The 54316-nt window shown below is 58.1% G+C and carries 64 protein-coding genes; 36 read left to right on the top strand and 28 right to left on the bottom strand.

The genetic code is table 11. The features are described 5' to 3' along the window. Nucleotides 1-104 precede the first annotated feature (104 nt). The 3 genes from ACR0DT_RS23055 to ACR0DT_RS23045 all read left to right on the top strand — a co-directional run bounded on the left by ACR0DT_RS23055 (nucleotide 105) and on the right by ACR0DT_RS23045 (nucleotide 4549). The gene (locus ACR0DT_RS23055; RefSeq protein WP_480713011.1) at nucleotides 105-3560 is read left to right on the top strand and encodes a chromosome segregation SMC family protein; all 3456 of its coding nucleotides are present in this window, start codon (nucleotides 105-107) and stop codon (nucleotides 3558-3560) included. Between the two features lie 54 nt (nucleotides 3561-3614). Next, nucleotides 3615-4007, top strand: a complete 393-nt coding sequence (locus tag ACR0DT_RS23050) for a hypothetical protein (protein ID WP_480713010.1) — start codon at nucleotides 3615-3617, stop codon at nucleotides 4005-4007. A 203-nt stretch (nucleotides 4008-4210) separates the two neighbouring features. Further along, entirely contained in the window at nucleotides 4211-4549 is a 339-nt protein-coding gene (locus tag ACR0DT_RS23045) for an acyl-CoA thioesterase (protein WP_480713046.1), read from the top strand. Nucleotides 4550-4568: 19 nt separating this feature from the next. Here ACR0DT_RS23045 and ACR0DT_RS23040 read toward each other — a convergent pair whose 3' ends face one another. The 3 genes from ACR0DT_RS23040 to ACR0DT_RS23030 are packed head-to-tail and all read right to left on the bottom strand — an operon-like array spanning nucleotide 4569 to nucleotide 7626. Continuing rightward, a complete protein-coding gene (locus ACR0DT_RS23040) occupies nucleotides 4569-5732 on the bottom strand; it encodes a lytic murein transglycosylase (RefSeq protein ID WP_480713009.1) in 1164 nt (387 codons plus the stop codon). An 11-nt stretch (nucleotides 5733-5743) separates the two neighbouring features. After that, nucleotides 5744-6664 carry an adenosylcobinamide-phosphate synthase CbiB gene (gene cbiB / locus ACR0DT_RS23035; protein ID WP_480713008.1) on the bottom strand — a complete coding sequence of 307 codons (921 nt, stop codon included), beginning with the start codon at nucleotides 6662-6664 and terminating at the stop codon, nucleotides 5744-5746. Continuing rightward, nucleotides 6661-7626, bottom strand: a complete 966-nt coding sequence (locus tag ACR0DT_RS23030; protein ID WP_480713007.1) for a threonine-phosphate decarboxylase — start codon at nucleotides 7624-7626, stop codon at nucleotides 6661-6663. The genes cbiB and ACR0DT_RS23030 overlap by 4 nt, the downstream gene beginning before the upstream one ends. 183 nt (nucleotides 7627-7809) lie before the next feature. Between ACR0DT_RS23030 and ACR0DT_RS23025 the strand changes: the two genes are divergently transcribed. Then, nucleotides 7810-8172 (top strand): response regulator transcription factor, encoded by a 363-nt coding sequence (locus ACR0DT_RS23025; RefSeq protein ID WP_480713006.1) that lies wholly within the window; start codon nucleotides 7810-7812, stop codon nucleotides 8170-8172. On the opposite strand, the gene ACR0DT_RS23020 is transcribed toward ACR0DT_RS23025, so the two are convergent. Next, nucleotides 8154-9143 (bottom strand): glutathione S-transferase family protein, encoded by a 990-nt coding sequence (locus ACR0DT_RS23020; protein WP_480713005.1) that lies wholly within the window; start codon nucleotides 9141-9143, stop codon nucleotides 8154-8156. The two genes, ACR0DT_RS23025 and ACR0DT_RS23020, sit on opposite strands and share 19 nt — an antisense overlap. Nucleotides 9144-9356: 213 nt before the next feature. On the opposite strand from ACR0DT_RS23020, the gene ACR0DT_RS23015 reads away from it, so the two are divergent. Next, nucleotides 9357-9710, top strand: a complete 354-nt coding sequence (locus ACR0DT_RS23015; protein ID WP_480713004.1) for a hypothetical protein — start codon at nucleotides 9357-9359, stop codon at nucleotides 9708-9710. Here ACR0DT_RS23015 and ACR0DT_RS23010 read toward each other — a convergent pair. Next, on the bottom strand, nucleotides 9707-10255 hold the full coding sequence (locus tag ACR0DT_RS23010; protein WP_480713003.1) for a L,D-transpeptidase family protein: 549 nt from the start codon (nucleotides 10253-10255) through the stop codon (nucleotides 9707-9709). The genes ACR0DT_RS23015 and ACR0DT_RS23010 overlap by 4 nt on opposite strands. Continuing rightward, nucleotides 10239-11411, bottom strand: coding sequence for a MalY/PatB family protein (locus ACR0DT_RS23005; RefSeq protein WP_480713002.1), 1173 nt, complete (start codon nucleotides 11409-11411; stop codon nucleotides 10239-10241). The genes ACR0DT_RS23010 and ACR0DT_RS23005 overlap by 17 nt, the downstream gene beginning before the upstream one ends. Nucleotides 11412-11505: 94 nt before the next feature. Between ACR0DT_RS23005 and def (ACR0DT_RS23000) the strand changes: the two genes are divergently transcribed. The 6 genes from def (ACR0DT_RS23000) (at nucleotide 11506) to speB (ending at nucleotide 14797) form a co-directional block, all read left to right on the top strand. Beyond that, the gene (gene def, locus ACR0DT_RS23000; RefSeq protein WP_170411354.1) at nucleotides 11506-12024 is read left to right on the top strand and encodes a peptide deformylase; all 519 of its coding nucleotides are present in this window, start codon (nucleotides 11506-11508) and stop codon (nucleotides 12022-12024) included. Further along, nucleotides 12021-12515, top strand: a complete 495-nt coding sequence (gene def, locus ACR0DT_RS22995; RefSeq protein WP_480713001.1) for a peptide deformylase — start codon at nucleotides 12021-12023, stop codon at nucleotides 12513-12515. The genes def (ACR0DT_RS23000) and def (ACR0DT_RS22995) overlap by 4 nt, the downstream gene beginning before the upstream one ends. A gap of 2 nt (nucleotides 12516-12517) precedes the next feature. Further along, the gene (fmt, locus tag ACR0DT_RS22990; protein ID WP_480713000.1) at nucleotides 12518-13432 is read left to right on the top strand and encodes a methionyl-tRNA formyltransferase; all 915 of its coding nucleotides are present in this window, start codon (nucleotides 12518-12520) and stop codon (nucleotides 13430-13432) included. A gap of 5 nt (nucleotides 13433-13437) precedes the next feature. Then, entirely contained in the window at nucleotides 13438-13674 is a 237-nt protein-coding gene (locus ACR0DT_RS22985) for a hypothetical protein (protein ID WP_480712999.1), read from the top strand. A gap of 1 nt (nucleotide 13675) precedes the next feature. Further along, entirely contained in the window at nucleotides 13676-13912 is a 237-nt protein-coding gene (locus tag ACR0DT_RS22980; RefSeq protein ID WP_480712998.1) for a GlsB/YeaQ/YmgE family stress response membrane protein, read from the top strand. A gap of 63 nt (nucleotides 13913-13975) precedes the next feature. Continuing rightward, complete coding sequence (gene speB, locus ACR0DT_RS22975; RefSeq protein WP_480712997.1) at nucleotides 13976-14797, top strand: agmatinase; 822 nt, start codon at nucleotides 13976-13978, stop codon at nucleotides 14795-14797. A 57-nt stretch (nucleotides 14798-14854) separates the two neighbouring features. Here speB and ACR0DT_RS22970 read toward each other — a convergent pair whose 3' ends face one another. The 7 genes from ACR0DT_RS22970 to ACR0DT_RS22940 all read right to left on the bottom strand — a co-directional run bounded on the left by ACR0DT_RS22970 (nucleotide 14855) and on the right by ACR0DT_RS22940 (nucleotide 19148). Beyond that, the gene (locus ACR0DT_RS22970) at nucleotides 14855-15226 is read right to left on the bottom strand and encodes a YybH family protein (protein ID WP_480712996.1); all 372 of its coding nucleotides are present in this window, start codon (nucleotides 15224-15226) and stop codon (nucleotides 14855-14857) included. Nucleotides 15227-15319: 93 nt separating this feature from the next. After that, nucleotides 15320-15943: a trimeric intracellular cation channel family protein gene (locus ACR0DT_RS22965; protein ID WP_480712995.1), complete on the bottom strand. Its 624-nt coding sequence runs from the start codon at nucleotides 15941-15943 to the stop codon at nucleotides 15320-15322. After that, entirely contained in the window at nucleotides 15940-16407 is a 468-nt protein-coding gene (gene rnhA / locus ACR0DT_RS22960; RefSeq protein ID WP_480712994.1) for a ribonuclease HI, read from the bottom strand. Before rnhA ends, ACR0DT_RS22965 begins: the two co-directional genes overlap by 4 nt. Beyond that, nucleotides 16400-16984 carry a class I SAM-dependent DNA methyltransferase gene (locus ACR0DT_RS22955; protein WP_480712993.1) on the bottom strand — a complete coding sequence of 195 codons (585 nt, stop codon included), beginning with the start codon at nucleotides 16982-16984 and terminating at the stop codon, nucleotides 16400-16402. Before ACR0DT_RS22955 ends, rnhA begins: the two co-directional genes overlap by 8 nt. Further along, a complete protein-coding gene (locus ACR0DT_RS22950) occupies nucleotides 16981-17433 on the bottom strand; it encodes a DUF3429 domain-containing protein (RefSeq protein WP_480712992.1) in 453 nt (150 codons plus the stop codon). Before ACR0DT_RS22950 ends, ACR0DT_RS22955 begins: the two co-directional genes overlap by 4 nt. Further along, a complete protein-coding gene (gene ispH / locus ACR0DT_RS22945; RefSeq protein ID WP_480712991.1) occupies nucleotides 17430-18380 on the bottom strand; it encodes a 4-hydroxy-3-methylbut-2-enyl diphosphate reductase in 951 nt (316 codons plus the stop codon). The genes ACR0DT_RS22950 and ispH overlap by 4 nt, the downstream gene beginning before the upstream one ends. 192 nt (nucleotides 18381-18572) lie before the next feature. After that, on the bottom strand, nucleotides 18573-19148 hold the full coding sequence (locus ACR0DT_RS22940; protein WP_058283597.1) for a LabA-like NYN domain-containing protein: 576 nt from the start codon (nucleotides 19146-19148) through the stop codon (nucleotides 18573-18575). Between the two features lie 140 nt (nucleotides 19149-19288). Between ACR0DT_RS22940 and folK the strand changes: the two genes are divergently transcribed. The 9 genes from folK to rnc all read left to right on the top strand — a co-directional run bounded on the left by folK (nucleotide 19289) and on the right by rnc (nucleotide 26935). Beyond that, nucleotides 19289-19858 (top strand): 2-amino-4-hydroxy-6-hydroxymethyldihydropteridine diphosphokinase, encoded by a 570-nt coding sequence (folK, locus tag ACR0DT_RS22935; RefSeq protein WP_480712990.1) that lies wholly within the window; start codon nucleotides 19289-19291, stop codon nucleotides 19856-19858. 95 nt (nucleotides 19859-19953) lie between these two features. Next, nucleotides 19954-20307 carry a DNA-directed RNA polymerase subunit omega gene (rpoZ, locus tag ACR0DT_RS22930; protein ID WP_170350365.1) on the top strand — a complete coding sequence of 118 codons (354 nt, stop codon included), beginning with the start codon at nucleotides 19954-19956 and terminating at the stop codon, nucleotides 20305-20307. A 29-nt stretch (nucleotides 20308-20336) separates the two neighbouring features. Continuing rightward, on the top strand, nucleotides 20337-22469 hold the full coding sequence (locus tag ACR0DT_RS22925; RefSeq protein ID WP_480712989.1) for a RelA/SpoT family protein: 2133 nt from the start codon (nucleotides 20337-20339) through the stop codon (nucleotides 22467-22469). 16 nt (nucleotides 22470-22485) lie between these two features. Continuing rightward, nucleotides 22486-23184, top strand: a complete 699-nt coding sequence (locus ACR0DT_RS22920) for a DUF2062 domain-containing protein (RefSeq protein WP_480712988.1) — start codon at nucleotides 22486-22488, stop codon at nucleotides 23182-23184. Further along, complete coding sequence (locus ACR0DT_RS22915) at nucleotides 23177-23923, top strand: pyridoxine 5'-phosphate synthase (RefSeq protein ID WP_480712987.1); 747 nt, start codon at nucleotides 23177-23179, stop codon at nucleotides 23921-23923. The genes ACR0DT_RS22920 and ACR0DT_RS22915 overlap by 8 nt, the downstream gene beginning before the upstream one ends. 39 nt (nucleotides 23924-23962) lie before the next feature. Next, nucleotides 23963-24940, top strand: coding sequence for an NADPH:quinone reductase (locus ACR0DT_RS22910; RefSeq protein ID WP_480712986.1), 978 nt, complete (start codon nucleotides 23963-23965; stop codon nucleotides 24938-24940). Between the two features lies 1 nt (nucleotide 24941). Further along, nucleotides 24942-25361, top strand: coding sequence for a holo-ACP synthase (gene acpS, locus ACR0DT_RS22905; protein WP_480712985.1), 420 nt, complete (start codon nucleotides 24942-24944; stop codon nucleotides 25359-25361). A 57-nt stretch (nucleotides 25362-25418) separates the two neighbouring features. Next, a complete protein-coding gene (gene lepB / locus ACR0DT_RS22900; RefSeq protein ID WP_480712984.1) occupies nucleotides 25419-26258 on the top strand; it encodes a signal peptidase I in 840 nt (279 codons plus the stop codon). After that, complete coding sequence (rnc, locus tag ACR0DT_RS22895) at nucleotides 26255-26935, top strand: ribonuclease III (RefSeq protein WP_480712983.1); 681 nt, start codon at nucleotides 26255-26257, stop codon at nucleotides 26933-26935. Before lepB ends, rnc begins: the two co-directional genes overlap by 4 nt. A gap of 61 nt (nucleotides 26936-26996) precedes the next feature. Here the strand turns inward: rnc and ACR0DT_RS22890 are convergent, their stop codons facing one another. Next, the gene (locus tag ACR0DT_RS22890) at nucleotides 26997-28373 is read right to left on the bottom strand and encodes a multicopper oxidase family protein (RefSeq protein ID WP_480712982.1); all 1377 of its coding nucleotides are present in this window, start codon (nucleotides 28371-28373) and stop codon (nucleotides 26997-26999) included. Nucleotides 28374-28530: 157 nt separating this feature from the next. Between ACR0DT_RS22890 and era the strand changes: the two genes are divergently transcribed. The 3 genes from era (at nucleotide 28531) to ACR0DT_RS22875 (ending at nucleotide 30777) form a co-directional block, all read left to right on the top strand. Beyond that, nucleotides 28531-29439: a GTPase Era gene (gene era / locus ACR0DT_RS22885; protein ID WP_480712981.1), complete on the top strand. Its 909-nt coding sequence runs from the start codon at nucleotides 28531-28533 to the stop codon at nucleotides 29437-29439. Further along, nucleotides 29436-29765 carry a DUF1491 family protein gene (locus tag ACR0DT_RS22880; RefSeq protein WP_480712980.1) on the top strand — a complete coding sequence of 110 codons (330 nt, stop codon included), beginning with the start codon at nucleotides 29436-29438 and terminating at the stop codon, nucleotides 29763-29765. Before era ends, ACR0DT_RS22880 begins: the two co-directional genes overlap by 4 nt. 112 nt (nucleotides 29766-29877) lie before the next feature. Beyond that, on the top strand, nucleotides 29878-30777 hold the full coding sequence (locus ACR0DT_RS22875) for a hypothetical protein (protein ID WP_480712979.1): 900 nt from the start codon (nucleotides 29878-29880) through the stop codon (nucleotides 30775-30777). 193 nt (nucleotides 30778-30970) lie between these two features. Here ACR0DT_RS22875 and ACR0DT_RS22870 read toward each other — a convergent pair whose 3' ends face one another. Next, nucleotides 30971-31411 (bottom strand): cupin domain-containing protein, encoded by a 441-nt coding sequence (locus tag ACR0DT_RS22870; RefSeq protein WP_480712978.1) that lies wholly within the window; start codon nucleotides 31409-31411, stop codon nucleotides 30971-30973. A gap of 209 nt (nucleotides 31412-31620) precedes the next feature. On the opposite strand from ACR0DT_RS22870, the gene recO reads away from it, so the two are divergent. Next, nucleotides 31621-32346, top strand: coding sequence for a DNA repair protein RecO (recO, locus tag ACR0DT_RS22865; RefSeq protein WP_480712977.1), 726 nt, complete (start codon nucleotides 31621-31623; stop codon nucleotides 32344-32346). Here the strand turns inward: recO and ACR0DT_RS22860 are convergent. From ACR0DT_RS22860 to ACR0DT_RS22850, 3 genes are all read right to left on the bottom strand, one after another. Next, complete coding sequence (locus tag ACR0DT_RS22860) at nucleotides 32330-32722, bottom strand: META domain-containing protein (RefSeq protein WP_480712976.1); 393 nt, start codon at nucleotides 32720-32722, stop codon at nucleotides 32330-32332. The genes recO and ACR0DT_RS22860 overlap by 17 nt on opposite strands. 41 nt (nucleotides 32723-32763) lie before the next feature. Beyond that, nucleotides 32764-33318, bottom strand: coding sequence for a hypothetical protein (locus tag ACR0DT_RS22855; RefSeq protein ID WP_480712975.1), 555 nt, complete (start codon nucleotides 33316-33318; stop codon nucleotides 32764-32766). Between the two features lie 159 nt (nucleotides 33319-33477). Continuing rightward, nucleotides 33478-35169 (bottom strand): acyl-CoA dehydrogenase family protein, encoded by a 1692-nt coding sequence (locus ACR0DT_RS22850; RefSeq protein WP_480712974.1) that lies wholly within the window; start codon nucleotides 35167-35169, stop codon nucleotides 33478-33480. Between the two features lie 145 nt (nucleotides 35170-35314). Between ACR0DT_RS22850 and ACR0DT_RS22845 the strand changes: the two genes are divergently transcribed. Further along, complete coding sequence (locus ACR0DT_RS22845) at nucleotides 35315-36079, top strand: sulfite exporter TauE/SafE family protein (protein WP_480712973.1); 765 nt, start codon at nucleotides 35315-35317, stop codon at nucleotides 36077-36079. On the opposite strand, the gene ACR0DT_RS22840 is transcribed toward ACR0DT_RS22845, so the two are convergent. The 3 genes from ACR0DT_RS22840 to ACR0DT_RS22830 all read right to left on the bottom strand — a co-directional run bounded on the left by ACR0DT_RS22840 (nucleotide 36076) and on the right by ACR0DT_RS22830 (nucleotide 38905). After that, nucleotides 36076-36618 (bottom strand): hypothetical protein, encoded by a 543-nt coding sequence (locus tag ACR0DT_RS22840; protein ID WP_480712972.1) that lies wholly within the window; start codon nucleotides 36616-36618, stop codon nucleotides 36076-36078. The genes ACR0DT_RS22845 and ACR0DT_RS22840 overlap by 4 nt on opposite strands. Nucleotides 36619-36651: 33 nt before the next feature. Beyond that, nucleotides 36652-36942, bottom strand: coding sequence for a hypothetical protein (locus ACR0DT_RS22835; RefSeq protein WP_170350384.1), 291 nt, complete (start codon nucleotides 36940-36942; stop codon nucleotides 36652-36654). 364 nt (nucleotides 36943-37306) lie between these two features. Further along, the gene (locus ACR0DT_RS22830) at nucleotides 37307-38905 is read right to left on the bottom strand and encodes a phosphoenolpyruvate carboxykinase (protein WP_480712971.1); all 1599 of its coding nucleotides are present in this window, start codon (nucleotides 38903-38905) and stop codon (nucleotides 37307-37309) included. Nucleotides 38906-39250: 345 nt separating this feature from the next. On the opposite strand from ACR0DT_RS22830, the gene ACR0DT_RS22825 reads away from it, so the two are divergent. Genes ACR0DT_RS22825 through ACR0DT_RS22795 form a run of 7 tightly spaced genes read left to right on the top strand, consistent with a single transcriptional unit; the run spans nucleotide 39251 to nucleotide 44674 of the window. Further along, nucleotides 39251-39955 carry a response regulator transcription factor gene (locus ACR0DT_RS22825; RefSeq protein ID WP_480712970.1) on the top strand — a complete coding sequence of 235 codons (705 nt, stop codon included), beginning with the start codon at nucleotides 39251-39253 and terminating at the stop codon, nucleotides 39953-39955. 32 nt (nucleotides 39956-39987) lie between these two features. After that, nucleotides 39988-41706, top strand: a complete 1719-nt coding sequence (locus ACR0DT_RS22820) for an ATP-binding protein (protein ID WP_480712969.1) — start codon at nucleotides 39988-39990, stop codon at nucleotides 41704-41706. 4 nt (nucleotides 41707-41710) lie between these two features. Continuing rightward, nucleotides 41711-42181, top strand: coding sequence for an HPr kinase/phosphorylase (locus tag ACR0DT_RS22815; RefSeq protein WP_480712968.1), 471 nt, complete (start codon nucleotides 41711-41713; stop codon nucleotides 42179-42181). Beyond that, entirely contained in the window at nucleotides 42166-43059 is an 894-nt protein-coding gene (gene rapZ, locus ACR0DT_RS22810; RefSeq protein ID WP_480712967.1) for an RNase adapter RapZ, read from the top strand. The genes ACR0DT_RS22815 and rapZ overlap by 16 nt, the downstream gene beginning before the upstream one ends. Continuing rightward, the gene (locus ACR0DT_RS22805; RefSeq protein WP_170350392.1) at nucleotides 43056-43463 is read left to right on the top strand and encodes a PTS sugar transporter subunit IIA; all 408 of its coding nucleotides are present in this window, start codon (nucleotides 43056-43058) and stop codon (nucleotides 43461-43463) included. Before rapZ ends, ACR0DT_RS22805 begins: the two co-directional genes overlap by 4 nt. A 2-nt stretch (nucleotides 43464-43465) precedes the next feature. Then, the gene (locus tag ACR0DT_RS22800) at nucleotides 43466-43735 is read left to right on the top strand and encodes an HPr family phosphocarrier protein (protein ID WP_058283623.1); all 270 of its coding nucleotides are present in this window, start codon (nucleotides 43466-43468) and stop codon (nucleotides 43733-43735) included. A gap of 39 nt (nucleotides 43736-43774) precedes the next feature. After that, on the top strand, nucleotides 43775-44674 hold the full coding sequence (locus ACR0DT_RS22795) for a lysophospholipid acyltransferase family protein (RefSeq protein ID WP_480712966.1): 900 nt from the start codon (nucleotides 43775-43777) through the stop codon (nucleotides 44672-44674). Between the two features lie 58 nt (nucleotides 44675-44732). Here the strand turns inward: ACR0DT_RS22795 and ACR0DT_RS22790 are convergent, their stop codons facing one another. Then, the gene (locus tag ACR0DT_RS22790) at nucleotides 44733-45608 is read right to left on the bottom strand and encodes a 3-hydroxybutyryl-CoA dehydrogenase (RefSeq protein WP_480712965.1); all 876 of its coding nucleotides are present in this window, start codon (nucleotides 45606-45608) and stop codon (nucleotides 44733-44735) included. Nucleotides 45609-45772: 164 nt separating this feature from the next. On the opposite strand from ACR0DT_RS22790, the gene ACR0DT_RS22785 reads away from it, so the two are divergent. Beyond that, nucleotides 45773-46594: a DUF6473 family protein gene (locus ACR0DT_RS22785; protein WP_480712964.1), complete on the top strand. Its 822-nt coding sequence runs from the start codon at nucleotides 45773-45775 to the stop codon at nucleotides 46592-46594. Nucleotides 46595-46655: 61 nt separating this feature from the next. On the opposite strand, the gene ACR0DT_RS22780 is transcribed toward ACR0DT_RS22785, so the two are convergent. The 6 genes from ACR0DT_RS22780 to ACR0DT_RS22755 form a co-directional block, all read right to left on the bottom strand. After that, a complete protein-coding gene (locus ACR0DT_RS22780; protein ID WP_480712963.1) occupies nucleotides 46656-47585 on the bottom strand; it encodes an electron transfer flavoprotein subunit alpha/FixB family protein in 930 nt (309 codons plus the stop codon). Next, nucleotides 47585-48343 carry an electron transfer flavoprotein subunit beta/FixA family protein gene (locus tag ACR0DT_RS22775; RefSeq protein WP_480712962.1) on the bottom strand — a complete coding sequence of 253 codons (759 nt, stop codon included), beginning with the start codon at nucleotides 48341-48343 and terminating at the stop codon, nucleotides 47585-47587. The genes ACR0DT_RS22780 and ACR0DT_RS22775 overlap by 1 nt, the downstream gene beginning before the upstream one ends. Nucleotides 48344-48505: 162 nt before the next feature. Further along, the gene (locus ACR0DT_RS22770) at nucleotides 48506-49078 is read right to left on the bottom strand and encodes a cob(I)yrinic acid a,c-diamide adenosyltransferase (RefSeq protein WP_480712961.1); all 573 of its coding nucleotides are present in this window, start codon (nucleotides 49076-49078) and stop codon (nucleotides 48506-48508) included. After that, on the bottom strand, nucleotides 49079-49282 hold the full coding sequence (locus tag ACR0DT_RS22765) for a twin transmembrane helix small protein (RefSeq protein WP_480712960.1): 204 nt from the start codon (nucleotides 49280-49282) through the stop codon (nucleotides 49079-49081). Between the two features lie 80 nt (nucleotides 49283-49362). Next, nucleotides 49363-50190 (bottom strand): SDR family NAD(P)-dependent oxidoreductase, encoded by an 828-nt coding sequence (locus ACR0DT_RS22760; protein ID WP_480712959.1) that lies wholly within the window; start codon nucleotides 50188-50190, stop codon nucleotides 49363-49365. Between the two features lie 69 nt (nucleotides 50191-50259). Next, nucleotides 50260-50868 (bottom strand): SH3 domain-containing protein, encoded by a 609-nt coding sequence (locus ACR0DT_RS22755; protein WP_480712958.1) that lies wholly within the window; start codon nucleotides 50866-50868, stop codon nucleotides 50260-50262. 202 nt (nucleotides 50869-51070) lie between these two features. Here ACR0DT_RS22755 and parC point away from each other — a divergent pair, with 202 nt between their 5' ends. The 3 genes from parC to ACR0DT_RS22740 all read left to right on the top strand — a co-directional run. Further along, entirely contained in the window at nucleotides 51071-53419 is a 2349-nt protein-coding gene (gene parC / locus ACR0DT_RS22750) for a DNA topoisomerase IV subunit A (protein ID WP_480712957.1), read from the top strand. Between the two features lie 98 nt (nucleotides 53420-53517). Continuing rightward, nucleotides 53518-54111: a hypothetical protein gene (locus ACR0DT_RS22745; protein WP_480712956.1), complete on the top strand. Its 594-nt coding sequence runs from the start codon at nucleotides 53518-53520 to the stop codon at nucleotides 54109-54111. 114 nt (nucleotides 54112-54225) lie between these two features. Continuing rightward, nucleotides 54226-54316, top strand: a 91-nt coding sequence (locus ACR0DT_RS22740) for a GTP-binding protein (protein ID WP_215675807.1), incomplete at its 3' end; no start/stop codon positions are given.

Genomic DNA, 54316 nt, shown 5'->3' with positions numbered 1-54316 from the left:
TGGATAAGTCGTGGTGATATCCCATATCCTGCGCAACTGCGTTGACTCACCCCCTATCCGTTGCGCAGACTTCATTCGTATAGGAATCACGGGACTCATTGCCTTTGCGCTTCAGCAAACTCAAACTCACCGGCTTCAAAAGCTTTGTTGATCCGACCGATCTGATCATCGCGGATGGGTTGACTGGTGTGGTGGGTCCGAATGGGTGCGGCAAGTCCAATCTTCTGGAAGCGCTGCGTTGGGTGATGGGAGAGAACCGCCCCAAATCCATGCGCGGTGGCGCGATGGAGGATGTGATCTTTGCAGGCGCTGCAACGCGCCCGGCCCGAAACTTTGCCGAAGTTGTCTTGACTATGGACAACTCGGAACGGCTGGCTCCGTCTGGCTTCAATGATTCAGATCAGCTTGAAATTATTCGGCGCATCACCCGCGACGTAGGCAGCGCCTATAAGACCAACGGTAAGGACGTGCGGGCGCGTGATGTGCAGATGCTGTTCGCGGATGCTTCGACCGGGGCGCATTCACCTGCGCTTGTGGGGCAGAACCGTATTGCCGAACTGATCAACGCTAAACCCCGCGCCCGCCGCCGTATTCTGGAGGAGGCCGCTGGAATCTCGGGTCTCTATCAGCGCCGCCATGAAGCCGAGCTAAAGCTGAAAGGCACCGAATCCAACCTGACACGTGTCGATGACGTGCTTGAACAATTGGGCACGCAGCTCGCACAACTGGCGCGTCAGGCCCGTCAAGCGGCGCGCTATCGCGAAATTGGCGAGCAACTGCGCCAAGCCGAGGGCATGCTGCTTTACCGCCGCTGGAAAGAGGCGGATATGGCCCGCCAGCAGGCCGAAGAAAAACTGCGCGAACGGATCACCGAGGCGTCTCGGGCCGAGGCCGAAGCCCGCGCTGCCGCCACCAAGCGCGCCGAAATCGAAGAGACCTTGCCGCCGCTGCGCGAAGAAGAGGCCATTGCCGCCGCCGTCCTGCAACGTCAGCAGGTGCAGCGTGATGCGCTGTCAGATCAGGAAACCCGCGCCCGTCAGACCATCGAAACATTGACCAACCGTATTCAGCAGTTAGGCAACGATATCGAACGCGAGACTGGTTTGAATCGCGACGCTGGTCAGATGATCGAACGTCTTGAATGGGAAGCGCGCGAACTGGCCAAAGCTGCCGAAGGGCACGAAGATAAGGTGGCTGAAGCCGCCGAAATCGCGCGCGAGGCGGCGTCGGTTCTGCAGGATCGCGAAGACCATCTGTCTCAGGAAACCGAGGATATGGCCCGTCTGGTCGCCCGCCACCAATCGGCGCAGCGTCTGGTTGAGGACAGCCGGAAGACTCTGGCCCGGTCCGAGGCCGAAGAGGTAAAGGCCCGCAGCGCCGTGGACGAGGCACGCGAAGCTTTGACTAACGCAAGCGAGGCCTTTGAGGCCGCGCAAGAGGGCGAGGAAGAAGCTCGCGAAGCGGCTGAGGCCGCAGAAGAAGCGCTGGCCGCGGCAGATGAGCTGCGCAATGACACGCAGGCGCGTGAGGCCGAAGCCCGCGCGCAACGGTCTGAAGCCGAGGGCGAATTGGGCGCGATCCGCGCGGAAACCTCGGCGCTGGCAAAGTTGGTGGAACGCGACACGGCCGAAGGTGGCCAGGTACTGGACCTGCTTCGCGTCGAGCCCGGTTATGAAAAGGCGTTGGGGGCAGCGCTGGCAGATGATCTGCGAGCACCGCTGGTCGACGGCGACGGTCCGTCGGGTTGGGTTCAGGTGGCAGGCTACGATGCCGATCAGCATTTGCCGGATGAGGTAGAACCGCTGGCATTGCATGTGTCCGGCCCGGATCGCCTAAGCCGCCGGATCGCACAGATTGGTCTGGTTGATGCGGATCAGGGCGCGCGGTTACAGACTTCGCTGAAGCCGGGGCAACGTTTGGTGTCTCGATCCGGTGATCTGTGGCGTTGGGACGGGTTTCGCGCGTGGGCCGAGGATGCGCCAAGTGCCGCTGCCCTTCGGCTGGAGCAGCTCAACAAGCTGGAAGCGCTCAAACAGGAGCTGACCCGCACCGAGGCACAGGCCGACGGCGCCCGCGCCGCGCACGAGGCGTTGTCGCAGCAATTGGCAGACGTCACTGAAGCGGACCGCCGTGCCCGTGATGCCCGCCGCGCCGCCGATCAGCGCATGGCCGAAACCGCCCGCGCGCTCAGCCGAGCCGAAGCTGACCGCAACCTGGCGCAAGGTAAGCTTGAAACTCTGTCGCTGGCTGTGGACCGCCACAAAGAAGATGCCATGTCCGCGCGCGCGCAGCTGCGCGAGGCCGAGGGGGCGTTGACCGACTTGGGCGATCTCGATACTGCCCGCGCGCAAGTCGAGGATATCAAGCAAACGGTTGAGGCCGCACGGATCACCATGCTGACCCACCGCTCGACCCATGATGAGCTGCGCCGCGAGGGTGAGTCCCGCACCCGCCGCTCACAAGAGGTCACCAAGGATCTCAGCGGTTGGAAACATCGTCTGGAAACGGCCGAAAAGCGGATTTCGGAACTGGCCGAACGCAAGGAAGGTTCGGAAGAGGAACTGTCCGAGGCAATGGCCGCACCGGGCGAGATCGCCGAAGCCCGCGAAGAACTGAACGAACTGATCGAGACGGCCGAAGCCCGCCGTGCCGAGGCCGCTGACAAGCTGGCCGAAGCGGAAACTCAGCATCGTGAGGTGGCGTTGGCCGAGCGTGATGCGGAACGTCAGGCATCGGAAGCGCGCGAATCCCGTGCAGCGGCCGAGGCGCGCTGCGACGCCGCAAGGGAAAGCGTGACAGCCACGGCGGAACGGATTGCCGAGGATCAGCAACTGACCCCGAACCAGTTGTTAAACCAGTTGGATGTGAACCCCGATCAAATGCCTGCGGCGGACGCGTTGGAAGCCGAGGTAAACCGGCACAAGCGCCAGCGCGACGCGATGGGTGCCGTGAACCTACGTGCGGAAGAAGATGCCAAGGAAGTTCAGGAAGAGTTTGACACCCTGAACGGCGAAAAGGCGGATTTGGAAGAGGCGATTAAAGCCCTCCGTAGTGGCATTGCCAGTCTCAACCGAGAAGGGCGCGAACGGCTACTGACCGCGTTTGAACAGGTGAACTCCAACTTTGCCATGTTGTTCAAGCATCTGTTCGGTGGTGGTGAGGCCAATCTGGTCATGGTCGAAAGCGATGACCCGTTGGATGCCGGGCTTGAGATCATGTGTCAGCCGCCGGGCAAAAAGTTGTCGACCCTCAGCCTGCTGTCGGGTGGGGAACAGACTCTGACGGCTACGGCGCTGATCTTTGGCGTATTTCTCGCCAATCCTGCACCGATTTGTGTGCTGGATGAGGTCGACGCGCCGCTGGACGATGCCAACGTCACGCGGTTCTGCGACCTGCTGGATGAGATGTGCCGCCAGACCGACACGCGGTTTCTGATCATCACCCACCACGCCGTGACCATGGCGCGGATGGACCGTCTGTTTGGCGTGACCATGCAGGAACAGGGCGTCAGCCAGTTGGTCTCGGTCGATCTGAAAAAGGCCGAACAGATGGTCGCCTGACCCATCACTGCAACGTTATGATGCTCTTGCTTACTGTCAGGTTAAAGTGGCGGCATGACGCGATATCTGATCATAGCCCTGGTGGCAGCAAACCCGCTGTTGGCCGCAGAATGGCCCACTAAACCCGGAGACATACCCCTGTCCGATGACGAATTGGGGGCATTGGCAGGACAAACTTTCACCTTCTATGACGACGGCCAATCCAAATTTTCGGATGATGGGGCCTATACATATACCTATGCCAGCGGAGAATCCGCCTTTGGCACCTACAGTATTGCCGAGGACGGCAGCGTTTGTATCGCTTATCCCAACGGGTTCAGCCGGTGTGATCTGTACGTGCGCAGCGGAGGGCGGTTGATCCTGATTGATCAAAAGGGGGGATCGCTATCCGGTGCGATCCGAGTGAGTAGGGGTGTTTCTGGGTTTGTCACACTGCCGATCTTTTAGCGGCGAAATTTACCATAGTCTTTTCGGATTTGGGCTAACCCTACTAAAATTATGGAAATCGGCATCTGAGGCCGGGTGAAGACGCCCCTACGAGGAGCAGTTTAGTGAGCGACGAAACCGAAAATGATCTGGCCCGTGGCAAGCAACGGGGATCGCATGGCCGCCAACAAGACGAGGGTGTTTTGGTTATCCGTACCGTTGCGATGCCGGCCGATACGAATCCGTCGGGTGATATTTTTGGGGGCTGGTTGATGTCGCAGATGGACCTTGCGGCGGGGAACATGGCCGGCCGTGTCTCGCAAGGGCGCGGGGCGACGGTTTCGGTCGAGGCGATGCAGTTCCTGCGTCCGGTCAAGGTAGGTGATGAGGTGACGCTCTATGCCACGCTGCGCAAGGTTGGACGAACGTCCATGCGAATTCACGTCGATGCCTGGGCGCGCCCTCGATATTCCGAGAAAGCGCAGAAGGTGACGGATGCCGATTTCGTCTTTGTGGCATTGGACGAGGATGGCGCGCCACGGCCAGTATTCGAAGACCAGTAGTGCGAGTCAGGCGCCTGACTCAAAGACGGTTCAACAGGTCTGGTGTTGGCCAAGCGTCAGCAGGCAAGCCAAGCCGGGCCTGTTCCGCTTGCACGGCTGCCCGCGTGCCTGCACCCAGAATTCCGTCGATCTTGCCGACGTCATGACCGCGCGCTTGCAGCTTGCTTTGCAGTTGTTTCATCTGCGCGCCTGAAAGCCCCTGTTCTGCATTTCCGGCATCATAGATTTGACCACCTTCCAGCCTTGTGCCGAAATAGGCCGCCGTCAGAACATAGACAAAGCTCTGGTTCCATTCGAAATAGACGTCGAAATTTGGATAGGCCAGAAAGGCCGGACCGTTGTGCCCCTGCGGCAGGATTAGTGACGCGGGCAGGTTAGCCAAGGACCCGCTGCGTGCCTGCACACCCATAGCCTGCCAGTCGGCCACCGAACGTGGTTTGCCCGGGCCGGACAACGACCAATCCATCTGCGCGGGCACTATCACCTCTTGCAGCCATGGTTGACCCGGCTGCCAGCCCAGGTGTGACAGCATCTTGGCACCCGACATCAGCGCATCCGGGGCTGACGTTTTCAAAGAGACCGTGCCATCTCCGTCCCCATCGACACCGTTTTCCAGAATGTCGCGCGGCAGCATTTGCACCATACCGATCTCTCCGGCCCAGGCGCCAGTGGTGCGGGCCGGGTCGAAATTGCCTTGGCTGTAAAGCTCAATGGCGGCAAAAACCTGAGGGCGGAACAGCTCGGGGCGGCGGCAATCGTGGGCAAGTGTCACCAACGCATTGCGAGTGTTGAAATCGCCTTGAAACGCGCCGTAATCGGTCTCGAACGCCCAAAACGCCAGAAGAACCCCGCGTGAGACGCCGTATTCGCGTTCAATTCGGTCAAAAACCGCGTCATATTTGCGCGACATGGCCTGACCCCTATCGATCCGGTTTTGTGAGATCAGGTGGCGCGAGAAGTCGATGAACGGTTTCTGAAACACACCCTGCGCGCGGTCGGCCTTCAATACGGCTCCGTCCTGTTGCACGTCTTTAAAAAACGCATTGACAGTGGACTTGTCGAATCCTTGCTGGACAGCCTCGGCCTTTAGCCCTTTGACGAAGGAATTGAACCCGCCGCCGCATTGGGCAAGGGCGGGCGAGGCGAACAGAGCGGCGGCAATAAGGCCAGAGAGAATGCGCATGGACAGGTCCGTCAGAGAATAAAGCTGACCCCAACCCACACTGACAGAAGGCCAAGTGCAAGCCCCCAAACGGTCCACAGCATATTACATGCGCGGAAAACCTCTGACGCGCTGATTTCGCGCGGAGCATCGCCGTTCACCCAAGCCAGATCACGGACCTGCCCGTCATAGCTGCGCGGACCGGCCAGAGCCACGTTCAAGGCACGCGCCATGGCGGCCTCGGGCCATCCTGCATTGGGAGAGATATGGCGGCGCGCATCCGCCACCATGTCAGGCCAACACGCCCATTGACCGGACAGAGCCACGATCATCACGCAGGTCAGGCGCGCTGGGATCAGATTCAGAACGTCGTCCAGACGGGCGGCGGCCCAGCCAAAGTCGCGATGTTTTTCAGTACGATAGCCGATCATGCTGTCAGCGGTGTTGATAGCCTTGTAAATCAGAAGTCCCGGCAGCCCGGCGAGCAGAAACCAGAATGCAGGTGCTATGACCCCATCGCTTAGATTCTCGGCCGCGCTTTCAATCGCGGATCGGGCGACCTGCGCTTCGGTCATGTCGCGAGTATCTCGGGACACGATCATCGCGACCTTGGACCGGCCCTCGGCCGGCGAGTTGCGTAGCCCTTCGCCCACATCGCGCACATGCGACACCAGTGATTTTTGCGCTAGCAGGATGGCGCAAAGGATGATCTCGATCACGGGTCCGAGCAGCGCCAGCACACGTCCAAGGATCAACGCACCAACGACCAGCAGCATAACCACTGCGACCCCTTTCAACCGCCGCTGAGCACCATGATTCAGACGTTTGTCTAGCCAGCCGATAATGTTGCCTGCCGCCACAGCCGGGTGGCGAACGCGAGACCACAGCCAGTCCGGCTCACCCAAAGCGGCGTCCAAACACATGGCGCAGACCAGCAGAAACGCGGTGCTCACAATGCGGCCTCTAGTCGGCTCCAGCCAATCGCAGGAGGCAGGCCCAGTCGCAAAAAGGTTTGGGAATAGGGGAAGACGCGGCTCCAGATATGAGCGCGGGCCAGCCGGTCTTGCCAGTCAGCGGCGCTGTCGACGTTGTAGAGACGAAACAGCGAGGTGCCCCCGACCACGGTAGCCCCTTTGCTGATTAGCAACTGGTCAAGCCGGTCGGCGCCGGTGGTTAGGTGTTGGCGGGTTGTCTTGGCCCATTCAACGTCCCGCAGCGCCTGCTCTCCGATCCGCAGGGCGGGGCCAGACACGGACCACGGCCCGGTCAGGTCGTTCAGCCGAACGATTAGATCGGGCTGACCGATGGCAAACCCCAGCCGCAGCCCGGCCAACCCCCAGAACTTGCCAAAGCTTTTCAACACGATCACTCCGGGGCGTGTTGCCAGATGAATTAGTGATGCCTCGGGGCTAGCGTCGCAAAAGCTCTCGTCGATCACAGTCAACGGGGCGTTCGCATCCGCCTCGGACCAGATACGGCCATCAGGATTGTTGGGATGCACGATTACGCGAGCTTCGGTCGGACCGTCGGGTTGAACGGTCCAGCCTTGCGCTGTGAAGGCGGCTGCGTGTTCGTTATAGGTGGGCGTTGTGATTTGAACCCTGCCACGAGCGGCCAACACCGGAATGCGGGCGATCACTGCCGAAGCACCCGGTGCAGGTAGGATTGCTGCGCCGTCTGGGATCGACCAGAACTGGCGCGCAGCTGCAGTCAGACGCTCAAAAGCGCCATGATCAGGCAACTCGGTCCAGTCCGAGGGGATCAGCCCGGATATTGGATAGGGGTAAGGGTTGATCCCGGTGGACAGGTCCACCCAGTCCGCACGGTTTCCGCCATAGGATGCGATGGCTCCGTCCAGCCCTCCGCCATGGTCGCGCGCGGCGCGCGGATTCAAATTCTTGTTATGGCTTGTCATGGGGTTTCTCGCCGGAATCGCCTGTTTCGGCCCGTTTCAAGCGGATTTTTGCCGTTTACACAAGCGAATCCGCGATATCCGTGCCTTCGGTCAGCGCCGTTAACACTTTGTTAAGGAATAAGCGTGATCACAATTCATGGGGGTCGGCGCCATTCACTCTTGCCTGGGCCGAGGTTGTTGCAAATGAATGTTTTGATTGTTGAGAGTAACCCCGATCTTGGTCGGGTCTGGAAGAGACATCTGGAACGGCACGGCGCCGAAGTGACGCTGGTGGCCGGGCAGGAGGCCGCGATTCTAGCATTGTATGGTCAGGAATTTGAAATCATCGTGCTGGATCTGGTGCTTGAGGCGGGCAGCGCGTTGGCCGTGGCCGATTTCGCCAGCTACCGCCGCCCCGAGGCGCGGGTGATCTTTGTCACCAACACCACCTTTTTCTCGGATGGATCGATATTTGCCCACAGCCCGAATGCTTGTGCCTATGTGCAAAGTGAAACGCCGCCAGAGGATCTGGCGGCGATGGTCGAACACTATGCGGCGGGTCGCTGACCGCGGCCGTGCGGCTCCAAGTAATCCAACACCGGGTTCACTGGGATGATCCGGCTCGGATTGATCGTCTCGTGGCTATAGTGATAGTGGCGCACGATGTGGTTCATATTCACGGTCCGCGCGACGCCCGGCCATTGGTATAGCTCGCGGGTGTAAGCCCACAGGTTCGGATAGTCGATCAACCGCCGCTTGTTGCATTTGAAATGTAGGTGGTACACCGGGTCGAACCGGATCAGGGTCGTGAACAGCCGCCAATCTGCCTCGGTCACTCGATCGCCCAACAGATACCGGTTGTGGGCAAGGCGATCCTCGAGCCAATCCAGCGTGTCAAACAGCGGATGCACGGCGGCTTCATATGCCTGCTGCGTGGTGGCAAAGCCGGACTTGTAGACGCCGTTGTTGACGTCGGAATAGATGCGGGCGTTGACCTCTTCGATCTCGCCCCGCATGTCCTCGGGCCAGTAATCGTCGGTGTTGCGGGTGATGCCGTCAAAGGCGGTGTTGAACATGCGGATAATTTCCGAACTTTCGTTCGAAACGATGGTCCGTTGCTGCTTGTCCCACAGGATCGGTACGGTAACGCGACCCGAATAGGTGGGGTCAGCCTTTGTATAGACCTGATGAGCGTAATCGAGCCCATAAAGGGTGTCACCGGTCGCTCCATGGTCATCTGTTTCAAAGGTCCAGCCCCTATCCAGCATGTCAGGATGCACCACCGAAACTGAGATCAGGTCGCTCAGCTCCTTTAATTCGCGGAAGATCAGCGTGCGGTGTGCCCAGGGGCAGGCATGGCTGACATAGAGGTGATAGCGGTCTGGTTCCGCCTTGAAACCTCCCTTGCCGGATGGGCCTGCGCTGCCATCTGCGGTCAGCCAATTGCGAAACTGCGCGGCGCTGCGCTTGAAAGCGCCGCCAGTGGACTCGGTGTCATACCAGGTGTCGTGCCATTTGCCGTCAATCAACAAGCCCATTGCGTATCCTCCGCTTGTGCGTTTCGGCAAACATAGGGTGTAGATCACCGCCTTCCCACATGAGGGACCGCGCAAAGGCTCTGCGCCTGTGCACAGGGCGGACTATGATTTACCGGCAACAATTTAAACGCCCACAGCCCTATGTGACGGCCTTCACTGGATTTTTACAGTTGAGCGGTCACAATAGAGTCTATTACTGGGGGAATAATTGTTATGAGTACCTATGTTTCAAAGGAAATAAGCGCCGAATTGGATGCGGCGCGAATCGCGGGTCTGAAGAAAACCAGCCGTCTGCGTGTCGAGTTTGACGACAATACGTTTAAAATCCTCAGATTGTGGAAAGATGGCTTTACGGTTGAGGCCGCCACGACGCCGCAATTGCGTGGATTGGTCGACATCTATGACGGCGCGCGCCACCTGTATCAATGCTTGATCATCGCTGATGATGAAGAGGCTGGTGAGATGCGGTATGACTTCAAGCGCAGCACAGCCGCAGCGGACAAGGCGCCGCTGGACTTCTACCGCGCACCCGACGCACCGATTGCATTGTTGGCGCACAAAGACTAGGGGCGGATTTCCACCACGGTGCCGTTTGGCGTCAGGCTCCAGAGCTGTGCCATTTCGGCGTTTGAAAGGGCGATACAGCCCGCGGTCCAGTCTCCGGACAGTGTTATCCCCGCAATAGCATTTGGCTGCCCGTGTATGAAGATATCTCCCCCCGGATCAATTCCCTGACTTTGGGCGCGGGAGATATCCTCGGGCAGGGGGTAGTTGATCCCAAGGGAAAGGTGGTAAGCGCTCTGCGGATTGCGCCGGTCGATCTGGAAGATACCGACCGGAGTCTTTCCGTCCCCTTCCTGCTGTTTGTCACCTTCGGGCTCAAATCCAAGTGCCACGTCGGCCTTCATCACGACCGCACCGTCCAGCGTCGCGGTTAGCCGACGGGCAGATTTTTCGATCAGGATGTGATCGATTTGGGTCGCTTGTGGTGCCATCGGCGGCGCAGGCGGGCGAGGACCAAAGTGATGCCAGCCAACCCACGCCACACCAGTCAGAAGGGCAAGCAGGGAGAAAAGCGCGACCCTGCGCACGACCTTATTGAAGATCGCCAAATGCGTGTTTCAACCGGGCGCAGGCCTCTTCAACGCGACTGCGTTGGGTGGCTAGATTGAACCGTTCGAAGGTCTCTCCACCTGTGCCGAAACCAGGGCCGGACGATGTGGCGATTTTGGCGTCTTCTCGCAGGCGGCGGACAAACTCGTCGTGATCCATCCCGGTGCCGGAAAAATCGACCCAAGCTAAATAGGTGGCCTGCAAGGGCATCGACCACAGACCGGGGATTTCGGCGATTGCAGCGTCGAACATTTTGCGGTTGCCGTCCAAATGCGCCACCTGTGCATCCGCCCAAGCTGCGCCCTCTGGCGAATAAGCCGCAGTGACCATAGCCACACCCAGGGCGCTGGGCGCATAGTCCAGCGTTTTCAGCCGATGTCGCATGGTCGCGCGCAGTTTTGCATCGGGGATGATCATGTTGCCGGTCCGCTGTCCTGCGATGTTAAACGTCTTTGAGGCTGCGGTCAGGGTCACAGTCCAGGCGCGCGCCTCTGGCGCGGCAATATCCATCGGCACGAATGTGTGACCGGGATAGACCAGATCCTGATGCACTTCGTCCGACACAAGGATCAGCCCGTTACGTTCGGCAAAGGCGGCGACGGCCCGCAATTCGTCTGGGTTCCAGACCCGACCCGAGGGGTTTTGTGGCGAGCACCACATCAACAGCTTTTCAGATCCATCCAGCCGCGACTGTGCGTCCTCAAGATCGATGCCATAGCTGTCGCCCTGCCGAACTAGCGGGCATTCAACAACGCGCCGCCCGGCGGTATTAATCTTATAGGCAAACTCGTGATAGACAGGGGTAAAGATGACGACGCCATCCCCTGGCTGGGTCCAGACGTCCAGTGACAGGGCAATCGCGTTACCCAACCCTTGTGCGGTCAACACCCAATCAGTGTCGATTGTCCAATCGTGACGGTTCTGCATCCACCACTGAACAGCATTCAAATATTGCGGGTGTTCCCAAGAATAGCCAAAGGCCCCATGATCGGCAGCTTCCCGGACTGCCTCGATCACGCAGGGCGCCGTGGCGTAGTCGGAATCGGCGGTCCACATGGCCAGCCCATCCTGCGGTGAAACACCGTACAGCTTTTCCATCTTGTCCCATTTTGAGCTGTTGGTGCCCCGGCGGTCGATCAGGTCGTTGAAAGTCATGTCTGCTCCATATGTCCGGAGGAAAGCTAGCCACAATTCCAGCAGGTGCAAGGGGGGCGTTGCGGCGGGGGGCGGGATGGCCTAAATCAACCCCATGAAACGCAATATCCTGATACACCCCGACCCCCGTCTGAAAAAGGTCTGCGCCCCGGTGACCGACCTGTCGGACGAGCTGCGCAAACTGGCCGACGACATGCTTGAGACGATGTATGATGCGCCCGGCATCGGGCTGGCCGCACCGCAGATCGGCGTTCTGGACAGGCTGATCGTGATGGACTGCATCAAGGAAGAAGGCGAGACACCGCGCCCCCTAATCATGTTTAACCCCGAGGTCATCGCTTCATCGGACGAGACTAACGTCTATGAAGAAGGCTGCCTGTCGATCCCCGAGCAATTCGCTGAGGTGACACGTCCCAAAGTGGTGGATGTGACGTGGATGGATCGCGATGGGAACTTGCAGCAGGAGACGTTTGATGGGCTCTGGGCAACCTGCGTTCAACACGAGATCGACCACCTGAACGGCAAGCTGTTCATCGACTATCTCAAACCGCTGAAACGTCAGATGATCACCCGCAAGATGCAGAAACTCAAACGCGAGCAGGCCCGCGCATGACCGTTCGCACCTGCCTGCCATGGCCCGACAAACGTTTGCGGACCAAGGCCGAGGATATTTCTGAGATAACTGAAGAGGTTCGCGCGATCTGGGACGATATGATCGACACAATGGAGGCGATGCCTGGCGTTGGCCTGGCCGCCCCGCAGATTGGCGTAATGTTGAGGCTGGCAGTAGTTGATGGCTCGACCGAACGGGGCCGTGCGGTGCGTCTGGCAAACCCCGAAATTCTGCACAGCTCGATCGAACTGCGTGAACATGAAGAGGCCAGCCCGAACTTGCCCGGCGTTTCGGCCAAGGTGAAACGCCCACGTGCGGTGACGGTCCGGTTCCTGAACGAGCAGGGTATGGTCGATCGCCGCGATTTTGTCGGGATCGAGGCCACCAGCGTGCAGCATCAGATCGACCATCTGAATGGCCGGATGTATTTCGACCGTCTCAGTAAGGTCAAACGCGACATGTTGCTACGCAAAGCCAAGAAACAGGGGTAGAGATGCGCGTCATTTTCATGGGTACGCCTGATTTCTCGGTTCCGGTTCTGGATGCGCTGGTTGGGGCGGGGCATGAAATCGCCGCAGTCTATTGCCAGCCCCCGCGTCCAGCAGGACGGGGCAAGAAAGATCGTCCGACGCCCGTACATGCCCGGGCCGAAGCGCTGGGCCTGAACGTCCGCCACCCAGTTTCGTTGAAATCGCCAGAGGAACAGGACGCGTTTGCCGCACTGAACACAGATGTTGCTGTAGTGGTGGCCTACGGTTTGCTGCTACCACAACCCATTCTGGACGCACCGGCACAGGGTTGTCTAAACATCCATGCCAGCTTGCTGCCACGTTGGCGCGGGGCTGCTCCGATCCATCGGGCGATCATGTCGGGCGATGCGGAAACCGGCATTTGTATCATGCAGATGGAAGCCGGTCTGGACACTGGCCCCGTCCTATTGCGGCAGGCCACTGAAATTGAGCCGCAGGAAACCACTGCGCAGTTGCATGATCGCCTTGCACCGTTGGGCGCTGACCTGATTGTTGAAGCACTGGCCCGTCTGCCCGAGTTGACGCCCGAACCGCAGCCCGAGGAAGGCGTGACCTATGCCTCGAAAATTGACAAGGCCGAGGCGCGGGTCGACTGGACCCGTCCGGCGGCTGAAGTGGATCGCCAGATACGCGGCCTGTCACCCTTTCCCGGCGCATGGACTCTGATCGGAGGGGATCGGGTCAAACTGCTCGCCTCGAAATTGGCTGAAGGTCAGGGTACGCCCGGAGAGGTTCTGAACGACACGCTGCGTGTGGCCTGTGGCGACGGGGCGATTGACCTGTTGCGCCTGCAACGGGCAGGTAAAGGGGCACAGGATACAGAAACCTTCCTGCGGGGCTGGCCAGTTGCCGCCGGAACCCGCCTGAGTTCGGAGTAAACCAGATGTTCATGGTCTTGATGGGCACCGTCGTGATTGCCGGTATCGTGGGCTATCTGTCCGAGAAAACCGCGTTTACCCATAACGGATACCTGCCCTCGATCATCATTTGCGTGGGTGGGGCGTTCCTGTTTTACTTTGTCCGCATCATGTTTGGTGTCAGCTTTGGCCCACCTGGTATGAACGCAGTTCTGTCTTCCATCGGTGCACTGATCATCGTGCCAACGCATTGGAGAAAATAACGTGCCCGTCATTGCCCTGATCGTCATTGGTGCTGCCGCCGGATTTCTGGCCACCCGGTTGATGCGGATCGAGGCGGATATTCCAACCACAATGCTGATCGGCATTGTGGGCGCTCTGGTGGGCGGGTTCCTGCTGCGCTTTTTGATTACCGTGGCGGGTTGGCTGTCTGGCTTTGTTGGTGCTGTGCTAGGCGCCTTGCTGGTGATTTGGATCTGGCAGACTTATCTGCGCCGCTAACATCTTGACCTTTGGGCGGGATATCGGCCAGATCGCCGACATATCCAACCCGAAAGGTACCCCATGCCATACGACCTGAACTCTGGTGACGTCGCTCTGATGGGGGTGCCGTTGGATTTGCACTCGTCTTTTCTGCAGGGACCTGCCTTTGCGCCGGGCCGCATCCGCGAGGCGCTGCATTCCGGGGCTGCCAACCTGACCGCCGAGGATGGCACTGATTTGGGTGCGACCGACCGGTTCAAGGATACCGGTGATTTGGATGTGTTCGAGATGATCGGGCAGGAACCCATCGACCGGATCGAAGCGGGCGCCGCCACCCGGATCGCAACCGGTGCGCGGCTGTTGTCATTGGGTGGGGACCACTCGGTTGCTTATCCCCTGATCAAGGCACATGCCGAACGGTATGAGGGGCTGAACATCCTGCATATCGACTCGCATCCTGACCTTTATGACAGCCAGCAGATTGGGCCCTTGGGTCACGGTTGCCCGTTCGCGCGAGTGATGGAGACCTGCAAGATCAATCGATTGGTGCAGGTGGGTATCCGCACCATGAACAAGCACCAGCAGGATCAGGCTGATAAATTCGGGGTCGAGGTCATCGATATGCGTTCATGGCGCCCCGATCTTGAAATTCGCTTTGACGGCCCGGTTTACCTGTCACTGGATCTGGACGCGCTGGACCCGGCCTTTGCGCCGGGCGTGTCGCATCACGAACCCGGCGGGCTGAGCACGCGTGAGGTAATCAATCTGATCCACCGGTTCGAAGGGCAGCTTGTCGGCGCGGATATTGTCGAGTTGAACCCCCATCGCGATCCTTACGGAATGACCGCAATGGTGGCAGCGAAATTCGTCAAGGAAATCGGCGCGAGGTTGCTGTCGCGCTGACGCAATAGAGTTAAGAACTATCGCCGCCCAACCCTTGGCTGGCGATTGGGCGCGACTTTATGGCAGGTCACTGTTGAAGATGGAAATTTTGACTTTCCAACTACCGTCGGGCTGACGTTTCAGGACGTTGACGAATTTTCCCCGCTCGGGCGGGTCCGAGTTTTCGATGGCATAAGTCCCGACTTGATAGGCCATATCCCCCTGGACTTCGAAATCGATCAATTCGTTTTCGTGGGTGCCTCCGGTATTCTCTTTGATCCGAGACCGGTAAGTTTCTAGAAAAGCTGCCTTGCCGTGCGTCATGGGTTCTCCGGGGGGCAGCAGCATGATGTCCTCGGTAAAAAACGCGGCGCAGCCTTCAGCGTCACCACGATTAAAGGCCTCGTTATACGCGGCATCGAAGTCTTCTAGCGTTTTCTTCATGTCCATGGGCACTCTCCGTGGCGGCTTTTGTCATGAAAGATCACCTTCATCGTGCCACGCAAGGCGTTGATCCACAAAGGTCTGCGTTTTCTGATCAAGTTATTGCCGTGGTGGGCGGCTTTTGTAGACGGGCAACTGCCAACCAAATAGCAGTGATCCCGCCCGTAAGGCCCAGCAAATCAGCGCACAGGCTGCCAGAGTAGCAAGCTCATCAAACCCAAGACGATCCGCTACCACTGCGCTCATTGCGCCTGCAAAGGCGCAAGATACATACAGTTCGCCTTGTTTCAGAACCAGCGGCACCTCGTTGCAGACTACGTCGCGCATCAGCCCACCCAGACAGCCGGTGCAGACACCCATCAGTACCACAATGACGCCGGGCTGGTTTAGAGCCAGCGCCGCGCCAGTCCCCGCAGCCACCGCGATTGATAGGGCAAAACTGTCCAGCCAGATCAGAAGGTTGTATCGGCTTTCCACCAGATGTGCGGTAAAAAACACCAGCACAGCAGCGCCGGTCCCAATCAGGATATAGCCGGGCTGGCCGACCCAGAATATCGGATGACGGTCCAGCAGCAGATCACGCACCGTACCGCCACCCACCGCTGTCAGGCAGGCGATGAAGGCAAAACCCACTAGGTCCAGTTGCGCCCGACTGGCCACCAAAGCACCGGTCAGGGCAAAGACCAGAACCGAGGCATAGTCCAGCAGGGCAAGCCCGTTCATGCCTGCGTCTTTTTCGGTTTGAACGGGGCCATGCCGGCGCGGGCCAGTTCATCGGCCTTTTCGTTTTCGGGGTGACCTGCGTGGCCCTTGACCCATTCCCAGGTCACATCGTGCCGAGTCTGGGCCTCATCCAGCCGCTGCCACAGGTCGACATTCTTGACCGGCTTCTTGTTCGAGGTCTTCCAGCCGTTCCGCTTCCATCCGAAGATCCACCCAGTAACGCCATTTTTCACATAGGCGCTGTCGGTGATGACGGTGATTTTCGAGGCGCGCTCCAACGTCTCAAGTGCGCTGATCGCGGCCAGCAATTCCATGCGATTGTTGGTGGTCTCGGCCTCGCCGCCCTTTAGCTCGCGCTCTTTCAGGACTTTGTCGCCATTCATTGCGCGCAGCAGCACGCCCCAGCCGCCAGGGCCGGGATTGCCGGAGCAGGCACCGTCGGTATAGGCAAACAACTCAGGCATGGGCCAACACCAGAATGAACCCGTCATAAGACCCGGCTAGACCGGTGCCCATGCCGGTGGTGATCCGGTCTACAGAGAACCCGGCCTGTTCCAGCGCAGCTTCGATCTCAGTCTGTGAGAAATAGGTGTAGTAGCGGTCCAGATCGTCGCGGTGTTCGCCGGTGCCTAGCTTCAGACCTAGGAAAAAGATGCCTTCGGGCTTCAATGCCCGGTGAATAGACGCCAGATGGCGCGGGAAATCCGCGCGCGGGGCGTGCAGCAGTGAAAAGCTGGCATAGACCCCGTCATATGTCTCCACCTCGGTCACATCGTCAAAGGTGCCCAGATGTGCATCGACGCCATTTTCCCGAGCGTGTTCGACGAAGGCCGAAGTTGCGTCCAATGCACGAACTGTCAAACCCTCGCGCATAAAAAAGGCGCTGTCTGATCCGGGGCCCGAGCCCAAATCCAGAATGTGACCGCTGCCAACAGCCTCAGCAAAGGCCAGGCGGGCCTCAATCTGTTCCGGGGGCAGGGGGATCTGCAGGTATTCTGCCACACGCGTCGTATAGGCGTTGATGGTTTTTTCGTCGGTCACAGGTACACTCCTACAGCCAGACAGGCGACTACGATGGCGGTCAATAGGATACGCAACCGCAGCCACCAGGTTGGCGTCAGCCGCCAATAGGCAAAGAGGGCGTCCAGCACCAGCACCCCGGCAAATCCGTACATCAAGTGAGTGCCGGCGCTGACCGGGCCGCCACCGGTTTTGGCAAAGGCCCACAGCGCGGGCAAAACCGAAAGCACATAGCAGGTCGCCGCCTTGCCGCCTGAGGTTTTGGTCGCGAACCCCCACAGAACACCAGACATGAAACTCAGGATCACTGAGCCATAGAACAACTGAACATAGGGCCCTACAAACCGCGACCCAAACATCTGAGTACCCCAGCTGTGCAGATCATCGTTCAGATAGGTCAGCGCGCCCCAGATGAACGGGATCAGTCCTGCCAGCCCAAGAAAAAGCGGGGCCGTTGGTATGCCCCTCATGCAGGTTCTCTCAGCACGCGGGGGACTTTGAACTCGACGCTTTCCTTGGCGGTTTCGACCAGTTCGACGGTGACATCGTAGTGAGCGCGAAAGGCGTCGATCACCTCGTTGACCAGCACTTCGGGTGCGGACGCCCCGGCGGTGATGGCAACCGAAGAGATACCATTAAGCGCGCGCCAGTCGATCTCGGTCGCGCGTTGCACCAGTTGCGCATAGTTGCACCCGGCGCGCGAAGCTACTTCGACCAGACGGCGCGAATTCGACGAGTTCGGCGCGCCGACGACCAGCAAGGCATCCGATTTTGGGGCCACGGCTTTGACGGCCTCTTGCCGGTTGGTAGTGGCGTAGCAAATGTCTTCCTTATGCGGGCCGACAATAGCCGGGAACCGCTGTTCCAGCGCCGCAATGATGTCCTTGGTGTCATCCACCGACAGGGTGGTCTGAGTAACAAAAGCCAGTTTGCCCGGATCGCGAACTTGAACGGTGGCGACATCCTCGACCGTTTCGACCAGCAAAACCTCGCCCTCAGGCAACTGCCCCATGGTGCCGATGGTTTCCGGGTGGCCTTTGTGACCGATCATGATCATCTGCAACCCGGCCTCGGCGTGGCGCTGGGCCTCGACATGGACCTTGGACACCAGCGGGCAGGTGGCGTCGACATAGATCATCTCGCGTCGCTCCGCAGTTGCGGGCACGGATTTCGGCACGCCGTGGGCCGAGAAAATCACCGGGCGGTCATCGGGACATTCGTCCAGTTCCTCGACAAACACAGCACCCTGCGCGCGCAAACCGTCAACGACAAATTTGTTGTGCACAATCTCGTGGCGCACATAGACCGGCGCGCCCCATTTCTGCAGCGCCATTTCGACGATTTTGATGGCGCGGTCTACACCGGCGCAAAACCCGCGCGGGGCAGCGAGGTAAAGAGTCAGGGGGGGCTTGGTCATATTACGGTCTCCATAGGCCACAGGTAAGTCTTTTCCCGGCCTTGGTCCAGACAGGAGCTTGTCATTTCCCTGACATGAATCGGTGCTAGCCAATAGATGTTTCAGCACCTGTTCATTGTTAAAAAAGGCGCGGTCAGGACTGAGACCCTGACCGCGCCAATTTCTTCCCCCGGTTTGATAGGTGGCCGGGGCTTATTGTCCGCCGGCAGCTGCGACGCTGCGCGGCTCCATCGGCATTTCACGCGGAGGCCGTCCGATCACATCGCGCAGGTCTTCAAGTTCGATAAAATTATCGGCCTGGCGGCGCAGCTCGTCCGAAATCATCGGCGGCTGGCTACGAATGGTCGAAACAACCGAAACACGCACGCCCTGACGCTGCAGGCTGGCAATCAACGGACGGAAATCCCCATCGCCCGAAAATAGCACGATATGATCAACGCGCGGTGCAAGTTCCATGGCATCGACGGTCAGTTCGATGTCCATATTTCCTTTGACTTTCCGACGCCCCATGCTGTCGGTGTATTCCTTGGCCGGTTTTGTCACCATGGTGAAGCCGTTGTAATGCAGCCAGTCAACCAAGGGACGGATCGGCGAATACTCGTCGTTTTCCAGAAGCGCTGTGTAGTAGAAAGCACGAAGCATTTTGCCGCGGCGCATAAACTCCTGGCGCAGCAATTTGTAGTCTATATCAAACCCCAGTGCTTTTGCGGCTGCATAAAGATTCGAGCCGTCGATGAACAGCGCTAGCCGTTCGTCTTTATAAAACATAAATAGATCCTTCCGGTACAAACCAGCGGCGCCGGGTGATAGGTGAGTGAGCTAGTAAATAAGCGACGCGCTGATATGCCTATAATTAGGGCATTTAAAGTGTATCGCAAGCATGCAATTCGCCGAATATAGGGAGTTATATGAGCAATTTTTCGTCAAAAGCGGTTATCGCACTGGGAGCAAATCTCAATTTGAGAGACTCTGGGCCCAGGGTGACACTTCAAAGGGCACTTGACGCGATATTGCGTCAGGGGGTGGTGATTCGCGCCGTCAGCCGCTTTTTTGAGACCCCGTGTTTCCCTGCCGGGGCCGGGCCGGATTACGTAAATGCCGCCTCATTGATCGAGACCGAAAAGACCCCTGGCGAGGTCTTGCAACTGCTGCATGAGGTCGAACATGAATTTGGCCGCGAGCGGGTGCAGCGATGGGGTATGCGGACATTGGATCTGGACCTGGTCTGCTATGACGACGTGATCCTGCCAGATCGAACTGAATATGACCGTTGGCTGAACCTGGCGCCCGAGGCGCAGAAACAGCGGGCACCCGAGCAATTGATCCTGCCGCATCCACGCTTGCAGGACCGGGCTTTCGTGTTGGTTCCGATGGCGGATGTGACCCCAGACTGGCGGCACCCGGTGCTTGGCCGCACGGTGACCGAAATGGTCGCTGACCTGCCTGTCGGGGATGTCGAGGCTGTCACCCCTCTGTGATTGGTACGGTTGACGTTATTTCCTGCTTGTCAAGGCGGGGATTCGCGCTTAGATAAACGTCTTCCTGACATGGATTCAGTAACGGAGAGCGCCCCATGGCCCGCGTGACGGTTGAAGATTGCGTAGACAAGGTTCCAAACCGGTTTGAACTGGTGATGCTTGCCGCCCATCGTGCGCGCGAGATTTCCGCCGGTGCATCGATTACCGTAGACCGAGACAACGACAAGAACCCTGTCGTGTCGCTGCGCGAGATTGCGGATGAAACCCAGGGTGCCGACGAACTGCGCGAACGTCTGATCGAAGCCAACCAGACCCAGATCGAGGTGGACGAGCCGGAAGAAGATCAGATGGCTTTGCTGATGGGTGCGGAATCGGACAAGCCGGTCGAGGATGACATGTCGGAAGAGAAGCTGCTGCGCGCTCTGATGGAGGCTCAAGGCCAGGGGTAACCCAAGCTACTACGCAAGGTGCGGACCGGATGATTTCTGCTGACGACCTGATTGCGCTGGTCCGCAACTATAATCCCAAAACCAATGCTGACCGCATCGCCCGGGCTTATGAATTCGGAATGCAGATGCATGACGGTCAGTTCCGCCATTCCGGCGAACCTTATTTTTCCCATCCCGTTGCCGTTGCCGCCATCCTGACTGAACAGCGCTTGGATGATGCGACCATTATCACGGCTCTGCTGCACGACACGATCGAGGATACCAAAGCCAGCTATGGCAAGGTGTCCGAGCTGTTCGGGGATGAGGTGGCCAAGCTGGTCGATGGCGTCACCAAGCTGACCAATCTGCAGCTGTCCAGTCGTGAGACCAAACAGGCGGAAAACTTTCGCAAGCTGTTCATGGCCATGTCCAAGGACTTGCGGGTCATTTTGGTCAAGCTGGCCGACCGATTGCACAACATGCGCACGATTAAGGCGATGCGCCCCGAAAAGCAGGTGGTCAAGGCGCGCGAGACGATGGATATCTACGCGCCGCTTGCGGGGCGGATGGGTATGCAGTGGATGCGCGAGGAGCTCGAAGACCTTGCCTTTCGCGTACTGAACCCAGAAGGCCGACAATCGATCATCCGCCGTTTCATCACCCTGCAACGCGAAACCGGCGACGTGATCCATCGGATCACCGGCGACATGCGGCACGAATTGGAAAAGGCCGGGATTGAAGCCGAAGTCTTTGGCCGCGCCAAGAAACCCTATTCGATCTGGCGCAAGATGCAGGAAAAGGATCAGGGCTTTTCACGCTTGTCCGACATTTACGGTTTCCGCATCATCACCCAGACCGAGGAAGACTGCTATCGCACCCTCGGCGCGATCCACCAACGCTGGCGCGCTGTGCCGGGACGGTTCAAGGATTACATCAGCCAGCCGAAGTCGAACGGCTATCGCTCGATTCACACCACGGTATCTGGGCGTGATGGTAAGCGGGTCGAAGTGCAGATCCGCACTCGCCAGATGCATGACGTGGCAGAAACCGGTGTTGCGGCGCATTGGTCGTATCGTGATGGTGTGCGTTCGGAAAACCCGTTTGCGGTCGATCCCGCCAAGTGGATTGCCAATTTGACAGAGCAGTTCGACAGCGAGGATGATCACGAAGATTTCCTCGAGGCTGTCAAGCTCGAGATGTATTCGGACCAGGTGTTCTGCTTCACGCCCAAGGGTGACGTGGTGAAACTACCGCGCGGCGCTACACCGATTGATTTTGCCTATGCCATCCACACGCGGATCGGCCACGCTTGTGTAGGAGCTAAGGTGGACGGCATTCGCGTGCCGCTGTGGACCCGGATCAAGAATGGGCAATCGGTGGACATCATCACTGCAGATGGGCAAACCCCGCAGGTCACTTGGCTTGAGATCGCAGTGACAGGCAAAGCCCGCACCGCCATTCGCCGTGCCCTTCGCGAGGTGGACCGCGAACGGTTCATCAAACTGGGCAAAGAGCTGGCACGTTCGGGGTTTGAACACGTGGGTCGCAAGGCCACCGACAAGGCACTGGATACTGCAGCCAAGCACTTGCGTCTGAAAGACCGGCACGAGTTACTAGCCCGTCTTGGGAGTGCCGAGCTTACCGCCCATGATGTGGTCAGCGCCGTTTATCCGGAGCTGACCCAAGACGAAGGCGATGCCATTTCCCCACGGCGCGCTGTGATCGGTCTGGAGCCAGGGCAGAAATTCGACCGCGCGCCCTGCTGTCAGCCGTTACCGGGCGAACGCATCGTCGGCATCACCTTTCGCGGCAAGGGCGTCGTCGTGCATGCCATCGATTGCGACCGCCTGTCCGATTACGAAAGCGAGCCTGATCGCTGGGTCGACTTGCACTGGCATTCGGGTACACACCCGGCCGTCTATGGGGTAACGCTGGACCTGACCATCGGCAACGATGCCGGGGTGTTGGGGCGTATTTGTACGTTGATTGGCGAGAAAAAGGCTAATATCTCGAACCTGGAATTTGTGGACCGCAAGCCGGATTTTTACCGTCTTTTGATCTCTGTCGAGCTGCGTGACCTTGAACAGCTGCATTCGCTGATGCTTATGCTTGAGGCTGAAAGCGACGTTGCCGCAGTTGAACGGCATCGGGATCGGGAAAAAACTGCAGTTGCGGCTGGTTGAGAAGGGGTGATCAGGAGTGGTTTTCAAGCGCCGAGACCGACGCTCGCCCATTCAGATCGCTTCGGAATTCGTCTATCCGCGCGGCGGCTGGACCCGTGCATTTCACTACGTCAAACACCGCATCCGGAGACTGCCGGATTCACCTGAGCGCATCGCGCGTGGGGTCGGGGTGGGCGTGTTTACGGCCTTTACACCGTTTTATGGGTTCCATTTCTTTATTGCGGCCCTGCTCAGCAGAATATTCAATGGCAACTTACTGGCCTCGCTCAGCGGTACATTCTTCGGTAACCCGCTAACCTATGTGCCTATCGGGGTCATCTGCCTGCAAACGGGCCATTTCCTTTTGGGCGACGACTTTGAAGAGGAAGAAACCCACGGCCTGATGGATAGCTTTTTCAAGGCGCTGAGTGATCTGAAGAACAATTTCATCGCGATGTTTACGGGCCGCGATGCCGATTGGCGCGGGCTTAGTGTGTTTTATGATGAGGTGTTCTTTCCCTATCTGATCGGGGGCATTTTTCCGGGGCTGATTGCCGGGTTCATCTGCTACTATCTCAGCCTTCCGGTGGTACGCACCTATCAGCAGCGCCGCCGTGCCCGGATCAAGGCGAAATTCGATGAAATCAAACGTTTGGCCGAAACCAAGGCTGCCGTTCCAGTGGCAAACCCTCTAGGCTCGGGCAGGAATTCGGGAAAGGAATCAAGCGATGTCTGACAAACACCTGCGTCTGGGCGTGAATATCGACCACGTGGCCACTGTGCGTAATGCGCGTGGCGGGGCTTATCCCGACCCACTGCGCGCGGCCAAGCTGGCTGAAGAGGCCGGTGCTGACGGCATCACTGCCCATCTGCGCGAAGACCGCCGCCATATCTCGGATGCCGATATAGACGGGCTGATGGATGTTTTGTCTGTGCCGTTGAACTTTGAGATGGCCGCCACGCTCGAGATGCAGGAGATCGCTCTGCGCCACAAACCGCACGCGGTCTGCATTGTTCCCGAAAAGCGCGAAGAGCGGACCACTGAAGGCGGGCTTGAGGTCGCGCGCGAGGAAAACAAGCTGGCCCACTACATCGCTCCTTTGCGCAAGGTGGGGTGTCGCGTTTCGATCTTTATTGCCGCCGACCAGCGCCAGATCGAGGCCGCCCATCGCATTGGTGCCGAAGTGATCGAACTGCACACCGGCGCCTATTGCGACGCCCATGCCGAGGGCCGCATGGACGAAGCTACGCGTGAACTGGACTCACTGCGCGAAATGTCTGCGTATGCCCATTCTCTTGGACTTGAAGTTCATGCCGGTCACGGTCTGACCTATGACACCGTGCAGCCCATCGCGGCCTTCCCCGAGGTGCGTGAGTTGAATATTGGTCACTTTCTGATCGGCGAGTCGATCTTCCGCGGCCTCACTCCTGCCATTGCCGAGATGCGCCGCCTGATGGATGAGGCACGGGCCTGATCAGAGTGTATAGGCAACGCTGGATGACGAGGTAACGTAATGAAAGCAATTACATATCGTAACTTTGGCCCGGCAGACGACGTGCTTGAACTGATTGACATACCCGATCCGGTGGCTGGGCCGGGTGAAGTGGTTGTGCAGATCAAAGCTACCGGAATCAATCCATCGGATGTTAAGTTGCGAGGTGGTGCACGGCCTGGCGCGGTCATGCAATACCCCCTCGTCATCCCACATTCGGATGGGGCCGGCGTGATTGTGTCCGTTGGCCAAGATGTCGATCCGTCCCGTGTTGGTGAAAGGGTTTGGATCTGGAACGGTCAGTGGCAACGCGCATTCGGAACTGCTGCCGAGTACATCGCTGTACCATCAGAGCAGGCTGTTGCTCTTCCTGACACCACCAGTTTTGCCGAAGCTGCGTGTTTTGGGATTCCGGCGATGACCGCGTGGTATGCCTTGTACGCTGACGGACCGATCGCCGACAAAACCATCATGGTGACCGGTGGGGCGGGAACTGTGGGGCGTTATGCCTGTCAGATGGCCGCCCTCGGCGGTGCTCGGGTCATCACCACGGTCAGTTCAAAGGAAAAAGCGGCGCACTCTGGTGCAAGTGAGGTTGTGAATTACCGCACCCAGAACGTGGCAGAGACCGTGCTGGAAATGACCAATGGCGCGGGCGTTGATCGCATTGTCGAAGTGGACTTTGCGGCCAATCAGGATGCATCGCACGCGTTGATCCGTCCGGGTGGCACCATCGCAAGTTATTCATCCGTGTCGCAGATGCGGCCAGAGCTCGATTTCTATGGCTTCATGTTCAAGAACATCCGCCTGCATATGTTGATTGTCTACCAACTGGATGCGGCTGCACGGCGTAGGGGTGAAGCTCAGCTGAGTGAATGGCTGGAACAAGGTGCGTTGAACCATGCGGTCGTGCCTAGTGGGTATTTGGCCGACGCTGCCGCGGCCCACAAGATGGTTGAAGCGGGTGAAAAGCTGGGCACCGTGGTTCTGGAGGTGTGATGTGATCCTCGGCATTGGCACAGACCTCGCGAATATTGAACGCATTCAGGGCACGCTTGATCGGTTCGGCGACCGGTTTCGAAATCGTGTCTTCACCGAGACTGAACAGGCCAAAGCCGAGCGTCGGCACGACACTGCAGGTACCTATGCCAAACGCTGGGCCGCGAAAGAGGCGTGCTCCAAGGCGCTGGGCACGGGGTTGGCCATGGGCATTGCGTGGAAAGATATGTCCGTCACCAATCTGCGTAGCGGGCAGCCGGTGATGCATGTCACGGGATGGGCAGCGGACCGGCTGAAAGAGATGACACCCGACGGGTATGAGGCAATCATCCATGTCACCTTGACCGATGACCACCCATGGGCGCAGGCCTTCGTGGTGATCGAAGCCCGCCCGCTTCAAGATCGCGCCACGCAGCCTTGACTTGCCCCCTTCGGCCCCGCATGTAGCACCCCAACAACCAAAGGACCGGAGAGCAGTATGGCCGAGGACGTCAAAACCGGAAATCCCGTGTGGGAAACGATCAAAACCATCGTCTACGCCCTGCTGATCGCAGGTGTTTTCCGTACCTTGTTCTTTCAGCCGTTCTGGATTCCGTCCGGTTCAATGAAACAGACCCTGTTGATCGGGGATTTCCTGTTCGTCAACAAGATGGCCTATGGCTATTCCTACGCTTCGTGCCCAAGCCTGATCATCCCCAGCGTTGGCCTGAACATCGACGCCGAAGATATTTGTGGCTGGATGCAAAGTGATGACAATAGCCGTATCTGGGGCGGTGAACCTGAGCGTGGCGATGTCATCGTTTTCCGCCACCCGGTCACCGGTCGCGACTATATCAAGCGGTTGATCGGCCTTCCGGGTGACCGGGTTCAAGTCCGTGAGGGGCAGATCATCCTGAACGGCACACCGGTGCCGCAGCAGCCCGATGGCGTCTTTACCGAAACCGCCGAACCGCAGGGCCCGCAACGTCTGCGTCCGCGCTGCGAGAATGGCCCTGTCGGCATTGGCGGCGTTTGCGAAAAGACCCGTCTGATAGAAACCCTGCCCAATGGGGTCTCATACGATGTGTTGAACATCGGCAATCAGGGTTCGGACAACACCGGCATCTATACCGTACCCGAGGGGCATTATTTCTTCATGGGTGACAATCGCGATAACTCCAGCGACAGCCGCCTGCCGCAATCTGCCGGGGGCGTGGGGTATGTTCCCTATGAAAACCTGATTGGTCGCGCGGACCGGATCATGTTCTCGTCCGCTGGCAGGTCGATGCTGTTCTTCTGGACATGGCGTGGCGACCGTTTTTTCAAGGCTGTCAATTGAAGCTGTCGGCTGAAATAAAAGCGTTCCAAAAGCGTTTGGGGTACGAGTTCATCACCCCCGAGTTGCTGGTGCGCGCGCTGACCCATGGGTCGGTTTCGTCTTCGACCCGGCCCGACAACCAGCGGCTGGAGTTTCTGGGCGACCGCGTGTTGGGGCTGGTCATGGCGACGGCTTTGTTGGAGGCCGATAAGAAGGCCTCCGAAGGCCAGCTTGCCCCGCGCTTTAACGCTCTGGTCCGTAAAGAGGCCTGCGCGGACGTGGCCCGTCAGATCGACCTGGGTTCAGTGCTGAAACTGGGGCGCTCGGAAATGCTGTCCGGTGGCCGCCGTAAACAGGCCCTGCTGGGTGACGCGATGGAAGCGGTCATCGCCGCGATCTACCGCGATGCGGGGTTTGAAGCGGCGCGGGATGTGATCTTGGCGCTTTGGGGGGATCGGATCCACACGGTCGAAGCCGATGCGCGCGATGCCAAAACCTCATTACAGGAATGGGCGCAGGCGCGGGGACAGAAGCCACCGGCTTATGTTGAAATCAAACGCAGCGGTCCAGATCATGCCCCTGTTTTCACCATTGCGGCCCGTCTGCAGGACGGGACCGAAGCTCAAGCGACGGCGGGTTCAAAGCGCCAAGCGGAACAGGCGGCTGCCAAGGCGCTGTTGGAAAATTTGCCGAAATAACTTGCGCTCCCCGCTGTTGGGAAGAAGCCTGTCGGCCGGATTGTCGTAGCCAACTCGACTCTTAAATCACCCGAATATACCCGGTCAGCCCGGTCTTTTGATGTTCGATCACATGGCAATGAAAGGCCCAATCTCCAGGATTGTCGGCGACTAAGGCGATCTCAACCACTTCGTCCTTCAACAGCAACATCGTGTCGGTCAGCAACGGCGGTAACGTACGAAGGTTTGATTTCAGTGGCACAAATACCAGCCCGTGCAGATGGATCGGATGCAAGTTCGGAGATTCGTTACGCAGTCGCAAAACATAGCTTTTGCCCCGTTTTAGTGTGGCTAGTGGACCAACCCCTTGTGCGGCATCTCCCGGCCATGGCATTCGGTTGATTGACCAGAAATTATAACCCAGAGAGCCACAATATCCGTTATTCGGCTCACCTCCCTCGGGCGTCCAGCCAAAGACAAACTCGTGCAGTTCGGCGTTGGCCAGATCAGGTTTGACTGCAGGGTTCACCGGCAAGGGCGCCAACTCTCGCAGATCGCGCGATGCTGACGCGCCGACCGAACGCAAGCGGGTCATGGACCGATGCGGTTGGCCAGGGAACTTGGACATTAGATCAACGGATTGACCTTCGCTAAACGGCATCTTCACCGTAAAATCGACCCGCTGGCCGGGACCGATCAGCAAGGGCTCCTCGGCGCTCGGCATCGGGATGACTACTTCAACCGGGTGCCCGTCCCAGGCGATGATCCGGGCCTCGGCACCGTCCAGATGCACTTTGTAGATACGGGTCGTGTCCGTATTGACCACACGCAAGCGGACAAGGCTGCCCGCCGTGTGATCATAGACTGGCCCGCTCAGCCAGTTTGCTGTCTGCACATTGCCAAAGGTTCCCGCTCGCGCCGCCCCACGCGCGGTGTAAGCAGGCAGGAAAGACCCGTCATCGTTCAGGCGGAAGTCCCGCAGATTGACCACCTGCTCGCTGTCAAATCCGGGATCTTCGGCCTCGGCGATGACCATCACTCCCGTCAGGCCATGGGCCATCTGCTCCATTGTCATGCAATGGGGGTGATACCAATAGGTGCCCGCGTCCGGAGGGGTGAATTCATAATCAAACACCTCATCCGGTCCAATAGGCATTTGGGTCAGATAGGGCACTCCGTCCATTGCGTTCGGAATCCGTAGCCCGTGCCAGTGCATCGCCGTATAGTCGGGCAGTGTATTGCGCACCGGCAGACGCATCACCTCGCCCTGCTTGCCATATAGAACCGGAGGCGGCGCGTCAGGCGACAGGCTGACCATGCCGGTCGTGATCTGATCGCGCAGGGCAAAACTGGCAGGCTGGATAACCAGTTCCTGCGTGCCCGCAGCTAAACCAAAGCCACTCAGTCCCAACGCCCCTGCCGTTGCACCACTGCCCAATAGAAATTCGCGACGGTTCATATCAGCCTCATGAAAAGAAGGATTGCCTGGCTGGGTTTGGCGTGGCGTGATCCGGTCTTGCCATTCCGGCCGCATGGCTGCAATGCGACAAATGCCTCTGGCCCGCGAGGGCTTTCTGCTATAGGGGTGCGCACTTGCAAACAGGATCGCATCACACATGACCACACGCGCCGGATTTATCGCCCTGATCGGAGAGCCCAACGCAGGCAAATCCACACTTCTGAACCGCATGGTGGGGGCTAAGGTCTCGATCGTGACGCATAAGGTGCAGACCACCCGCGCCCGCATTCGCGGCGTGGCGATGGAGGATGACGCGCAACTGGTCTTCGTCGATACGCCGGGACTGTTCAAACCTCGCCGTCGTCTGGACCGTGCCATGGTTGCTGCCGCATGGGGTGGGGCATCGGATGCAGATGTAGTCGTACTAATGGTTGAGGCGCATCGCGGTATCACCGAAGGGGTTGAGCGCATCCTCGAAGGTCTGGAAGAGATCGGGCAGGGCCGGACCATCGCGCTGGCGATCAACAAGATCGACAAGGTGCCATCCGAGAAACTGCTGGCACTGACCAGCGATCTGAACGCGCGTTATTCTTTTGCCGAAACCTTCATGATCTCGGCCGAGCGTGGCTATGGTGTAGATGATCTGCGCAAATGGCTGGCTGCTGAATTGCCCGAGGGGCCGTGGCTGTATCCCGAGGATCAGATTGCCGATCTGCCCCTGCGCATGATCGCCGCCGAGATGACGCGCGAGAAACTGACCCTGCGCCTGCATCAGGAACTGCCTTATCAACTGACGGTCGAGACAGAGAGCTGGGAGGAACGCAAAGACGGGTCCGCCAAGATCGATCAGGTCATTTATGTCATGCGTGATGGCCACAAGGGTATCGTGCTGGGCAAAAGTGGTGAGACCATCAAGGCCGTCAGCCAGGCCGCGCGGGCGGAGTTGGAAGAATTTCTCGACCGCAAAGTCCACCTGTTCCTGCAGGTCAAGGTGCGCCCGAACTGGCTGGAAGAATCCGAGCGCTATTCGGAAATGGGTCTGGATTTCAAAGACGGCAACGCATGACGCGCCTGACGGCTGAATTCTGGGTCCACGCCTATCTGGCACGGTTACGGTTTCAGGAGATCCCGGCCTTTATTGTGGCCCACGGGGATGACACGGCCGGTGCGGTGCTGGTTAAGCTCAACACGCTGGACGGTCAGGCAGTGGCCTTTCAACGCAGTTTTGACCTGATGAGTGGAGAGCGTAAATGGGTCGAACTCTCCAGCGGTGCGGAAATGGATGTGGATGAAGCCATTCAACGCCAGCGCAGCTTTGACCCTGACCTTTGGGTGATTGAGGTAGAAGACCGGCAGGGGCGGCATCTTCTTGGGGAGGAAGGGTTGGATTAACTGCAGCTTGCTCTGGCGGACAAAGTCTAACAATCTATTTCTATTTTGCGTAACACCCTGCACACTGAAATGCTATCTGGAATTTTGCCCCCTTCCTAAGAGTTTGGAATTTATGAAAACCTTCTTGTTGGCCTGCCGTCTTGCCTTTTTGCTCTTGGTTTGCACAGCGATTTCCGCGGCGGCGCAGCCCAGATTGGGTTGGATCTATCAACTTGACGGGCTTGCTGCTTTCCAGGGCGATGCGAGTTTGAGTGGAGGTGGAGAGTTCTCGGCAAGCCGTGCTTTTGTGCGAACCACCGCGCTTTATAACATGGACGGAGGGAACTCCGTTGGGGTGTCGGCTAGCTTTGGTAGGTTCGATTACAACTTCAGCGAAGCGAATAACCAGCCTTGGGAAGATATCCGAGACATTCGCGTTTCCTTGCCAGTGCGGTTTCGGGTTGGAAATACAGCAACCGCCTTTGTATCGCCACAGATCAGATGGGACTATCAAAGCGGCGCAACTGCCTCGGACGGACGTACCTATGGAGCATTTGCGGGTATCGCATGGAAGCTAAGTGAGCGTCTTACCATCGGCCCAGCATTTGGCGTGTTTTCGCAGTTGGAAGATGAAGATATCGATTTCTTCCCAGCCTTGTTGGTGGATTGGGATATAAACGATCGCTGGAACTTGAACACAGGCTCAGGGATTGGTGCTACGCAAGGTCCAGGACTCACGCTCAGCTACGCGCTAAATAACGAAATGACCCTGTCACTTTCAGCTCGCTCCGAAAGAATACGGTTTCGATTGGATGGAGATGGCTTGGCTCCGGACGGGGTGGGTGAAGACAAGAGTATCCCTGTTGTCCTGGCGTTCGGTTACAGTCCTAACCCTGGCGTTTCGTTGAACGTCTTTGCAGGGGCTGAGTTGGATGGCCGTTTGACGTTGGACGATGCAAATGGTTCGGAACTCAGTCGCCAGAATTACGACACGGCACCATTGGTTGGATTTGCATTCAGGGTAAGGTTCTAATTGCCCTTCTGGCTCAGTTTTTCCCTCTAGATCACCCGACCTGCGAATATCTTCCGAAATCATGCACCTATAGAGGACCGGGATTGGCCTAGTGCGATCACGGCATACTTCTGAACCTAATTTGTGCGTTAAAATCGGGGGGATATTGGAGCCGTCCTGACAATTGCCATTTGACGCGCAAAAGAAACCACTCTTATCCAGCCAGTTCCACGCCTGTTTTACGCACCACCTCGGCAATCTTGGCGCCGTCCTGAACAGGGCCCGGTGCTTCGCGATCGAGGTCGGCGAACATCTCGATGGCGCGTGAACCGTGGCCGGAGATTTCAAGCAGATGCGCCCCGCCTTGTCCGAATTTAAAGCTGTGCACTGTCCCGGCAGGGAAATGGACCAGTGTACCGGCAGGGGCGCTTCTGGTCTCTCCGTCCATGACGAATTCGACCTCGCCTTTGACCACGAAAAAGGTTTCATCCCACGGGTGCGTGTGGGGTGGCGGGCCGTTACCTTCGTGGCCGTAGTTGAGCGTCACGGCATAGTCCCCGATCTGCTCTAACCGTGCCAGCACCATGATTTTGTCACCCAGCACGTTCAGGGGTTCAGGATAGTTGGAAGGCGAGGTGAAAAAGGGGGTCTTCATGGCGTGCTCCTGTCTGTGTCCGGGGCGTATCCCGTTCAAATCAATCAATGAACCTGTCCCGGCGGCCCGCCGGTTTTGCCGATCATAGCATTTGTAGGAAATTCTGGGGATGTTTGGATAGTTGTGTCACGTCCGGGATGCATCTTGCGTATGGTCGGGTGTTGCGGTCTTGTGGCCAAACAGTTCTGTAACTCATCAGGAGTTCCCCTTTGGATTGGCGTGATCACGGCATCCTTCTGACCTCGCGTCGCCACGGCGAAACGGCAGCGATTATCGAGGTTTTTACCGAAGGCCACGGTCGCCATGCCGGTGTCGTGCGCGGGGGTGCCAGCCGAAAGACCGCGCCGATTCTGCAACCGGGGGCGCAGTTGGACGTCCTTTGGCGGGCGCGGCTGGAAGAGCATATCGGTACGTTTCAGGTTGAACCCCTGCGGTCCCGTGCAGCTGCTGCGTTTTCGGGGCGGATGGCGCTGGCTGGGTTGAACGCTGTTGTGTCACTGTTGTCCTTTTGCTTGCCGGAACGGGAGCCGCACTCGGCCATCTACAAACAGACAGAACAGCTAATGGATTTGCTGGGTCAGGATGAAATCTGGCCGCTGGCCTATCTGCGGTGGGAGCTAGCGCTGCTGGAGGAACTGGGGTTCGGGCTTGATTTGTCCGCCTGCGCTGTGACCGGCGCGCGCGAGGGGCTAGTTTATGTCTCTCCTAAAACCGGCCGGGCGGTTAGCAGCGAAGGGGCAGGGGAATGGGCGGAAAAATTGCTGCCTCTGCCTCCCTGCCTGCGTGGAGAAGGCGCTGCGCCGGATACTGAGATTGCGGCTGGTTTGCAGACGACAGGGTATTTTCTGGAGCATCGCCTAGCCCCGTCGCTGGGACATCATCCGTTGCCCGAAGCGCGAGCGCGGTTTGTGGATCAGTTCACTCGACGGCTGTGAACACCATCTCGTGCCCGTCCTCATTGCGCAGGATCAGCACGTCTCCGGATACTTCGGATTGTGTCATGGTCATCAGGGCGGCGAAATAGAACCCTTCGGCCTCTAGCCCGGCACAGGCGGCGCGGGTCGCGGTCAGGTCTGCAACTTCAAACCACGGATAAGGGGCGTTCAGAGTGCCGCTGTAGCTGTTGCAGGGGGCGTTGCCTGCGATCTTGCCCTCTTCGGGAAACCGCAGCAGAGCGCTGGCCTCGTAAGACTGGCCGTCGATTTCCTGCAGCGCCCACGTCTGATCGGCTGCGCCATAGGCGGCGACGGTTTCGCCCTTGTCGCATTGGAACAGGGCCAGAAGGGGAAGGGTAAGGATCAGGCGTGTCATGGGACGGTCTTAACGCAACCGTTGGGTGGACGGAACCGACGTTAGTAAGGGTTCTCGCCGCTTATCAGCTCTTCCCGGACTTCCAGGCGAGGACGCCAGTTGTACTTGGTGTCTTCCCGCACCGGGGCCCAGGTCAGCGTACCACCAGCCCGCCACGGGTCCAGGATGATCCCGTCATACATCGAATCCCCTTTGGCGCTGATCAGGGCCGAGTGGTGGATGATCCGGAACGCAGTCGGCGGTGAGGTGGCCCAATGCAGGTCTAGCGTTTGGAAGTTTTCCTGTTGCAGGCGCCGGGTCATGGCTTGGGCCCAATCATTACACAGCCCAAATTCGCGAAAGCCGTTGATGACCTTGGCGTTGTGGACAATGGCCGAGTCGGTGACATTCCAGTCCTGCTTCAATTGCCGGGAATAGGTATAGGCAATCGCGGCGGCTTCTTGCGCCTCAGCCGGATCGACCTCTGGCCCAAGGGACTGGATGGCTGTTGCCAGATCGTTGATATCGTTTTGGCTGACGGTTGGCTGTTTGGTGGCGCAGCCGCATAGGATGATGGCCGTTAGAACCGCACACAGTGCGAAAAGTCGTCTGTTCATTCTTTGTGCCGTTCTTTTTTGAGCGCAGGATGCTCTAACCGGGTTCGCTACTAAGATCAAAGGGGAAGTTCGCCATCAGCGGATCACAACCGATACCAAAAAGAAAAAGACCCGGCACAGAGGCCGGGTCAGTTGGGGAAACGGGCGTGCCGAACATGATCAGCTCAGCAGTCGTCGTGCGATGACCTGAGCCTGAATTTCGGCAGCCCCCTCGAAAATGTTTAGAATGCGCGCGTCGCACAGGACGCGGCTGATTTTGTACTCTAGTGCAAAACCGTTGCCGCCGTGGATCTGCAGACCGTTATCTGCAGCCGCCCAGGCCACGCGTGCGCCCAGTAGTTTCGCCATGCCGGCCTCAAGGTCGCAACGCTGGCCGTGATCCTTTTCCCAGGCCGAGAAATAGGTCAGCTGACGCGCGATCATGATCTCGACCGCCATCATCGCCAACTTGCCCGAGACACGCGGGAAGTTGATCAGAGACTTGCCGAACTGCTTGCGGTCCTGCGCGTATTGCATTGCAATATCCAGCGCGCTTTGCGCCACGCCGATGGCGCGAGCAGCGGTCTGGATGCGAGCGGATTCGAAGGTCTCCATCAGCTGTTTGAAGCCTTTGCCCTCTTCGCCACCCAGAAGGTTTTCGCCTTTGACGTGGAAACCGTCAAAACCCAGTTCGTATTCCTTCATGCCGCGATAGCCCAGTACCTCGATCTCACCGCCAGTCATGCCGGGAGTGGGGAAGGGGTCTTCATCAGTGCCAGGTGTTTTTTCAGCCAGGAACATGGACAGGCCGCGGTGATCGGTGCTGTCGGGGTTCGTCCGCGCGAGCAGGGTCATTACATGGGTGCGGGCGGCGTGGGTGATCCAGGTCTTGTTGCCAGTGATTTTGTAATCACCGTTCTCATCTTTAACGGCGCGCGTGCGCAGGCTGCCCAGATCCGACCCAGTGTTCGGCTCGGTGAAAACGGCGGTGGGCAGAATTTCAGCACTGGCCAGCTTAGGCAACCAATTGGCCTTTTGCTCGTCGGTACCGCCGGCAATGATCAGTTCAGCCGCAATCTCGGACCGGGTGCCCAGCGAACCGACACCAATATAGCCGCGCGACAGCTCCTCGGACACCACGCACATCGAGGCTTTGGACAGGCCGAAACCACCGAACTCTTCTGGGATAGTCAGGCCGAAAACCCCCATCTCGGCCAGTTCTTCGATGATCTCGATCGGGATCAGCTCGTCCTTAAGGTGCCAGTCGTGGGCATATGGTTCGACCTTTTCCTGCGCGTAGCGACGGAACTGATCGCGGATCATCTCAAGCTCTTCGTCCAGACCTGACGCACCGAACATGGTCGCTCCGGCCTGATCTTCCATCAAGGCCACAAGCCGCGTGCGGGCGGCCTGAGAATTGGCCTGCGTCATCAGCGTCTGTATCTCGCTGCATTGGAAACCAGACAGCGCGTCCCAGCCAAGACCCATATCCTGTAGACGCACTACCTCGGTCTGGTTCATAGGAATACCGCCCGCGACCTGATGCAGGTATTCGCCAAAGGCGATCTGGTGCAGCAGCTGCTCCATCTCGCCAAACTTGCCCTCAGCATCCAGGGCATCGGCCCAGCGTTGCATCTGCTGTAAAGACTGATTGTAAGTTGCCAGCCAGGAAAGGCCGTGGGCAGCGGTCTGGTGTGCCTCGATCAACGCGCCAGAGACCCGGCCTTCTTCGATGACCATCTCGCGAACCGAAGCGCGGGCGCGTTCGAATACGGCCTCCACCGCAGGCAAGGCCGCACGGGTCAGCGTCAGAAGATCGGGCAAAATTGAGGATGTCGTCATCTGGGTCATATCTTGTCCGTCATGGGCCATGAATCACGTCCTTCTGTGGTATTGTCTGGTCATACCATGCTGCACGTGCAGCGCAACAAAAATACGAATTACATAGTGAAAAAGTTCGAAAATTACTTGGACGATTTTGCAGTGCAGCGCGCGCTAAGAGTGTTATCAGGGGCGCATGACGTTGTTTTCTTTGATCAGTCCGCAAGACCTGTTGCTGGCCGCCGCCGTCGCCTTTTTGGCGGGGTGGGTCAAAGGTATGGTCGGATTTGCCATGCCAATGATTTTGGTTTCGGGTCTGAGTATGTTCCTGCCACCCAATATGGCGATCGCCGGACTGATTCTGCCGACGCTGGTAACCAACAGTTTTCAGGCCTTGCGAGAGGGCGTCCCGGCTGCCGTGTCCGCAATCAAGCAGTTTCGCATCTTTCTGACGGTGGGATTGGTGTTCCTACTATTGGGCGCGCAGGTTGTCAGCTCCGTGCCCGCGTCAACGTTTCTGTTGATGATCGGCTTTCCGGTCACGGCTTTCGCGCTGTTTCAGGTACTGGGAATGCGGTTGACCCTCAGCAAGCAATCAGCTCGCGTCGAGGTGGGCATCGGTGCGATTGCAGGGTTTGTCGGGGGAATGTCCGGTGTCTGGGGGCCGCCGACCGTGGCCTATCTGACCGCGCTGAACACACCGAAAGCTGTGCAGATGCGCGTTCAGGGTGTGATCTATGGGCTAGGGGCTGTGGCGCTGATGCTGGCGCATTTGGGGTCGGGCATCTTGCGGGCCGAGACGGCACCTTTCTCGGCTGCTCTGATCGCGCCGGCCTTGTTCGGGATGTGGACCGGTTTGCAGTTGCAATCGCGAATTGATCAGGCGTTGTTTCGCAAGGTGACGTTGCTGGTCCTGCTAGTCGCGGGTGTGAATTTGCTGCGCCGAGGATTGATGGGTTAACTGCGGCTGTCCGCGAACCGGAAGGCAAAATACAATCCCAACATCAAGAAAAACAGACCCGAAATATCGCCGATCAAAAAGGCGACATATTCGACCCGAGCGCTGCCAAAGGCCATGTTGGTCAGCCCGGAGACCAAGAAGGACGTGACGATCCCAACGCCCATGACGCAGGACCAGCAAGGTTTTCGATCAGCGCGGGGAAACAGATCCCAGCCCACCCATTTACACAGGTAAAACACAGCAGGCACGGTGGTGACGGCTATGACCATTGCCAACAATCGGCTTGGCAGAAACACATCGCTGCCACCTAGAAAGGCAAAAACCAAGAAAACACCCGGCAACAGGGCGAAAATTGCCCGCCATCCCAACAGCCACGCTGATAGAACCCGCACCCCGTGCGGAAGAAACAAAAGACTGGCCCGACTGGGGTATTCCGGAAAGAACACGTTCTGTAGTGGCATCAGAACCTCGAATGTGAGGTACGATGCGACGACATAAGCCAATGAGGCATAGAGCGTGTCAGTAGCCCACCTGCGCACGTTGATCAGCCACCTGTGCGCAGGAATGCGGCATCACTTGGGGGCATGTACGATATACCGGCCCCGGTTGGCGGTACCGCTTTGCGACAGATACCCTTTCTGCACCAGAGATTTCAGCGCGCGAAAGAATGTCGGGCGCGAAACACTTTGCACCAACGTATGTTCGATCAACCCAAAAGTGCGTACTTCGTCGTCAGATTTGGACAGTTCTTCGGCGGCGTAATAAATATCGCGCTCAACCGGAGACAGCTGTTCAAGGCCCAGCGTCCGTTCCATGCTCTGCATCAGTTTACGCAGTTCGGTTAGTTTTGAGATTTCGGTCATATTCTACCTGTCATTCTTCGTGCCCGTTGCCGCTGCTCTGCGACAAAAATGCGAAATACTGAATTCTTAAACAATTTCAGTAAGTCTCATATTGACACTCATCCCCTTTAGCCTACACTAGTCATGTTTTTAGGTTGCTCAACGTGCTGATGTGAGAGTGTGTTTGAGCCACCCAAAGGTCTTTTCACTTTCCGCCCGGTGCGCAAGCGCCGGGCTTATTTCTTACAATGGTTCCAAAATTACCCCAGGCAGGCATAGCGGGCAACGCATTTGTTCGCGGCACCTGCATTATGCAACTGCAGGTAGAGTAATTTTTCGAGAGTCCCCTCAAAGAAAAAGGGGGCGATACTGCCCCCTTGTCCATTTACCCGATTGCAACGGCTTTGATGTCGTCGTCGATGAAGGGCAGGTATTGCTCAAAGTTCTCGGCGAACATCTTCACCAGCTTCTCAGCCTGTTTGTCGAATGCGGCCTGATCATCCCATGTGCGGCGCGGGTCCAGCAGAACCTCGGCAACACCGGGCACGGTTACTGGCACGTCAAAGCCAAAGTTGGCATCCTTGCGGAACTCGGCATCACGCAGCGAACCGTCCAGTGCTGCCGTCAACAGCGCGCGGGTCGCCCTGATCGGCATCCGCGAACCAACGCCATAGGCGCCACCGGTCCAGCCGGTGTTCACCAGCCAGCAGGTCGCACCATGCTGAGCAATCTTGTCGCGCAGCAGGTTGCCGTAAACTTCCGGACGACGCGGCATAAAGGGTGCGCCGAAGCAGGTCGAGAATGTCGGCTGAGGTTCGGTAACACCGCGCTCGGTCCCGGCTACCTTCGAGGTGAAGCCCGACAGGAAATGATACATCGCCTGCGCCGGGGTCAGCCGCGCGATTGGAGGCAGAACACCAAACGCATCACAAGTCAGCATGATGATGTTCTTTGGGTGACCGCCCAAGGCGCTGCTGGATGCGTTCGAGATATACTCGAGCGGGTAGGCGCAGCGCATGTTTGCCGTCAGCGAGTCGTCGTCGAAATCCAGTTCTTTGGTTTCGGGGTCGAAAACCATGTTCTCGATGACTGTACCGAATTTGCTGGTTGTCGCGTAGATTTCCGGCTCGGCCTCAGGATTCAGATTAATGGTCTTGGCATAGCAGCCGCCTTCGAAGTTGAAGGTGCCGCGATCCGACCAGCCGTGCTCGTCATCCCCGATCAATGTACGCTCTGGGTCGGCCGATAGGGTCGTTTTTCCGGTGCCGGACAGGCCAAAGAACACAGCTGTGTCGACTGGATTGCCGACCGCGTGGTTGGCCGAGCAGTGCATCGGCATCACGCCTTTTTCAGGCAGCATATAGTTCAGCAGGGTGAACACGGATTTCTTGTTCTCGCCCGCGTATTCTGTTCCACCGATCAGGATCATCTTGCGGTCAAAGTTCAGCGCAATCACTGTCTCGGACTGGCAGCCGTGCTTTTTTGGGTCTGCCTTGAAGCTAGGGCAGTTGATGATGGTGAAATCCGCGGTGAATTCGTCCAGATCTTCGCGATCTGGACGACGCAGTAGGTGGCGGATGAACAAGTTGTGCCAGGCCAGCTCGGTAACCATGCGAACGTTGATTGAATAGGCCGGGTCTGCTCCGCCGACGAGGTCTTGCACGAAGTAATCGCGGCCCTTCATGTGGGCCAGCATATCTTCATAAAGCGCGTCGAACCCTTTTGGGGTCATCTCGGCGTTGTTTTCCCACCAGATGGTGTCAGCGACGCTTTCAGTTTTAACGACGTGTTTGTCCTTGGGCGAGCGACCGGTGAACTTGCCGGTGGTGACCAGAAAGGCCCCGCCAATGCCAAGTGTGCCTTCGCCGCGCTTCAGCGCTTCTTCGATCAGCGCTGGTTCCATGAAGTTGTAATAGACATTGCCCAGACCCTCGATGCCCTGATCTTCGAGGCGGAATTGCGGGTTAACCCGTCCAGATGTCATGTGTGTCTTCTCCTGTGGCGGCGCATTGGCGATAGGGCCGGATGCGCTCTTGGGGCAGTGTGCCGGAAAATCCGGCGGCTGGGCGCCTCTTATCACGGTCGTTTAGGGCATGAACAGGACGGTTTGGCGCAGTTAGCGCCACCAAGTTAAAGTTTAGCGCCACCAAGAATCTCCTGATGGAAATCTGGGCAGTAATTTGCGGGCTGCAAGGCATTTTTGCCGCATAGCTGCCGCAAGAATGGCATGATTCGCAGTTACGGATTGATTCGGCGCATCAAAACCGCCAACAATGACTTACAAAAAAGCGTATTATTGCGTAGGTGAGCAGGAATAGGGGTGAACCCGATGTCAAAGATTGCACTGGTGGACGACGACAGAAATATCCTGACGTCCGTGTCCATGACACTTGAAGCCGAAGGGTTTGAGGTCGAAACCTATAATGACGGACAGGCGGCGCTGGATGCGTTCAACAAGAAACTTCCCGATATGGCCGTTTTGGATATAAAGATGCCGCGTATGGATGGCATGGACTTGTTGCAACGGCTGCGGCAAAAAACCCAGATGCCGGTAATTTTTCTCACCTCGAAAGATGATGAGATTGATGAGGTTCTGGGCCTGCGCATGGGCGCGGATGACTATGTGAAAAAACCCTTTTCCCAGCGTCTTCTGGTCGAACGCATCCGTGCGCTACTGCGGCGGCAAGAGGCGACAACGGGCGACGTAACCAACGCTAATACCGGTGAAACCAAAGTGATGGAGCGCGGTGATCTGCGGATGGACCCGCTGCGTCATGCGGTCAGCTGGAAAGGTGCGGATGTCTCGTTGACCGTGACTGAATTCTTGCTGCTTCAGGCGCTGGCTCAGCGTCCGGGGTTTGTCAAAAGCCGCGATCAGCTGATGGACGTTGCCTATGACGATCAGGTCTATGTCGACGACCGGACCATCGACAGCCATATCAAACGTCTGCGCAAGAAGATGCGCGCCGCAGATCCCGAGTTTTCGGCGATCGAAACGCTGTATGGCATCGGCTACAGGTATAACGAAGAATAATCGTGACCACTGAGAAGGGGTAACCGGGTCTCGTGCGCGATACGGAACAAGCCAGCGAGTTGCGCGACGGTGACGTCGTTCTGGGGGATGACTGGGTCATCCCGCAAGACCCGGATTCGGCCGAGCTTCGGGCGTCGCGCCGACGTCGCAACATGTTCTCGCTGCGGGGTTCTCCGCTTGCGCGTCGGATCATCACCTTCAACCTGATAGCCCTTGTGATCCTTGTGACGGGGTTGCTGTATCTTGATGACTCCCGCGAAGAGCAGGTCCAGCAGTCGGCACGCAACCTGATCGGTGATGCGCAGCTTGTCAGCAATGTGTTCGAGGCACAGCTGCGTCAGAACCTGTCAGCAAATTCGCAGAATGCTGCCGCACTGGACGTTAAGGACACGCTTGCGGGGCTCAGCCTGCCAGACGGCGGCGAAGTCTTTGTTTACGACGCAGATGGAACACTGATCGGCTGGACGCGCGGGGTTTCGGCCTCTCCACAGACATATGCGCTGTTAAAAACCGAAGCCGACGTGCAAACCGGTAGCACTCTGATCAGCGATGCATTGAACGCCGTGTGGATTGGGCTGTCGCGGGTGTTCACCCGTTCTGATCCGGACGAAGCGCCAACTCTGGCGCAGCGAGTGCAGGAAATTATCCCTCTGTCGCTTCAAGGCCATAAGCAGCTTGAGGCAGTGAAGGATGACGTAGGTCAGACGGTTATCGTCGCGGCGACTCCGATCCTGCAGGGCGGAGAGCCAGTGGGCGCAGTCGCAATGGCGGGTCCTGCCGGTGAAATCGATGCGTTGGCCCGGCGCGCGCAGGAGCGTATCTTGCAGATGTTCGTCGTGGCTTTGTTGGTATCCATCGGCCTAAGCCTTGTTCTTGCCTCGACCATTGCAAACCCTCTGGCTGACCTCGCGGCCGCTGCTGAAATGGGCAAGGATCGGGGGACGGGTGTCAATCCGGGCCGTATTCGCATCCCGGACCTCAGTGCTAGACCGGATGAAATCGGACGCCTTAGCCGCGCCCTGCGCGGCATGGTGACAGCGCTTTACAACCGTATCGATGCCAACGAACAGTTTGCCGCCGATGTGGCGCATGAAATCAAAAACCCGTTGGCCAGCCTGCAATCCGCGGTGGGAACCCTGCGCGTGGTCAAGCGCGACGATCAGCGCGACAAACTGCTTGGCGTTATCGAACACGATGTGCGGCGGTTGGATCGTCTGGTTAGCGATATCTCGAACGCGTCGCGTCTGGATGCCGAACTGGTCAAAGAAGAGGAACAACCATTCGATCTGCTGAAGCTGCTGGGCAATATCGGCCAGTATCTGGGCGAAGAGGCCCGTACCAAAGGCATCGACTATATCACTGATCTGCCGTCCCAGCCGATTATCGTGAACGGGCTCGAGGCGCGGTTGGCGCAGGTGTTCGTCAATCTGATCACCAACGCGATTTCTTTCTGCGAAGACAGCGATGCCATTCGCGTCTGGGTGCGGCGTCGCGAAAACCGGGTGTTGATCGTGGTCGAGGATACCGGCCCAGGCATCCCGGAACAGGCGCTGACCAAAATCTTCAAACGGTTCTATTCGCAGCGTCCCGACGAGCATTTCGGCAATAACTCGGGCCTTGGACTGGCGATCTCGAAACAGATTGTCGAGGCCCACGGCGGTGTGATCTGGGCTGAGAATATTCGTCCAACTGAGGCAGATATAACATCCGACCCACAAGGCGCGCGCTTTGTTGTGGGGCTGCCTGTGTAAGCGTATGAGCGGCCAGACCCTTTTAGGCATTCAACATCAGGACACGGCTATTCTCCACGCGACATGTGTTGCCGTTGAGGGGCGCGGCGTATTGATCCTGGGGCAGTCGGGGTCCGGCAAATCGGCGCTGGCCTTACAGATGATGGCTTACGGTGCAGCGCTGGTTGCCGATGACCGGGTTGCCCTGTCCATGGTGAATGAAACGGTCATGGCTGATGCTGCTCAAAATCTGCGCGGATTGATCGAGGCGCGCGGTATCGGCTTGCTTCAAGCGCACGCTGCGGGGGCAACTCCGATCCACTATGTGGTGGATCTTGATCAAAACGAACCAGATCGCTTGCCCGATCCCGATACGATCTTAATTCTGAGGCAATCTGTTCTCTTGCTTAGGGCGGCGGGCGTCCCCAACTTGGCGGCAGCACTCATGCAACTTTTGAAAATGGGGCGCGTGGATCCTGAATGGCCCAGCACATGACATCGCAACGGCGTATCGTTCTGGTCACCGGCCCCTCGGGCGCTGGGCGTTCGACGGCGATCCGTGTTCTTGAAGACCTTGGTTTTGAAGCAATCGACAATTTGCCTATGGGTTTGTTGATGCGCCTGCTGGAAGGTCCGCAAAGCGATCGTCCCATGGCGTTGGGCATCGACGCCCGCAATCGCGATTTCTCGACTATCGGATTTATAGAATTAGCGGTCCGGCTTCGGCGGATGGAGCAGGTCGACCTGACAACGCTTTATCTTGATTGCAGCGATGACGTGCTGCTCAGACGATTTTCGGAAACTCGGCGTCGGCACCCTGTGGCCACCGACGCCAGCCCGGAAACTGGTGTGCGGCAGGAAAAGGAGCTGCTGGCCCCGATCCGCGAAATTGCAGATACGCTGATCGACACCACTCCGCTTAACATCCACCAATTGCGCGAAGAGGTCGAACGCTGGTTTGCCCCAAAGGACGGGCGGCATCTGGCCGTGTCGATTGAATCGTTCTCGTACAAACGTGGATTGCCACGCGGTTTGGATATGGTGTTTGATTGCCGGTTTTTGGCCAACCCGTATTGGCGTCCGGAATTGCGGGCGGAAGATGGTCGAAACCCCGATGTCGCGCACTATGTTCAGTCGGACACGAACTACGCACCGTTTTTCGACCGGGTGGTGGATCTGTTGAAACTCTTGCTGCCGACCTTCCGGGCCGAGGGCAAAGCCCATCTGTCCGTGGCCTTTGGGTGTACCGGAGGGCAACACAGGTCGGTGGCCATGGCTGAAGCGGTTGCAAAGGCCCTTGCAGAGGAGGGGCAGCAAGTGGCAATTAGGCACCGCGAAATGGAACGTCGATCGTTGAATGTGAGGCCGGATTGATCGGAATCGTACTCGTAGCACATGGTGGGTTGGCCAAGGAATATCTGGCCGCCATGCAGCATGTGGTCGGAAAGCAGCCCGGCCTGGTCGCGATTTCGATCGAGGCTGATCATGACCGCGCCGCAAAGCAGGCGGAAATCTGTGCGGCTGCCGACAGTGTCGATGTCGGGGACGGGGTTGTCGTAGTGACTGACCTGTTTGGGGGCAGCCCATCGAATCTGAGCCTACGGGCTTGCGCGCCGCAGGATCGCCGTATCCTTTACGGTGCAAATCTGCCTATGTTGATAAAACTGGCCAAAACACGCCACCTGCCCATTGCGGATTCCGTGCGGCAGGCGATGGAGGCTGGACGCAAATATATCAATGCGCAAAACATTACATTAGAAGAAGACCGGACAGATTAAGAATGACCAACCGAAGCCTGAAAATCATTAATGAAAAAGGTTTGCATGCCCGCGCCTCGGCCAAGCTGGTTGAGGTGGTCGAGGGCTTTGACGCGCGGGTAGAAGTGTCCAAAGACGGTTTTTCTGCATCGGGCGACAGTATAATGGGCCTTTTGATGTTGGCAGCCTCGCGCGGAACGACTATTGACGTCGAGACGTCCGGACCGGATGCTGAGGCGTTGGCTGATGCGTTGGAAACCCTGGTGAACGACAAGTTCGGGGAAGGTTTCTGACCTTATCCGCCGCGCGACGAAGAACGGGAAGACCAGGAATTGGCGGAAACAACGCACGAGACCAAGACAGGCCCGGTGGTGGATGGGACCGAGGACCAGGGCGAAATCTACGACCGTAGAACCCTGACCTACGCGAACTCGTTCGACGACGCTTGGACATCAACAGCGATCCGCGCCATCGAATGGTGCACGGGTAAGCTGACCATTTTGCGCATGGTCAACAAATTCGAGAAAAAGAACGAATACTATCGCGGCCAACGGTTCTGGGGTGGTGCGCTCAAAACGATGGGCATCAACCTGACCACTCCTCAGGAACAGATTGCGAGAATCCCGCAAGAAGGGCCTGTTGTCGTGGTGGCGAACCACCCCCATGGGATGGTCGACGGCATGATCCTAGCCGAGCTGATCGGTCGGGTTCGGAGTGACTATCGTATCCTAACCCGCTCGGTTCTGACTGGTCTGGATGAGGCCGCGACGTCGTTTATGATCCCGGTGCCATTCCCGCATGACCCCGAAGCGCAAACCAAGATGCTTGAGATGCGCAGCAAGTCGATGGACCATCTGAAAGAAGGTGGCGTCGTTGCCCTGTTCCCATCAGGCGTGGTGATGTCTTCGGACGATTGGTTCGGCCCGGCGCAGGAGCGGGAATGGAACGTGTTCACCGCCAAGATGATTCGCCGGTCCGGTGCCCGTGTGGTGCCGATCTATTTCCCGGGTAGTAACTCGCGCGCCTATCAGATTGCCAACAAACTGTCCCCGATCCTGCGGCAAGGGCTTTTGCTGCACGAGATCGTGCGGTCGTGCAACAAACCGCAATCTCCGGTTATCGGCGATCCGATCTCGGACGAGGACATGCAATTGCTGGAACGCGACCCGCGTGGCTTTATGACCTGGCTCAGAGAGCACACAATGTCACTGGGCGAAACGCACAAACGCTGATCCGTTTCTTTAACTGGCTTCAAACATTCCGGGGTGAGGGGGCTGATCCCCCTCTGCCTCAGCGCGTCGGAACGGGAACCTCGCCCCGATAGTCATAAAAACCGCGATCGGTTTTACGTCCCAACCACCCGGCTTCGACATATTTTGTCAACAGCGGGCAGGGGCGGTACTTGGTATCGGCCAAGCCTTCGTGCAGCACGTTCATGATAGCTAAACAGGTATCCAAACCGATAAAATCGGCCAATTCCAGTGGTCCCATAGGGTGGTTTGCGCCCAGCTTCATGGATTGGTCGATGGATTGCACGTTCCCGACGCCTTCGTACAGCGTATAGACCGCCTCGTTGATCATCGGCATCAGAATACGGTTCACGATGAAGGCGGGAAAGTCCTCGGCGCTGGCAGCGGTTTTGCCCAGGCGATCCACTACGGCCTTGCAGGTGTTGAAGGTCTCTTCATCCGTGGCAATACCGCGGATTAGCTCGACCAGCTGCATCACCGGCACGGGGTTCATGAAGTGAAAGCCCATAAACCGTTCGGGCCGGTCAGTGCGGCTGGCCAGCCGGGTGATCGAAATCGAAGACGTGTTCGACGTCAGAATCGTATGCGGCTGCAGGTGCGGTTGCAGGTCTTCGAATATCGCCTGCTTGATCGCCTCGCGTTCGGTGGCGGCTTCGATCACCAGATCTGTCTGTCCTAGCTCCGGTAGAGCGAGTGTCGTACCAATCCGCTTAAGCGCAGCCTGCATCGCATCCTCGGTAATTTTCCCGCGCGATGCCTGACGTGCCATGTTGCCTTCGATCGTGACTAAGGCGGCGTCCAGCGCATCCTGGTTCACGTCGTTGAGCAGAACGTCATACTCCGCCAGTGCCAGGACGTGGGCGATGCCATTACCCATCTGGCCTGCGCCAATCACTCCGACTGATTTTACGTCCATGTTCTGATGCCTCTGTGTCTCGGGGTTGGGGGGACAGTACCGGCAGATCGGTAGGGGCGGCAAGGGGATCGAACCCATCGAATTTGCTTCAAATGCGCACATTAGGAATATCTCAAGACATGCGGCTGCAAGGTGGCAAGTGGGTGAAAAATTGGGTGAGTTTTATGAGCTATCATCAAACAGGCTCGGCAGGTGCCGGGCATGCCGTATGCCAATATGGCCAGTCGCGTCTTTGGTTTCGTGGGCCTGAAAGGTCTTTGGACACGGCCTATATAGCTTGCGTTGGTGGGGATGAGACCTATGGACGGTTTGTTGACCGTCCCTTTGCGGCAATTCTCGAGGACAGGTTGGACCGGCGCTGTCTTAATCTGGGCAGCCTCTTTTGCGGGGTTGAGGCGCTGTGTGGTGACGCGGGTCTGTTCACACTGCTGAATGGGGCTGAACTGTGCGTTTTGCAAACGCCTGGGGTTCTGAGTCAGTCGAATCACTTTTATCGTGTCCATCCCCGGCGCAATGATCGTGTTCTGGCGCCAACTCAGGATCTGATCGACCTCTACCCCGAGGTCGACTTTACCGACGTTCATTTCGTGTGCCATCTGATGGGACGATTGCAGGGCTATCAGGACGCTCGTTTTGAAGTTGTGGCCGACGAGCTGCGCCGCAACTGGATTCGGAAAATCAGTGACTTTTTGCAAAGGTTGGAGGTTCCGGTCCTTTTGCTGGGCCTGGAGGTGCTGACCCTCAACGAACGCGAACATCAGGGTCAAAGAACGCCAGTTGCGGTCACATCCAAAATGCTCGAGGCGGTGCGTCCACTCTGTGCGGATTGTGTGGAAGCTTCGGCCTATGTGTCCGGGCAATCCGATGAGCTTGAGGATATGTTGTTCGGCACTTTGCAGCAGCCGATGGCTGAGCACATGATTGGTCCGGCGGCACACAGATCCATTGCGGATGCCCTAGTTGGGCCAATTCGAAACCTGCATTGAAAAAAGGCCCGCCTTTAAGCGGGCCTTTTCCGGTTTTCAGTTGAAAAACCTTATCTTACGATCAGCCGAGTTTTTCGGTGAGTTCCGGCACGGCTTGGAACAGGTCAGCGACCAGACCGAAGTCGGCGACTTGGAAGATCGGTGCTTCTTCGTCCTTATTGATCGCGACGATAACTTTCGAGTCCTTCATGCCGGCCAGGTGTTGAATCGCGCCCGAGATGCCGACAGCGACATACAGATCGGGGGCAACGACCTTACCGGTCTGACCCACCTGCCAGTCGTTCGGCGCATAGCCCGAGTCGACGGCCGCGCGCGAGGCGCCAACCGCAGCGCCCAGCTTGTCGGCCAGACCTTCGATCAGTTTGAAGTCCTCTTCCGAGCCGACACCACGGCCGCCCGAGACAACGACACCAGCCGAGGTCAGTTCCGGACGGTCGCTCTCGGCCACTTTGTCCTCGACCCACGACGACAAGCCTTCGGAGCCCGGAACCGAGATGGTCTCGACCGGGGCCGCGCCACCTTCGCCCGCCGCGTCAAAGCTGGCGGTCCGCAGAGTGACGACCTTTTTTGCGTCGTTCGATTTCACGGTCTGGATCGCGTTGCCCGCATAGATCGGACGCTCGAAGGTCGAACCGTCAACCACACCGGACGCATCCGAGATCACCATCACGTCCAGCAGCGCGGCAACGCGCGGCATCACGTTCTTGGCGTCGGTGGTCGCGGGGGCAACGATGTGCTCGTAGCCATCGGCCAGCGACACGATCAGGGCGGCGGTCGATTCCGCCAAGCGGTGACCCAGCGATGCGTCTTCAGCGACCAGAACCTTGGACACTCCATCGATCTTGGCAGCAGCCTCACCAGCAGCGGCGGCGGAACCACCAGCGGCCAGAATGGTGATGTCGCCCAGAGCCTTCGAGGCGTTGACGGCCTTGGCGGTGGCGTCTAGCGACAGCTCACCATTGTTAACTTCAGCCAGAAGAAGAACAGCCATTACACAGCCCCCGCTTCTTTGAGTTTTCCGACCAGCTCGTCGACCGAGCCCACGATGATACCAGCGGCGCGTGCCGGTGGCTCTTCGGTTTTGACGACTTCCAGGCGCGGAGTGACGTCGACGCCGTAATCGGCGGCGGTTTTCTCATCCAGCGGCTTTTTCTTCGCCTTCATGATGTTGGGCAGCGACGCATAGCGCGGTTCGTTCAGGCGCAGGTCTACAGTGACGATGGTCGGCATCTTGACGCTGATGGTCTGCAGACCGCCGTCCACCTCGCGGGTGATCTTGGCGGCGTCGCCTTCGATGTCCAGCTCGGACGCAAAGGTGCCTTGCGACCAGCCCAGCAGGGCCGACAGCATCTGACCGGTGGCGTTCATGTCATTGTCGATCGCCTGCTTGCCGCACAGAACGACGCCGGGCTGCTCTTCCTCAACCACTTTGGCCAAGATCTTGGCAACGGCCAGCGGCTCGATATCCTGATGCACGTCATCAGCAGCCACAACCAGAATGGCGCGGTCGGCGCCCATGGCCAGTGCGGTACGCAGGGTTTCCTGCGCTTGCTTGACACCGATCGAAACGGCAACAACCTCATCGGCTTTGCCAGCTTCTTTCAGGCGGATCGCTTCTTCCACCGCAATCTCGTCGAACGGGTTCATCGACATTTTGACATTGGCGAGATCGACACCGCTACCGTCCGCTTTAACGCGGACCTTCACATTGTAGTCAATCACGCGTTTGACAGGCACGAGTACCTTCATTTTGCGCTTGCTCCTCACAAAAAACGGTAAGCCGCTATGCGACTCCACCAATGCTCTCGGACGTCTGAATAGCGCCTGAATTCGCCCTGCAACAGAGCAAAATCGTCACGTCATGGGTTTGGGACGTCGCGTTTCGTGTTTTTTGACGTAGCGGCCCGCGACTTAGCGGTTTGCGCCCGGCACCCACAGCACATCTTGAGTGCCATTTTCATTGGCGCAGCGCGCAGCCACGAAGAACCAGTCGCTGAGGCGATTGAGGTATTTCACCGCAACCTCATTCACCGGTTCCATGTTGGTCAGTTCAACCGCCAACCGCTCGGCCCGGCGCGAGACGGTGCGGCACACATGCAGATGCGCCGCCAGACGCGAGCCGCCCGGCAAAATGAAACTGCGCAGCGGTTCCAGCGTTTCGTTCATGGCGTCGATTTCGGTTTCCAGCCGATCGATCTGGGCAGGAACGATGCGCAGCGGGGGATAGTCAGCTTCGGCGTCCTTCTCCATGTCGGGGCGACAAAAATCGGCACCCAGATCGAAAAGGTCGTTCTGAATGCGGGACAGGGCGGCCTCAACCTCGCCGTCGGCTTCGGTGCGGGCGACGCCAACGAATGAGTTCAGTTCGTCCACGGTGCCATAGGCGGCAACGCGACCGGAGTACTTAGCAACCCGCTCACCATTACCCAGAGCGGTTTTGCCGTCATCGCCTGTGCGGGTGTAAATCTTGTTCAGAACGACCATCTATTGTGCTCCTTGCCCACGCAGCCAGACGTAAAGCACGATCAGCACTACGGCAATGAACTGAAACAAGATGCGCAGGCGCATCATCTTGTTGCTTTTCATTGCGGCCTCTTTACCGCTTTTGCCGAAATTTGAGATGCCAATCGCCAGCACGACGACAACAGCCGCCATAGCCAACAGCAAGATGACCATCAAAAGGTCCATGGGTACACCGTCCGCGTTTCTTAATTCCTTGGGCTATCATCTAGCCCCGCAGGCGCAAAAAGCGAACGGGTAATATTGCCTCAGACGTCCGACAGGATGCGGTCGATGGTGCGGGTCGGCAGAAAGCGGCGCAGGCATCCGGCGATATAGGTTGGCGTCGTCACATAATATCGTGAGCGCGGTCGTTTCGATTCAACCGCATGGGCCAACTTGTCGGTTACGGCCGACGCAGGCAGTTCGAATCGGTCCGGCCCCGAAGATTCGTACAGTCTTTTCAACAACGAAGACTCGTACCGCTCGCGCAGGGGCGAGTTCTGCCAGTTGATGAATTTTTCAAAAAAGGGGATCGAGTTCTCGCGGATTTTCGAGGTGATCGGGCCAGGTTCGATCAGGACGACCTTGATATTGGTATCGGCCAGCTCCAGGCGCAGTGTGTCCGTCAGACCTTCGACCGCGTATTTCGTGGCGACATAGGCCCCACGCCACGGAATGGCCACCAGCCCCAGCACGGATGAGTTCTGAACGATTCGCCCATGCCCCTGTGCTCGCATGATTGGAATCACCTGCCGGGTCAGTTCGTGCCAGCCAAAGAAATTGGCCTCGAATATTTCGCGCAGGCCATCCGTCGGCAAATCCTCGACCGCGCCGGGCAAGCCGTGTGCGCCATTGTTGAACAGTGCATCCAGCGTGCCGCCTGTGGCTTCAAGCACCGAGGCCAGGCCCGAGGTGATGCTGTCTGCATCTGTGTAATCAATGCATGGGCTTTCAAACCCCTGGGCCCGCAGCCGGTCGCAATCGCGCTGCTGGCGGCAGGAGGCAAACACCCGCCAGCCTCGGGCGCGCATGCCGTGCGCAGCATCTAGGCCAATGCCCGAGGAACAGCCGGTGATAAGAATAGTTTTCTGCATGGTCTTCCTGAATCTGAACCTGATCCATAGCTATGGCCCGGTTCAGGTCAGGACAATGACACGACTGCATCAGTTTGAGGTTTTTCGCACCAGTGAGGCCGAAATCCATCCGACCTGTTGCTGCGGCAACACGCGCAGGCGCAGCCATCCGGTTCCGGATTCGCTCAGCACCTCTACCTTCTGGCCGATGGTCGCCTTGCCGATGATTGGATAGATCGTGCCCGGTCCGTCGCGCATGTTCACACGGGTTCCCGAAATCTCGCGTATGTCCTTTTCGGGTTCGGGGACCACGGGTGTTTTGGCCACGTCTTCCTGCACATCGTCTGCGACTTGGCGTAAGCCCGTCACACCGTCCTCAAGCGAAGCGAGTGTAATGTTTGCACTTTGATCTTCGAAGACCGACAGAGTTGAGAAAGAGCTGAGGCTGGCGTCATCCGCTACGAATTCGACCACTTCTTCTAAAACGGGTTCAGATTGCACGGGCACAACCGGCGCGCGGGCGACGACATTAGTCACAAGCTCTTTGGCCGGGGCAGGGGTGACGGACGTCGCTGGGGCGGCTGCGATACGAACTGGTTGCTCGGCGCGCAGGCCACGCGGTTCGAAATCCGGTCCACCACTCATTACGTAAAAGCACCAACCAAGTGCAGTGAAAGTGATAACAATAAGGCGCGTCATGGCGCATCCCCCGGGTCAATCGTAAGAAACAAGAAATAGGCAGCAGTCTAATTCGGTCAGATTACCATATTTCCGGCGTGGAGTCGAAAAACGGGGGAAATCGGGGGGTTGCCTCCCCCTGTTGCAAAAAGCGCCACTTGTCCCCAGCAAAATGCACGCTGCTTGCTTTACCAGCGCGCGCTTGCGGCGTATCACATCATATATGAACGACACGATCGACGACCCCAATATGGAGGCCCCCGACAATGGGGGCGAGATAGCCGAACCGCTGCGCCGCGCGATTGGCGAACGCTATCTGACCTATGCGCTGTCCACCATCATGCACCGGGCGCTGCCCGATGCGCGGGATGGTTTGAAGCCGGTTCACCGGCGAATTCTCTACGCGATGCGCGAGCTGCGACTCAGTGCGACGGGTGGTTTCCGTAAATCCGCGAAGATTTCTGGCGACGTGATGGGTAACTATCACCCGCATGGCGATGCCGCGATCTACGACGCAATGGCGCGCTTGGCGCAGGACTTCAACGTCCGTTACCCGCTGGTCGACGGGCAGGGGAACTTCGGCAACATCGACGGCGACAACCCGGCGGCCTCACGATATACCGAGGCAAGGATGACCATCGTGGCCGAGGCGCTGCTGGAAGGTCTGAACGAAGACGCCGTCGATTTCCGTGACAACTATGATGGCACGCTAACCGAGCCGGTCGTGTTGCCCGCGCAGTTCCCGAACCTGCTGGCCAACGGTGCCAGCGGTATTGCGGTGGGGATGGCGACGAATATCCCGCCTCATAATATCTCAGACCTGTGCGATGCCTGTCTGCATCTGATCAAGACGCCCGACGCACGTGATGACACGCTGCTGAACTATGTGCCCGGTCCGGATTTCCCGACCGGCGGAGTGATTGTCGAGCCGCCCGAGAACATTGCGCAAGCCTATCGCACCGGTCGCGGATCGTTCCGCTTGCGCTGTAAATATGAGGTCGAGGATCTGGGGCGTGGCCAGTGGCAGATCATCGTCACCGAGATTCCCTATCAGGTTCAGAAATCCAAGCTGATCGAAAAGATCGCCGAGCTGATCCAGACCAAGAAAATCCCGATCCTTGCCGATGTGCGCGACGAGTCTGCCGACGACATCCGCCTGATCCTCGAGCCGCGCTCCAAGAATGTGGACCCTGAGGTGCTGATGGGGATGCTCTATCGCAACTCGGACCTTGAGGTGCGGTTCAGCCTGAACATGAACGTGCTGATCGATGGCGTGACGCCCAAGGTCTGCTCGATGAAGGAAGTGCTGCGCGCCTTCCTCGATCACCGGCAAGAGGTGCTGCTGCGCCGCTCGCGCCACCGCATGGCGAAGATCGACCACCGGCTGGAAGTGTTGGAGGGCTTTATTGTTGCCTTCCTCAACCTTGACCGCGTGATCGACATTATCCGATATGACGACGATCCCAAAGCAGCGCTGATGCGCGAGGATTGGGGTATCGATCACGTCCGTGCGAACGATGAGTCCGATTATGTCTCGCCCAAGCCGGGCGAGGGCGAACTGTCCGAGGTTCAGGTCGACGCCATTCTTAACATGCGCCTGCGCAGCCTGCGCCGTCTGGAAGAGATGGAACTGGTCCGTGAACGCGACGAGTTGATGCTGGAACGCGCCAACCTCGAAGATCTGTTGGCTGACGAAGGCCTGCAATGGGCCAAGATCGCCGAGCAGCTGAAAGAGACCAAAAAGACCTTCGGCAAAGATTACGAGGGCGGCGCGCGCCGAACCCAGTTCGCCGAGGCCGGGCAGGTCGAAGAAGTTCCGCTTGAGGCGATGATCGATAAGGAGCCAATTACGGTCGTCTGTTCTCAGATGGGCTGGATTCGCGCCATGACCGGACATATCGACCTGAAGCGAGAACTTAAGTTCAAGGACGGAGACGGCCCGCGTTTCATCTTCCATGCGGAAACGACTGATCGGCTGCTGGTGTTTGCTTCGAACGGGCGATTCTACACGGTCAGCGCCGCCAACCTTCCCGGCGGGCGAGGCATGGGTGAACCGTTGCGCTTGATGGTCGATCTGCCAAACGAAGCGCAGATCATCGACATTCTGATCCACAAACCGGGGCGCAAGCTGCTGGTAGCCTCGGATGCGGGTAACGGCTTTATGGTGCCCGAGGATGACGTGCTGGCCCAAACCCGAAACGGCAAGCAGGTGCTGAACGTCAAAGGGGATGAGACCGCGATGATCTGCAAACCGGTCACTGGTGATCACGTGGCGGTGGTGTCTCAGAACGGTAAATTCTTGGTCTTCCCAACCGAAGAGCTGCCAGAGATGGGGCGCGGCAAGGGCGTGCGTTTGCAGAAATACAACATGGCACGTGGCCGTCAGGGTACGTTGGAGCTGGATGGCGGTTTGTCAGACCTGACCACCTTCAACTGGGAAGAGGGCCTGAAATGGTCCATGGGCGGTGAGAAAACCCGGCACGAAGCCGATATGTCCCAATGGCTGGCTAAACGCGCCAGTGTTGGGAAAAAGCCGCCCTATGGGTTCCCGCGCAGCTATAAATTCTCGTGATTGCGCGTCGGGTGCCGGTAGAATTTCGCCGATACGGCTTGGCACAGGCCGTATCGGTGCGCTAGACCAAAGAAAAACAGGCCTATCGAGACGAACTCATGCTGCGCATTCTGACTTTGATCACCGGATTGGCCCTGATGGGCGCCTGCACCCAAACACAAGTTTATGAAGAGCCTGAATCGCTGGGCGAATTCAAGCTGCGGGTTAACTATGCCTTCGCAGACAAGGCTGTGCAGGGACCGGTCAGCCGCGATGCCACGCCGGATGAATGGACCTCCGCTATTCAGAATGCAGTTGATATTAGGCTGGGTCGTTATGAAGGCGTGCAGGAATATGACATCGGCATCAGTCTCGAGGGCTATATGCTGGCCCCCCCAGGCATTCCAGTAATCTACAACCCCAAAAGCACCGCGATCGTGCTGGTCAACGTGTATGACGTGAACAAGAAAGAGTTCCTCGCCAAGGGCAAACAGTTCCAGGTTCTCGAAGATACAACCGGGGAAAGTGCCTTGGCGGGATCAGGGCATTCGCGCACCAAGGAAGAACAAATGAGCGGTTTGGCCCTGAAAGTCGCAGACCGAGTCGAGGAATGGCTGGCCGAGGAACACAAGGACAATGGCTGGTTTGATCGCCGCCCGGACTTGATCCAACCGCTCGAATCCGACGTAGTCACGCAAAATCCGGCGTCTTAAGCTTCTTTTTAACGCAGGATGTGCTTGATTTTCCCCTTTGAACCAAATATCTCGCGCGCGCAGATGTAACCACGGGACCAAGGGTCCCCCAAATCGCAAAAGGGCGCCTGAGGAATGGCAAAGGAAAAGTTTGAGCGTACAAAACCGCACGTCAACATCGGCACGATTGGGCACGTTGACCACGGTAAAACCACGCTGACCGCAG

It is taken from the genome of Ruegeria sp. BI11, from assembly GCF_056538005.1.
The sequence above is the reverse complement of the archived record's forward strand: the minus strand, read 5'-3'. Positions and strand labels throughout refer to the sequence as shown.

What these genes read in the sequence shown, in the direction of transcription:
- ACR0DT_RS23050 (WP_480713010.1), top strand. Translation starts at nt 3,615, where the DNA reads ATGACGCGATATCTGATCATAGCCCTGGTGGCAGCAAACCCGCTGTTG.
- ACR0DT_RS23045 (WP_480713046.1), top strand. Translation starts at nt 4,211, where the DNA reads ATGCCGGCCGATACGAATCCGTCGGGTGATATTTTTGGGGGCTGGTTG.
- ACR0DT_RS23040 (WP_480713009.1), bottom strand. Translation starts at nt 5,732, where the DNA reads ATGCGCATTCTCTCTGGCCTTATTGCCGCCGCTCTGTTCGCCTCGCCC.
- ACR0DT_RS23030 (WP_480713007.1), bottom strand. Translation starts at nt 7,626, where the DNA reads ATGACAAGCCATAACAAGAATTTGAATCCGCGCGCCGCGCGCGACCAT.
- ACR0DT_RS23025 (WP_480713006.1), top strand. Translation starts at nt 7,810, where the DNA reads ATGAATGTTTTGATTGTTGAGAGTAACCCCGATCTTGGTCGGGTCTGG.
- ACR0DT_RS23020 (WP_480713005.1), bottom strand. Translation starts at nt 9,143, where the DNA reads ATGGGCTTGTTGATTGACGGCAAATGGCACGACACCTGGTATGACACC.
- ACR0DT_RS23015 (WP_480713004.1), top strand. Translation starts at nt 9,357, where the DNA reads ATGAGTACCTATGTTTCAAAGGAAATAAGCGCCGAATTGGATGCGGCG.
- ACR0DT_RS23005 (WP_480713002.1), bottom strand. Translation starts at nt 11,411, where the DNA reads ATGACTTTCAACGACCTGATCGACCGCCGGGGCACCAACAGCTCAAAA.
- def (WP_170411354.1), top strand. Translation starts at nt 11,506, where the DNA reads ATGAAACGCAATATCCTGATACACCCCGACCCCCGTCTGAAAAAGGTC.
- def (WP_480713001.1), top strand. Translation starts at nt 12,021, where the DNA reads ATGACCGTTCGCACCTGCCTGCCATGGCCCGACAAACGTTTGCGGACC.
- fmt (WP_480713000.1), top strand. Translation starts at nt 12,518, where the DNA reads ATGCGCGTCATTTTCATGGGTACGCCTGATTTCTCGGTTCCGGTTCTG.
- ACR0DT_RS22985 (WP_480712999.1), top strand. Translation starts at nt 13,438, where the DNA reads ATGTTCATGGTCTTGATGGGCACCGTCGTGATTGCCGGTATCGTGGGC.
- speB (WP_480712997.1), top strand. Translation starts at nt 13,976, where the DNA reads ATGCCATACGACCTGAACTCTGGTGACGTCGCTCTGATGGGGGTGCCG.
- ACR0DT_RS22970 (WP_480712996.1), bottom strand. Translation starts at nt 15,226, where the DNA reads ATGGACATGAAGAAAACGCTAGAAGACTTCGATGCCGCGTATAACGAG.
- ACR0DT_RS22965 (WP_480712995.1), bottom strand. Translation starts at nt 15,943, where the DNA reads ATGAACGGGCTTGCCCTGCTGGACTATGCCTCGGTTCTGGTCTTTGCC.
- rnhA (WP_480712994.1), bottom strand. Translation starts at nt 16,407, where the DNA reads ATGCCTGAGTTGTTTGCCTATACCGACGGTGCCTGCTCCGGCAATCCC.
- ACR0DT_RS22950 (WP_480712992.1), bottom strand. Translation starts at nt 17,433, where the DNA reads ATGAGGGGCATACCAACGGCCCCGCTTTTTCTTGGGCTGGCAGGACTG.
- ispH (WP_480712991.1), bottom strand. Translation starts at nt 18,380, where the DNA reads ATGACCAAGCCCCCCCTGACTCTTTACCTCGCTGCCCCGCGCGGGTTT.
- ACR0DT_RS22940 (WP_058283597.1), bottom strand. Translation starts at nt 19,148, where the DNA reads ATGTTTTATAAAGACGAACGGCTAGCGCTGTTCATCGACGGCTCGAAT.
- folK (WP_480712990.1), top strand. Translation starts at nt 19,289, where the DNA reads ATGAGCAATTTTTCGTCAAAAGCGGTTATCGCACTGGGAGCAAATCTC.
- rpoZ (WP_170350365.1), top strand. Translation starts at nt 19,954, where the DNA reads ATGGCCCGCGTGACGGTTGAAGATTGCGTAGACAAGGTTCCAAACCGG.
- ACR0DT_RS22925 (WP_480712989.1), top strand. Translation starts at nt 20,337, where the DNA reads ATGATTTCTGCTGACGACCTGATTGCGCTGGTCCGCAACTATAATCCC.
- ACR0DT_RS22915 (WP_480712987.1), top strand. Translation starts at nt 23,177, where the DNA reads ATGTCTGACAAACACCTGCGTCTGGGCGTGAATATCGACCACGTGGCC.
- ACR0DT_RS22910 (WP_480712986.1), top strand. Translation starts at nt 23,963, where the DNA reads ATGAAAGCAATTACATATCGTAACTTTGGCCCGGCAGACGACGTGCTT.
- lepB (WP_480712984.1), top strand. Translation starts at nt 25,419, where the DNA reads ATGGCCGAGGACGTCAAAACCGGAAATCCCGTGTGGGAAACGATCAAA.
- ACR0DT_RS22890 (WP_480712982.1), bottom strand. Translation starts at nt 28,373, where the DNA reads ATGAACCGTCGCGAATTTCTATTGGGCAGTGGTGCAACGGCAGGGGCG.
- era (WP_480712981.1), top strand. Translation starts at nt 28,531, where the DNA reads ATGACCACACGCGCCGGATTTATCGCCCTGATCGGAGAGCCCAACGCA.
- ACR0DT_RS22880 (WP_480712980.1), top strand. Translation starts at nt 29,436, where the DNA reads ATGACGCGCCTGACGGCTGAATTCTGGGTCCACGCCTATCTGGCACGG.
- ACR0DT_RS22875 (WP_480712979.1), top strand. Translation starts at nt 29,878, where the DNA reads ATGAAAACCTTCTTGTTGGCCTGCCGTCTTGCCTTTTTGCTCTTGGTT.
- ACR0DT_RS22870 (WP_480712978.1), bottom strand. Translation starts at nt 31,411, where the DNA reads ATGAAGACCCCCTTTTTCACCTCGCCTTCCAACTATCCTGAACCCCTG.
- ACR0DT_RS22860 (WP_480712976.1), bottom strand. Translation starts at nt 32,722, where the DNA reads ATGACACGCCTGATCCTTACCCTTCCCCTTCTGGCCCTGTTCCAATGC.
- ACR0DT_RS22855 (WP_480712975.1), bottom strand. Translation starts at nt 33,318, where the DNA reads ATGAACAGACGACTTTTCGCACTGTGTGCGGTTCTAACGGCCATCATC.
- ACR0DT_RS22850 (WP_480712974.1), bottom strand. Translation starts at nt 35,169, where the DNA reads ATGGCCCATGACGGACAAGATATGACCCAGATGACGACATCCTCAATT.
- ACR0DT_RS22845 (WP_480712973.1), top strand. Translation starts at nt 35,315, where the DNA reads ATGACGTTGTTTTCTTTGATCAGTCCGCAAGACCTGTTGCTGGCCGCC.
- ACR0DT_RS22835 (WP_170350384.1), bottom strand. Translation starts at nt 36,942, where the DNA reads ATGACCGAAATCTCAAAACTAACCGAACTGCGTAAACTGATGCAGAGC.
- ACR0DT_RS22830 (WP_480712971.1), bottom strand. Translation starts at nt 38,905, where the DNA reads ATGACATCTGGACGGGTTAACCCGCAATTCCGCCTCGAAGATCAGGGC.
- ACR0DT_RS22825 (WP_480712970.1), top strand. Translation starts at nt 39,251, where the DNA reads ATGTCAAAGATTGCACTGGTGGACGACGACAGAAATATCCTGACGTCC.
- ACR0DT_RS22815 (WP_480712968.1), top strand. Translation starts at nt 41,711, where the DNA reads ATGAGCGGCCAGACCCTTTTAGGCATTCAACATCAGGACACGGCTATT.
- rapZ (WP_480712967.1), top strand. Translation starts at nt 42,166, where the DNA reads ATGGCCCAGCACATGACATCGCAACGGCGTATCGTTCTGGTCACCGGC.
- ACR0DT_RS22800 (WP_058283623.1), top strand. Translation starts at nt 43,466, where the DNA reads ATGACCAACCGAAGCCTGAAAATCATTAATGAAAAAGGTTTGCATGCC.
- ACR0DT_RS22790 (WP_480712965.1), bottom strand. Translation starts at nt 45,608, where the DNA reads ATGGACGTAAAATCAGTCGGAGTGATTGGCGCAGGCCAGATGGGTAAT.
- ACR0DT_RS22785 (WP_480712964.1), top strand. Translation starts at nt 45,773, where the DNA reads ATGAGCTATCATCAAACAGGCTCGGCAGGTGCCGGGCATGCCGTATGC.
- ACR0DT_RS22780 (WP_480712963.1), bottom strand. Translation starts at nt 47,585, where the DNA reads ATGGCTGTTCTTCTTCTGGCTGAAGTTAACAATGGTGAGCTGTCGCTA.
- ACR0DT_RS22775 (WP_480712962.1), bottom strand. Translation starts at nt 48,343, where the DNA reads ATGAAGGTACTCGTGCCTGTCAAACGCGTGATTGACTACAATGTGAAG.
- ACR0DT_RS22770 (WP_480712961.1), bottom strand. Translation starts at nt 49,078, where the DNA reads ATGGTCGTTCTGAACAAGATTTACACCCGCACAGGCGATGACGGCAAA.
- ACR0DT_RS22765 (WP_480712960.1), bottom strand. Translation starts at nt 49,282, where the DNA reads ATGGACCTTTTGATGGTCATCTTGCTGTTGGCTATGGCGGCTGTTGTC.
- ACR0DT_RS22760 (WP_480712959.1), bottom strand. Translation starts at nt 50,190, where the DNA reads ATGCAGAAAACTATTCTTATCACCGGCTGTTCCTCGGGCATTGGCCTA.
- ACR0DT_RS22755 (WP_480712958.1), bottom strand. Translation starts at nt 50,868, where the DNA reads ATGACGCGCCTTATTGTTATCACTTTCACTGCACTTGGTTGGTGCTTT.
- parC (WP_480712957.1), top strand. Translation starts at nt 51,071, where the DNA reads ATGAACGACACGATCGACGACCCCAATATGGAGGCCCCCGACAATGGG.
- ACR0DT_RS22745 (WP_480712956.1), top strand. Translation starts at nt 53,518, where the DNA reads ATGCTGCGCATTCTGACTTTGATCACCGGATTGGCCCTGATGGGCGCC.